Consider the following 57,671-nt stretch of genomic DNA (forward strand, 5'->3'; position numbering starts at 1 on the left):
CTTTGGTTAATTCCAGAGTAGGGAATGATGATTTCCCCTGAAGTTCATATTCTAGTGTGTCAAGGTTTAATCCGTGAATTTCAGATTTTCCTTCCGTGTTTTTTACTTTTTTATAGAAGCCTTGCTCTGTTTTTGATCCCAGCCATTTGTTATCCATCATTTTCTGGATATAGCCAGGAAGAGCAAATACATCATTGAAATCGTTAGCTTCAGCACCGCTTTGACGAACACCGTTGGCTACCATTACTAAGGTATCAAGACCTACTACGTCAGCTGTTCTGAAGGTAGCAGACTTCGGACGCCCGATTACAGGACCGGTAAGTTTATCTACATCAGATACGGTAAGACCTAATTTCTGCACATTGTGAAGAAGATCCATCATGGAGAATACCCCGATTCTGTTGGCAATGAATGCAGGGGTATCTTTTGCTAAAACAGTAGTTTTTCCTAAGAATTTAGCACCATAGTTCATATAGAAGTCTACAATCTCAGGATCAGTATCATTGGTAGGGATGATCTCAAGAAGAGGAAGGTATCTTACCGGATTGAAGAAGTGGGTGCCGGCAAAATATTTTTTGAAGTCTTCGCTTCTTCCTTCTGTCAGCAGGTGAATAGGAATTCCGGATGTATTAGAAGAAATTAATGTTCCCGGTTTTCTGAACTGTTCGATCTTTTCGTATACTGACTTTTTGATATCCAGCCTTTCTACAACTACTTCAATGATCCAGTCTGTATTTTTTATTTTCTGTAAATCATCGTCGAAATTTCCAACTTTGATTCTGTCTGCAAATTTTGGAGAATAAAGAAGTGCAGGACTTGCTTTTTTTAGTTTTTCAAAGTTTTCGGAAGCAATTCTGTTTCTTACTGCCTTATCATCTTTGGTCAAACCTTTTTTTTGTTCAGCCTCAGTCAGTTCAAAAGGAACAATGTCTAAAAGTGACACTTCAACGCCGATATTGGCGAAGTGAGCTGCGATACCGCTACCCATAATTCCTGAACCAAGAACCGTTACATGTTTGATTCTTCTTTTCATATGTAAATTTTTATTATTTATAAGGTCGTATGTAACCATACGGTTTCATTATAATTTATTTTCTGTTATTCAATAATTCATTGGCTATTTTCATGATCTCGGTCATGACCTCTTTAAAGGCTTCCATCTTCTCCGGAGCGATTTTTTCCATCACCTTTTTATTAAAGTTGACTACAACCTCTTTGGACATATTTCTTGAGTTCAGTCCTTTATCTGTAAGCTTGATGATCACCTCTCTTTTGTCGGTGGTGGTCTTTTCCTTATAGATATAGCCGTTATCTTCCAGAAGTTTGATGATTCTCGTCAAAGAAGTGGGCTCAATAGCCATTTTAGGACCAAGATTGGTACTTCGGGTTCCTTCCTTGGGATCGATTTTAAGAAGTGTGAGGGCCTGAACTGCTGTAGAATCATGTTCCTGAGCCAATTCTGTGTACATTTTTGAAACAGCCAACCAGGTCTGTTTTAAAATTAAGTCTACGTTTTCTATTTTTTCTTTGTTATGATCCATCTTTTTTGCGCCAATGGTTTTACCCAAATTTAGTAAATATTATGCATGCATAGTATTTACGAACGTTAAATTTTGTTAATAAGCTGATAATAAATAGATTAAATTGTATGACTAGCATAATACTATGCATGCATAGTATGTGGAATAATCAATATAAATGTAGTATTAATGAATGTTTGTAAGGAAATTTATGATTTCTTCGAAAGATTCGTATTGATATCTCGCGGAATCTTTAGTGATTACCCAAAAAGGGTCCCGAAATTCAAAATGAAGGGAAGAAAGGTCTTCGGGAAAGTTTTTTTGAAGCAAAGAATACAGCATTTCTTTATGAACCTGCGGTGCGGAGATATAAGGCGGAATAAAATTTTCGTGAATTTGAAACAATGAGGCATTGGTCAGCTCATCATGCTGAAGCAAAATATCTTCAACAATACCTGCGTATAGTTGTTTATCCTTTACATACCATATTTTATCTGCAAATTCTTTTGCCAGCCTCCAGTCATGGGATGAAAATAAGATGAGCTTATTTTGCTCTTTAGCCAGCTTTCTAAGTGTTTTAAGGATAATGATCTTATTTTTCTCATCCAGATGGGTGGTAGGTTCATCCAGTATAATAATAGGAGAGTTCTGTGTTATGGCTCTCCCAATAAATGCTTTTTGAAGGTTTCCATCCGAAAGGTTTTTAAGCAGGACATGCCTGTATTGGTTTAAGTCCAGCTCATCAATAATATGGGCAACTTCCTCACGGTCTTCTTTCTTCAGTTCAAAATAAAAAGGGTAGTAGATATATTTACCCAGAGAAATAAGGTCTTCCACGGTATAATGCTGCGGAATAACCGATTTTGAAAAGACAATGGCAATATTTTCCGCAATTTCTTTTACAGAATGGTTTTTTACATTTTTACTATTAATTAAAACTTCCCCCCTAAGCAATGGAAGCTGATGTAAAACAGATTTGATCAGAGTAGTTTTTCCAACCCCGTTATTACCGATCAACAGACATACGTCACCAAGCTTCAGATCCGCATGGGCATTTGAAATTAAAGTTGAATGGTAACCGATGTTGGCTTGCTTGATCTGTAAATGCATGTTTAGAGTTGGTTAAACGCAAAGGCGCAAAAATGTTTTACAAAAATACTGTTTTTAAGACGCAAGGAATTTGACTTTGTCAAATTTATAAACAATTTACGATTTTTGATAATTCATTTTCTGTCATTTATGTTGTGTCTTATACTTCATAAATATATGAATAGTTGGATAATCGCAAATATTTAAAAACTCATCAAGTAGTAGGTATATTCTTAGGGAGCGTGCAAATAGAAGATTGTATAAGCTAAGATTCTAGCTTTTATGCATGATTAAATTTTATCTTAGATAAAGTCTTTGCGTCTTTGCGTTTCTCCAACCGTAAATTATACTTTATTCTGTTTCAAGAGCATCATCAGAATAACCGGAATTCCAAAAACAGAACTTATCACATTCAATGGAATCTGTGTTTTTTCTGAGATGACCGAGAAAAGTAGCATGATAAGCATTCCCAGAAACATATTGAGAATCCATTGCTGCCATAGCTGGGATGGATTATAAATCATTCTGCAGAAATGCGGAACAACAATTCCAATAAACAGGATAGGACCCAAAAAAGCAGTAATTGAAGCAGAGAGAAGAGTAGAGGATATAATGATCAGAAACTTCAATTGTTTCAGATTGACTCCCAGGCTTTGTGCATATGATGTTCCGAGTGAGTTTCCGATGAGGGGTTTGATGGTTTTAAAGCAGAAGAATAATCCTGTCAGAACTAAAACCAGTAAAACGTATATCTGATTTCTGGTCACCATATTATTCGCCCCAAATGACCATAAAATATAATTTTTCAGGCTTTGATTTTCTGCATAGAACTGAAGCAAAGAAACGATTGCCCCGGCAAAAGCGGATACCAGGAATCCGAAGATGATAAGATAAGATTTATCCTGAAATTTACTGGACATTGATAATAGGACCAGCATGAGTATCAGACTCCCTCCAATGGCTGATAAGCTGAGAAGACTATTCTGCAGAAACTCTGGCAGCACCATATTATATGAAAAAAAGATATAAAAGGCAACCGATAAGCTGGCCACTGAGGTAATTCCGAGGATATCCGGTCCTGCCAATGGGTTCTGGAAGTATTCCTGCATCAGAAAGCCTGAAGTGGGAATGGAAATCCCTGCCAGCAGCATTACCAAAACACGGTTGATCCGGATTTCAGCGATCTGACTTTGGGAAGAATCCTGAAAAAAATCCTGAAAGCTTAAACTAAGAAATCCTGTGTTTAGATTAATGACAGCACCTATAAGGATTGCGATCACAAATATTAAACACAGGATTTTAAATCTTTTTGACATGATTCAGAAGCGTTCAGTCTGTATTTTATTGTAGAAAAGAATTGATTTTTGCATTCAATACTTCTTCTGTCATCATCCCTGAATATTCATCGGTTTTACTTCCTTTTCTCATGAAAGTAAAAGGAATAGCATCGCCGTTCCATTGTTTGAAGTTTTTGGAAAAGAAATTCTGATCTAATTTTTGTCCGTCCAGTAAAATTACACTTCCTGCAAGGCTATTTTCCAATACAAAATCTTTAACATCACTTTCCCAATCATCTCTATTATCAAGATTGATAAAAGTAAATTTCACAGGCTTACCTTTTAATTCCTGCATTTTGTCTTTAAAGCTTGGAATCTCTCTCATACATGGTCCGCACCATGTCGCAAAAAAATTAGTGACATATAATGTATCATTATTTTTAGCAAGGTATTTGCCTACATCTTCCGGGGAAAACTCGATAGGAACATATATATTATTTTCAGGACTTGTGGTTTGTACATCTGAAAGGGTATCTCCATTTTTTTGTCCATCTTTTTTACAGCTGTAGAGTGCAGCCAGGAGTAACGTGGATAAAATTATCTTTTTCATAAATTATTTTTTATCTATTTTTGAATTGAAGTTATGGAACAACAAATCTACAAAGGGAAACTGATACAGTTTCATCGGCTAAAAATAGCGAAAAAGGAAGAGCTGACCAAAAATACTTTTTCTCTGGAGTTTGACATTCCGGGGAATTTAAAGGAAAATTTTAAGTTTGAAGCAGGGCAGTTCGTAAGTGTGAAATTCGAATCACGTGGTAAAGAGGTTATTAATGATTATTCGATGACTTCAGCTCCTTATGAAGGAAGAATATGCCTGGGAATCAAGGTGAATTCCCCTGATGGTGCTACTTCACAGCTATTTCAGAATTATAATGTGGGGGATGAGCTGCCGGTAAGTGAGCCTGCAGGGAGATTTACTTTAGTGTCCAAACCAAGTGAATTCAGGACTATTGTTGCCTTTGCAGGAGGTATTGGGATTACCCCGATATTAAGTCATTTTAAAAACATACTTCATAACGAACCGAGAACAAGATTGTTTCTGTTCTTCGGAAATAAAAGCTCAGAGGAACTGGTCTATCGGGATCAGTTGGATACCCTTGCCAGAACTTTTGGTGACAGGCTTCAGATCTTTTACTTTTTTTCACGGGAAAAGACTTCAGATCAGTTTTTCTATGGCAGGCTGGATGAAAAAAAGCTTAATCTTATCATCAACCAGATTCTGCATCTGGATGATACTGATGAAGAGTCTACGATCTGGGATGCTGTGGATGAAGTATTGATCTGTGGAAAAGGAGAAATGATCAAAACGCTGGCAAATGCCTGCTTTCACCACGGAATTCCGAAAAAAAATATTCATTTTGAGCTTTTTGAGGAGTTTGATAATGATATTTATCCGGTAGAAAAAGAATTCCCCCTTATTGAAAATATAGAAGTGGAATTTACCATGTTCGGTAAAAACTATACTACCCGGCTTCCTGATAACAGGAATAAAATTCTTCAACAGCTTCTGTTACAGAATTTTCCTGTTCCTTATTCCTGCAAATCGGGAATTTGCGGAAGTTGCGAATGTGCCTTGGAAGAAGGAGAAGTGGAACTTCTGGAAAATGAGTATCTTACAGAGAAAGAAGAAGAGCAGGGACACATTCTGGCCTGTATGTCGATTGTGAAAAGTAAAAAAATAAAGCTTAACTTTGACCTTAGTTGAGAATTATCAGGAACATATTTAATTTAGGTCTTATATCACTGGAATTGGGAATTCTAATGATATGTTTCTGTAATGTCTGGGTTTTTGGGCTTACCAACGGACGTACCTATACTAAAATATCCAAGATTCCGCCCCGGGAAATTGCCCTGGTGTTGGGAACCTCTCCCAAGATGAGATCAGGGGTTTCCAATCCTTATTTTACCAAAAGAATGGATGCGGCGGCTCTGCTTTATCATCATGGCAAGATCAAAAAGATCATTGTAAGCGGGGAAAAAAGCAAGGGCTATAATGAACCTGCTGCCATGAAAAATTATCTGATCTATCAGGAAGGAGTGCCTGAAGATATCATTATAGAAGATCCTAAAGGTTTTAATACCTATAAAAGTATCCTTCGCTGTAAGGACGTCTATAAAAAGAAAAATGTAATTATCGTATCACAGGGATTTCATAACCTTCGGGCATTGTTTTTTGCAAGGAATAATGATATGAACGCCTTAGGTTTTGATGCACAGGATGTTACGAAACCTGAAAGTTTTTACAGAAATCAGGCGAGGGAAATCCTCGCCCGTGTGATTGCTGTAATTTATTTTATTTTAGGCGTTTCTCCGGATTAGAAAGGATATCCGAACGCAATATTAAGCGTAGGCTTGAAAGGCTGGAAGTACTTAAATCTCCATCGGTCTCCTTCAGGTTTGTTAGGGTCATAGATCTTATAAGCAAGATCGAGTCGGGCAGTAATATAAGCGATATTTATTCTCAATCCGAATCCGCTACCGATACCTACCTGTTTTAAAAACCTATTGAATTTGAATTCATCTCCATACCCGTCGTTATAATTACGAAGGCTCCAGGTATTACCGATATCCGTAAACAAAGCCCCTTCGTACATTTTGTTGAACGGAACCCTATACTCTATATTCGTGGTGAGCTTTAAATTGTCGGTCATATAGGTACGCACCCTTTCATCAACCTGAGAGTCTGCAGGTCCTAATCCGCCAAATGCTACCCATGCTCTGATATCATTGGAACCCCCATTGAAATAAGATTTAATGATAGGCATATCTTTAGAATTCCCATAAGGAATCCCAACTCCCATGAACTGACGGAGTACCAGCGTTTGATTTCCATTGAACCTGAAATATTTTCTTGCATCGATATCGAATTTGACAAACTGTGCATAAGGAAGTCCGAAAATGGTTCTTTGAGGGCCGGTAACAACACCTCCGCTGTTATCTTTTTTATTAAACAGGCTCAGGATATTACCGGCAAGCTCAACTTTCCCGTTAAAATAAAAGGCATTGGGGTATTCTTTTTTTCCGATCTCACTGTATACAAAGTTATAAATCATAGAAGAAATAAGAACATCCTGTGTTTGCCTGTCTTTATTCACTAATGTTCCTAAAAATGCTGTAAGACGGTTGGCTCCTGATTGATCCAGGCTGGAGATATAATCATTATCTTCAAATATCTCCTGTGAAACCTGATCAGTGGTTTTTTGTCCGGAATGAAATTCCTGCCCGACATTAGGTCGGTATGCAAAATAATCATCAAATACTTCATCTCTTACAATACGGTCATTCACAAAGTAATCATAGTAAGCATCTTTATTTTTGGTCAGACTGACCTGAGTGTTGAATAAAGTAAGCTTATGATATACCTGGTCATTGACATTAGCCTGGTAATTAAGTCCTGTATTGAAGATAACTCTTCCCAAGCCTATATTGTTCTGTATAGATGCTCCCAGAAGAATAGATGAAGTAGGAGTGTATCGTTTAGGAATAAATTTATAATAATTAAAAGGGAGCAATAACCTTGGGAAGTTCAGGGATGCCTGGGCTGTTATTTCGTAAGCGGGAACCCTTTTATCAATATCCTTTGTACTTCGGATAGAGCCAAACGTTCCTGAGAGGCTCGTAGAAAGGTTTTCTGCCCCTCTGAAAACATTCCGGGTAGTAAGGTCTACATTAGGAGAGATCCCCAGATTCAAGACCTGAGAATAATTAAGATCGGTTCCCACTTTAAGCTCATATTTTGGCAGAGGTTTCAGTACATACAGGACATCCACAATACTGTCATTAGGAGCAGCTATTCCACCTTGTCTTAAGGAATCTCTTGCTTTTACAATACTAAAGTTGTTCATCGCCAGAATATTTCTTTTGGTCACGTCCAGCTTGGTCTGATCAAAAACCTGTTTACTGTCCGGAATAATCGCTCTCCAGATAGATGAAAGTTTATACTTATCATTCGCTGTGTGGAATCTTATTCTCCTTAAACTGTCCTTTTTCGTATTTCTTGGATAATCATGGGCTTCATCCACAATGGCAACGTCTATATTCCCAAAAGTTGAAATTTTATAAGGACTGTCTAAAGAATCTTTATGAATCTCCAATGTCAGCGGGACCTGCTTTGTATTTTTCAGAGAATCCGCAACAAAATAAACCTCATCATTGGAACTGTTAAACTTATAGAACCCGAATTCCCTCATGAGATCCGTAATTCTTGTTACTTCTCTCTCAAGCACTGTCTGATCAAGAATTCTTCCGGATCTGACAAGACTTCTGTTCAGATTATAGGTATAATACCCTTTGATTCCCTGGTCAGGAATGTTATAATAATAGCCCTTGATTCGGGTAGGTTCGTTATGTTTTATGAAATAATTGACAGCTGCTTTTTTAGAAGCGGAATCCAACGTATGCTTATAGGTTACATCAGCATCCCAATAACCTCTGTAGGTAAGTCTCTTCTTAATAGATTCGGCACTTTTTTCACTTTTCGTCTGATCCAGAATAACCGGAGGAGTTCCCCAGTTATGCAGCAATCGGTCAAAGAGAAGCCCTTTCCCTACATTACTCTGCATATTATATTTAATGAATAGAGAATCCCTTAGCTTCTGGTTTCTCATCTCACCGGGATAGGTCATATATTCATTAAGTATCGTATCGTATTTCGGATTAGCCATATTGTACAGAAGAAGACTTAATGGCATGAACAGGAATTGCTTTTTATTGGGCTTCTGCTGAATATAATCTTTCAGTTCCTCATCGAAAAACTCTTTCTTATCCCCGAACTCAAAATTGTTCTTAGTAAGCAGATATTCGCCTTCAGGAACTTTTTTTGTCGTACTACAAGCATAAAGGAGGCCAACAAATGTTGCAAATGAGATAATTTTATAATATTTTTGAGGAGAATTCTTATAATGCTTACAGCTCATACAATAAAAGTTTTACAATCTTTAGATAAAAAGAAGTTCAGACAAAAATACAATTTGTTTTTGGTTGAAGGTAACAAAATCATTTGTGAACTTTTCAATTCTAACTTTAAAGTTAAAGAAATATTATCAACCGATCCGCAAAAATTGGACCGTACTGACATTCCTGTGACCCATATCTCTGAAAATGAATTAAAAAAAATCAGTTTTCTTAAAACCCCAAAAGACTCTGTTGCCGTATGTTATCTTGCGGAAGAAAAAAGAGAGGCAGACAAGAGTATACAGCTCGTTTTGGATGGGATTCAGGATCCCGGAAATTTAGGGACAATTATCAGATTGGCAGACTGGTTCGGGATAGAGCAGATCATCTGCAGTGAAGACACGGTGGATTTTTACAATCCGAAAGTGATTCAAGCCAGTATGGGATCTTTTACCCGGGTGAATATTGTTTATACTAATCTTGCGGAATATCTTTCTGTAACGGAAAATGTAAATATAGGAACGGATATGGAAGGGGAGAATATTTATACTTTTGAAAAACCAGAAAAGGTCAATCTGATTTTAGGAAATGAAGGGAACGGAATGAGACCGGAAACAGAGAAGCTTTTACAGAAATGTATCAGTATCCCGAGGTTTGGAAAATCCCAGTCTACAGAAAGTCTGAATGTATCAATGGCTGCCGGGATTATTTTAGGACAACTATTTTCAAAGTAAAAAGCTAGAGGTTAGAAGTTATTATCAATCACTATTGAGTATTCTCTAACTTCTAACCTCTAATTTCTAACTTCTATATCAATTGTTCTAGGCTGGAAACACTTTTATTTTTCTGATATTCTTCCATTTTTTTTCTGACATATTTCAGGGCGATGGGGGCAAGGTATATCAATACGGCTCCTACAAGCTTTTTCTTCCAGTTGGAGCTTTTCATATTCTTTTTAGCATAGTTTCCTACAACGGCAGTGATACCGAGTTTTACCAGGCTGTCTGTAATATTTCCTTTAAATGCTGAGCTGGCAAGGCCTACAGCGGTATTTTTATTGATAAATAGGTCCTTTACTTCAGAGGTAAGCTGTTTTGCAATGACATCTTTTCTAAGAACTACTTTTTCATCACCATCTTTATCTATCTTTTCCTGCAGGTACTGGTCACTAAGTCCGTTAGTAAATGCACTTAAGCTTTCCTTTGTATTTTTGAATGTAAGAAGGTTCTCCAGATCATTTATTTCACCTTGAAGCAGTTTTTTCTTTCTTCTTAATTCTTCTATGCTTTCATATTTTCTGCCCATAGTTTAATGATTTAAAAATTTAATAACCTGATCTGCGACCGTATTGACAATCTTATTTTTGAAAGCAATAACAAAAGCCATTACCACACCATAAAATGCGGCAACGATTAAGAACCCGTAGGAATAATTATCCAATGCTTTACCAATAAGGAAAGCAATTCCAAAGTTGAAAAGGACAATAAAAAAAGCAAAAGCAACAAGCAGTACTACAAAGTAGGTAATGAGCCCGGCAGAAAGAGAAGACTTTTCAGTAGCTTCAATTTTCAGGAGATCTATTCTCTTCGAGGCGTATTCTTTAATAGTTTCTATCATTGTTTTTTTTTAAAGTTACAAAAAAAGGAACTTTCGCACAAAAGTTCCTTTCTGTAATTTACTTAAAAAAGATAAATTACTTATTTTTTTAGATCATTCAATTCCGCTTCCACATCCTTTACTACATCTGCAGTTTTAGAAACGATCTGATCTTTGTATTTGTCATATCCGTCTTTCACCGTATGGGCTACACTGTTTGCTGTTTCTTTGAAAGTAGAAGAAATATTGCTGTATTGGTCTTTTACTTTTTCAGAAACCTCTCCGTATTTATTTTTAGCCTGATCTTTCAGATCACTTGCTTTGTTCTTGATTTTTTTTCTGGTTTCTTTTCCTTCTTCAGGCGCGTAAAGCATTCCTAAGATCACACCTGCCGCAGCACCTGCAAGAAGTCCTGCCAATATACCTGCTGTATTATTTCCTTTTCTAGACATTTTAAGTTTTTTAATAATTAATATTAGATTAGTTTTTACAGTAATAAAACTTACAATTTGTGTACCAAATGAGGGTGTAGGCCTATTAAAAAATGTTAAATCTTTTCGATATGAGATAGAATAAGTTCTATCGTTTCTTCTTTGGTCAGCTCAGAATTATCAATGACGATAGCATCGTCAGCCTGCTTTAATGGGGCTATTTCACGCTCGCTATCGATCTTGTCCCTTTCAATAAGATTTTGTTTTACCTGTTCCTTGTCCGTTTCGATTCCCAAGCCTTTTAATTCCAGAAACCTTCTGTTGGTTCTTTCATCAATACTGGCAGTAAGGAAGAACTTATAGTCCGCATTTGGCAGAACTACTGTCCCTATGTCACGTCCGTCCATGATAACGCCTCCTTTTTCTGCTAAAGAACGTTGTGACTGCAATAAAAAATCTCTTACTTCTTTTTGCTTGGCCACAAGGCTGACATTGTCAGATACTATATTGGTTCGGATCTCTTTAGAGATATCATTATCATTAAGGAAAAGGATCAGTGTCCCGTCGTTGTTTTTAAACTCAAGCTTAATCCGGTCTAAAGAAGAGAATAATGTATTCAGGTCAATTTCACCGTTTTCATCCAGGCATTGCTGCAGCGCATACCAGGTTACACCTCTGTAAAGCGCTCCTGTGTCCATATGGATAAGTCCTAGTTTATCAGCAATGATTTTAGAGATAGAACTTTTTCCGGTAGACGAGTACCCATCGATAGCTATTACAGGTTTTTTCATACTGCAAATTTCAAGATTTTTTCTTAAAAATCAAGAAGAAGTACAAAAATTTCAGAATAATTAAGAAAATTCCCGGTCGTAAATTACTCTCCCCGATGGCTGGAAAGGTCCATGGAAATTCCTATCTGATTGACGTTCGAAGAGTTGTGATATCTTACATGAGCATAATCAATGCGGAATCTTGATACTTTGACGCCAAATCCTCCAGAAAGTCCTGAAAAGTTTCTTTGATCTGCCACGGCAAGCTCATTTCCTCTTCTTACATTATAACCCAGCCTGATATTAAAGTTCTTTTCCGGGAAAAGCTCTGCTCCCAGTGAGAAGTGATCTGCGATCTTTCTGCCCGCATTCACCTTTTGTCCATCTTTATTATATTCCGAAGAAATATCAAACTTCTGGAGATCATGAGCTGTAATGGTGACTGCAAGAGGGAAATTTTTGATGGTTTTGGTATATCCGAGATCAATTCTGAACGGAAGATTTTCTCTTACTCCGTTGAATGACTTCAGCTGGAAACCAAAATTTCTCAATACCAGGGAAACTACTTCTTTATTTTTTTTATTATGATAGGTAACTCCCGCGGTTCCTGAAATGGCGGAAGAAGTATAGTTGTCAATTTTTGAGGTGACGAAGTTAAGCCCTCCACCAATGGTCCAGTCTTCTTCAAACTGATAGGCATAGCCTGCACCAATGGCAACGTCTGAAGCCTTGAACTCGCCGTCCTGAAAACCGCTTTCATCCGTTCTTGGAATACTTCCGTAGCTCATATACCTGGCGTTGATGGTGGCCATATGACCATTCTCAAAATCTTTGGCGTAAGCTATTGTTCCGTATTTCGAATCGGCAAGATAAGCTGTAGCGTTTACAGAAAGCTGTTGATCTGAATCTTTATTTAACAAGGCAGGGTTTGCAATTGCAAAGGAAACATCATAATCTCTTATCGAAATCGCATCTCCACCCAAAGCAGCCTGTCTTGCAGATACAGGTACATTTAAGAACGGATAAACATTTGTTCCTGTTTGCGCATAAGAAACAATTCCTGATAGAAATAATGAAAAAATGATAATTTTCTTCAACTCAATTTATAATTAATGCAAAAATAATCCTTTTTCGTACTTTTCAAAATATTTCGGACATTATTTGTAATTAAATATTTTTCTTTTATCAATATTTTTAATGATTATATTTGCAAAATCAAATTTTGGGAAAACCAACGCTAATAAAAAGTTATTAAAAATAAAAGATGAAATATAAAAGAATCCTTCTGAAACTAAGCGGCGAGGCATTAATGGGGAACAGACAGTACGGTATTGACAACGAAAGACTGCAGGAATATGCTGCTGAGATCAAAAAAGTAGTTGAAAAAGGCTGTGAGGTAGCGATCGTCATTGGAGGAGGAAATATTTTCCGTGGTGTGGCAGGGGCTGCAAAAGGAATGGACAGAGTGCAGGGTGACTATATGGGAATGCTGGCTACTGTGATCAATGGTATGGCATTACAGGGAGCGCTGGAAGATGCAGGAATCAAAACAAGACTTCAGTCTGCAATCGAAATGGATAAAGTGGCTGAACCTTTCATCAAGAGAAGAGCGGTAAGACACCTTGAAAAGGGTAGAGTGGTGATCTTCGGTGCAGGAACAGGGAATCCTTATTTTACAACAGATACAGCTGCAACATTGAGAGCAATTGAAATAGGGGCGGATGTGATCTTAAAAGGAACAAGGGTAGACGGAATCTATGACAGCGATCCTGAAAAGAATGCCGATGCCGTAAAATACAATTCATTATCTTTTGATGAAGTATTTGAGAAAAACCTTAAGGTAATGGATATGACCGCATTTACCCTGAGCCATGAAAATAAATTACCCATCATCGTATTCGATATGAATAAAGAAGGTAATCTGGAAAGAATTGTAGAGGGAGAAAATGTAGGAACTCTAGTTGATTTGTAGTCAGACAGCTGAAAATAGCAATTTAGAATAAATGTGAGCTATTATTATCGGACAAGCAAATCTCTATACTTATAGCAAAATAGTAAAGGCTTACGATTATTAAGATAAAAGTAAGTGTTATCATATTATAAACCACCTGTTGCAACATTGATTATTGTGACAGGTGGTTTTATTTTATAAAGAATTTTTCCTCTGCATTCTTTAATAATTACTCATTTACTTCAGCTTTTATCGTTTGCTTTCCTGTTGAGAGCAGATGGGAGGAAATCCATCCAATGATCTGATCTATTATTTTGATGATCATCTCGTCCTTTGTTATAACAGATATTTCTGGTACAAGCTTATGAGAGTTGGGCTCAGGGAGCCCTTGAAAAGAGAATAAAAGATCAATAACAGCTTGTAATATTAAAAGGGACTATTTAAATTACGTGATTAAAAAATTAGATAAGTTATACATACTCTATATCAAAAACAATTATTATTTTTGCACCACTGAATACTAAAATACAGGCGAAAAGCAATCAGGAATACAGGTGGCTGTAGAATTTGAAAATAAATGACTTTTTGATATTCAGTATTTTAAAATAATGTGTAATTTATCAAACTATACTATAATAATGGAAGAATTAGATCTTATATTAGAATCTGTAAGACAGGACATGGACGCAGCTGTAAAGCACTTGGATCATGCATTTCAAAGAATTAGAGCAGGACGTGCTTCTACAACTATGGTTCAGGATGTAATGGTGGAATATTACGGAGCTCCGACTCCTATCAACCAGGTTGCCAATGTTTCTGTACCGGATGCAATGACAATCTCTATTCAACCTTGGGACAGAACGGCTATCGGTGCCATTGAAAAAGCTATCATTAATTCAAATTTAGGTTTTGCACCTTCTAATAACGGAGAGAACATTATCCTTAATGTTCCGCCTTTAACAGAGGAAAGAAGACGCGAGCTTGCAAAACAGGCTAAAGCTGAAGCTGAGCAGACTAAAGTAACGGTAAGAAATGCAAGACAGGACGGTTTGAAGGAGCTGAAAAAACTTGACGGAGTTTCTGAAGATGTTATAAAAGGTGTGGAAGAAGAAATTCAGACCTATACTGATAAGTATGTAAAACTTTGCGATGAGCATCTTAAGACAAAAGAAGCTGAAATTATGAAAGTATAATTTTCGGTTTTTAAAAATATAGAAAGAGGTTTCCTGGTTGGAAGCCTCTTTTTCTTTTGTGAAATAAGACCTTTTATTCGTTTCAAAGTTATATTGATGAGTCTTGCATATAAGTTGTTTTAAATTTTTCCTAGAATAGTGCCTTAGCCTGTAATATATTGATATGCATTAGCGTTAATTCATTATATTTATACAACAATTCCTGTAGTCTTATTTAAAAACAGGAAATTAAACATTAAAATGATGACGAAGATTACCGGCGTAGGAAACTACATCCCATCTGAAACAATAACCAATTTATTTTTTGACAAACATATTTTTCTTAATGAAGAAGGCGTTTTATTAAAAGATAATAATGCATCTATTACGGATAAATTAAAGAAGATCACAGGCATTGAAGAACGAAGATATGCTCACAGTACACAGGTGACTTCAGATCTCGGGTTCATTGCTGCCCGTTCTGCCATAGAGGATGCAGGAATAGATCCTGAGACATTAGACTATGTTATCTTTGCCCATAATTTTGGAGATGTCCGCTTTGGAACGGTACAATCAGATACGGTTCCCAGCCTTGCGGCCCGGGTAAAACATTTACTGGGAATCAGAAATAACTTTTGTGTTGCCTATGATGTGCTGTTCGGGTGTCCCGGATGGATTGAAGGGGTGATACAGGCAAATGCGTTTATTAGATCAGGCATTGCCAAACGTTGCCTGGTCATCGGTGCTGAAACGCTTTCCCGTGTGGTGGATATCCATGACAGGGACAGCATGATCTATGCTGATGGAGCAGGTGCTGCTGTTTTAGAAATCAACAACGACGATGAATCAGGGATAAAGGCACATTTATCAGCTTCTTATACTCTCAATGAGAAAGACTATCTGTACTTTGGAAAGTCTTACAACAATGAAAAATGTCCTGACACAAAATACATCAAGATGGATGGCCGGAAAATATATGAATTTGCCTTGGTGAATGTTCCTGCTGCCATGAAAAAATGTCTGGACAGCAGTGGATATTCCATCCATCAGCTGAATAAGATCATCATTCATCAGGCTAATGAAAAAATGGATGAAGCCATTGTCGACAGGTTTTATCAGCTGTATGGAACACCTGTCCCTGAAAATATAATGCCTATGGTCATTCAGAAACTTGGAAACAGCAGTGTGGCCACCATTCCTTCACTGTTGACGATGATTCTGAGGGGGGAGCTGGAACAGCATGAGATCAAAAAAAATGATGTGGTACTATTTGCTTCTGTAGGAGCCGGGATGAATATTAATGCCCTTGTTTATCAGTTTTAATCCTGTACAAATAATGAGATGATCGTTAAATAATAGAGCTTAAAAGTTGAAAATGTCAACTTCAGGCTTTGAAAGTAAAAAAGAGGCTTCAATTAAGAAGCCTCTTTTTTATGAATTGGATTATTGTTTTATTTACAGTTTTCATTGTAATCTGTAATGACTTCCTCTATAATTTCCGGAACATTGGACATTACATCATCGATCTGACTTTTGATTAATTTACCGAGGCCTGACCTTTTCTTTTCATCGTTTTTTAAAGAAGCATAGGCACCGCCGGTCATTTTCCCCTTGGTATAGCTGCAGTCTGATATGATCATTTTGGCCTTGGCAAAGGTAAGCTCTTCAATTTTGCCGCCTTTCTTGGAATAGATGTAGGAAGGATTTTGTCTCATTCTTTTGGTTTCCTGTTCTGCCGCGGCGATCTGGCTGTTTCCTGCTGAGAAAGTGGTAGGGTAGCCATAAAGCTTATACACCCTGATCTTTCCGTCCTTTACAATTTCAGCAAACTGTGTACTTTTTGTAAGATTATTGAACGCCTTAATGTTGCCGCTTAAGCCTCCTGTCGCAGTATTGAAACCTTCCTTGGTGTTGGTATATTTGATGCTTTCGAAATGTCTTTCATTATTGTTTTCATCAAAGGCAACGTACTCCTTGATATCGTCAGTGTCAAGTGTCCTGAACTTTTGTTTTTTTCTGGATTTATCAATGTCAGATACAGCAATAAACTTTACTTTTTTCTGATTGTTCCAGGGATACGTGGCATCTCCGTTCAATCTTACAATTCCTTCGGTTTTTTTTCCGTTTTTGTCGATGATATATCCATATTTTTCATCTGCTCTCAATTCATAATCCGTATTGTTATCCTCCTGTGCATAGGCATTAAAGGAAAACAGTGTAAACAGGCCTAATACCAGCACTTTTTTCATGTAGTTATAGTTTTAATTTTTTGTAAATATAATCTTTTATCGTTTGAAGAGAAATTCTTTTTTAAAGAATGGGGGAAGCCTGAAGACCGGAAGCAGGAGAATATTGTAGTTTAAAAAAGCTCTATAGTTTTAAACATAAAAAGGCCCGGAAAATCCGGGCCTGTAATTTCTTACTCTCTGAATATCATAATTTCTTAGAGCCTGTTTAAATTTGTATTAAAATATTATTTCTCGCTGATTTTGCAAATCCCGCTGATTTGATTTACGAATAATGATCTGCTAAATCAGCAAAATCAGCGGGAAAATAAAAAAAATAAAGCGTTAAATTAATTATACAAAATTATTAGCAATTAAATTTAAACAGGCTCTTAATTAAAAAAACTACTGATATCTCTTATGCTCCTTATTCTTTACAAATAGTCTTGTAACAGGTTTGAACAGTGCCTTGTACTTTTCAGCATCAAACAATTGTGAATCGGTAAGCGCTTTGTACGTCATCCAGACTCCGAATGGAAAGAGAATTAAATTCGGAAGCCATGCTGCAAGATAAGGGTTCATTTTTCCGCTCCATGACATATTTTCCACTCCCACGTTCATGACGTAAAAGATGATGAAAATAATGATCGCTATGATCACAGGAAGTCCCATACCTCCTTTTCTGATGATGGATCCTAAACTGGCCCCTATCAGGAAGAAGATGATACAGGTTACAGAATACGATACTATTCTTTGCTGGTAGATAACTACCTTACTGAAATATTTTACATTGTTGCTGAATTCATTCTTTTTTGACTCCAGTGTTGATTTCAGGTTATCCAGCCTGTTGTAAGAATAGTAGATCATCTCCAGTTTTTTATTGCCTTTTACGGTGTCTAATTTGATCTGTACCTTTGGAGCTACTTTATGTTTGTTGCCTTTGTCCATATAGTTGATGATGGAATTGGTCTGTCCCAAAACTTCAGCTCCTATATTGTCAAAGAACTGCTTATTCTCTTTCTTGCTTCTGGCAATGGTTTCATTAAGCTGGTTATAGGTCTGGAAACGGTAGTCATCTGTGATCTGCTCTTTTTCGATCGCTTTATTAATGATATCACTGATGTCAAAGTGATTGACCAGCGTATCGAATTTAATGGCCTGGTCAGGTTGTTTCTGTCTCACATTGTCACCTTTTCCGGCGAAAGCATCTTCAAATACATAGCCATTGTACAGGACCAGCTTAAGGAAATTCTTATTGGCTGCAGGAACGAACTTTCCTTTTTCAGCTACAATGGACTGCTGGTTTTCGTAAGTATTTGCTTTTTTGTGTACAAAAACCCCTTCAATATTTTCTCCGTTCTCTCCATAGATCTTATCAAACTTTACCATGTACCCGGGGATCTGATCAATGAACTGTCCGGGAGTAAAATTAAGCGCAGGTTTGGTCTGCGCAATATTGAAAAGCATATTTTTTGCTTTCTTCTGAAAATCCGGGATGATATTATTGGAAAAAAAGTACAGCATGATGGCCAGGATTGTTGCTACTCCCAGGAGCGGTGCCATTACCCTTGTCAGAGAAATTCCCGCGGCCTTCATTGCTGCAAGCTCATACCTTTCGCCAAATTCTCCGAAAGACATTATACTTGCCAAAAGAATGGTAAGTGGCAGAACCATACTGATCACACTTACTCCAAGATAAAAAAGAAGTTTAAGGATCTGCCAGTAGCTTAATCCTTTACCCATAAATTGCCCCAGCTGAACCCAGATAATGTTTACAATAAAAATGAAAAACAATACGCTGAATATAAAGAAAAACGGTCCAAAGAAGGTTTTTATGATATATCGGTCTAGTATTTTTAACATGCGCCAAAATTAATCAAAAAGCCACAAAGTTTACTTGTGGCTTTTCATATTTTGTTATTTTTTTTCCAGAGCAAAACTGCAAAAGGTTAATTTTCAAATTCGCGGCTTTGCTTTTTTACTTTAAAGCTCTGTAATTACGTAGTCTTTGAACTTATTCTTGTCAAAAACAAACATATTAGGATCCAGCTGTTGATTTTCTTTGTATTCCTTAATGGCGATCACTGCAACGTCCTTATTATTTCCATGCTGTTCCAGCTTTACCATTTGTTTTTTTGCTGAATCTACAAAAAGATAAACATACTGTATTCCGTTTGCTTTCACAGGGGTCAGCTTAATAAAATCGGCATTGACTCCATTGACCATTTTCTTACCGTTATATGTTACGTTGTAATCATTCCTGTAAGTGGTAAGATAGTTGATAGGGGAGAACATGGTGCTGCTTCCGTTAGGCTTTGCAATCGTTACTTCCATATCATCCGCATTGATATTGTAGATCTTATTTCCATCGAAGATCTGTTCAGTATCCATGATCTTCAGTTTGTATTTTTCTCCCGCTACATAGTAAATACCGGGTTCAGTTTTTGTAACCTGTCCGTTAAGGCCGCTTCCAAAAGAAAATTTGAAGTAAGAATTCTTTTTAGAATTGTAATTGGCTGTAATATCATCCAATATCTTTTTAGCTTTAGCATCGATCTTTTGAGCATCTGCCATTCCTACTGCACCTACAACAAAACTTCCTAATATAACTTTTGAAATAATATTTTTCATTTTCTTATTTAATATTCTTTAGACATTTTTTCATGTAAAAGGTTAAAATCCTCAGATTTTCCTTTAGCTACGCAAATCTTCCAAAAACTGTTCCAAAGAATGAAGATCACTGATCAGGACCTCTCTTGCCTTAGCTCCGTTGAATCCTCCGACGATACCGCTTGCTTCAAGCTGATCCATAATTCTGCCGGCTCTGTTATAGCCCAGTTTCAGTTGTCGCTGAAGCATTGAGGTAGACCCCTGTTGTGTAGAAACGATAATTCTTGCCGCTTCTTCGAATAACGCATCTTTTTCATTCGGGTCAAAAGTACCTGCTGAACTTGTAGAATCTTCAGAAACATATTCAGGAAGCAGGAATGCCGATGCATATCCTTTCTGCTCACCAATGAATTCTGCGATTCTTTCCACTTCCGGAGTATCTACGAAAGCACACTGAAGCCTTAAGATCTCATTTCCGTTGAAATAAAGCATATCTCCTTTACCGATCAGCTGATCAGCACCCGGGGAATCCAGAATTGTCCTTGAGTCAACACTTGAAATTACCCTGAAGGCAGCCCTTGCGGGGAAGTTAGCTTTGATCATCCCCGTAATTACGTTTACGGAAGGTCTCTGTGTTGCTACAATAAGGTGGATCCCAACGGCTCTTGCAAGCTGTGCCAGCCTGGCAATCGGTAATTCAACCTCTTTTCCGGCGGTCATGATCAGATCCGCAAACTCATCTACTACCAGTACAATATAAGGCAGGAAACGGTGTCCGTTCTCAGGATTTAATTTTCTTTCTGCAAATTTCTTGTTGTATTCTTTCAGGTTTTTACAGAAAGCGTTCTTAAGAAGGTCATAGCGGGTATCCATCTCAATACACAATGAATTCAGGGTATTGATCACCTTATTGGTATCTGTGATGATCGCTTCTTCTGCATCCGGGAGCTTCGCTAAATAATGTCTTTCAATTTTTGAATATAATGAAAGTTCCACTTTCTTAGGGTCAACCATTACGAACTTCAGTTCACTTGGGTGCTTTTTATAAAGAAGAGAGGTCAGGATCGCGTTAATTCCGACAGATTTACCTTGTCCTGTCGCTCCCGCCATCAAAAGGTGAGGCATCTTTGATAGATCGGCCATGAAAATCTCGTTGGAGATCGTTTTCCCGAAAACCACCGGGAGATCCATATCTGTATTCTGAAACTTCTGAGAAGCAATCACAGAACGCATAGATACCATCGTAGGGTTTTTTCTGGGTACTTCAATACCAATGGTTCCTTTTCCAGGCATGGGTGCGATTATTCTGATTCCTAGTGCAGAAAGGTTCAAAGCGATATCATCCTGCAGTTTTTTAATCGCTGCAACTCTGATCCCTGCTTCAGGTACAATTTCATATAAGGTAACAGTAGGTCCGATCGTTGCCTTGATCTCTGCAATTCCTACGTTAAAGTTTTTCAGAAGTCCAACGATTTTATTTTTATTTTCTTCTAGTTCTTCTTTGTTGATAGAAATTTCTTCGCTGCCATAATCCTTTAACAGATCTACAGTTGGCATCTGGAAGTTGGCAAGATCCAGTTTATGATCATACAGGCCGTGCTTCTCTACAAGCTCCTGTGATTTTTTGTCAGAATCATCCAGGATATCAATCACCGGAGCTACTTCCACATTGAATTTAATGTTTTCCTGTGCTGGTGTGGATGTTGTACCCACTGATGATGGAGCGGAAGGTCTGATATCAAATGCCTCTTCCGGAGTTGAAACCGGAACTGCAGGTTTTGCGGAAAGGTTTAAGCTAACAGGTTGAGAAGCATCTTTTGGCCCAGCTTCAAAAGAAGTATGGTTAGGTGTTGTAATGGTTTCTATATTGGTAGAAACCGGAACTTCAGGAAATCCTTTAGGAGCACTTACAGCTTCCTGTTCCTTGGTCTTGTTAAACGGACTATTGGAAGTATGGGTTGGAATATCACTTACCGTAACATTAGGAGCAGTTGTTTCTTCTGTTTCCTCAATCTCTTCTTTCAGGTCCTCGTCCGCTTCAAAATCCTCATCAGAATCCGGCATCATGGATTTGACTTTTCCAATGGTATTTTCATTGATCTTATCCAGTTTTGCTTTGATCGAACTTGGGCGTAGATTGAATTCAAGAATAAAATATAAAAGGATACTTGCGACCAATACGGTCCATAAGCCTACAGTTCCGATAATGGAATTAAGATAATCCATGATCTGATAGCCGTAAACTCCTCCCAGAACACCCTGGCCTTTGGTAAGGGCCCCCATGAAAATAGGAAGCCAGCAAATGAAAAACAGGGAATGACCAATCGTTTTCCATGGCTTGAAGATTTTCTTTTTAAGGATCAGTGTTCCTACGACAAGAAATAAAAAGGCAATAATAAAGGAGGCGATACCGATGCTTTCAAATATGAAGATATTTCCTAACCAGTCGCCCACCTTGCCAAAAATATTTGAAGATTTTATACTCTTGTCAAGCATTGTTCCTGCCTGGCTCTGGTCAGCCTTCCAGTTCATTAAATAAGAAATGAAAGAGAAAGCAAGGACCGCAGAGAAAAGTATAAACGTAAGCCCGGAAAAGATACGTGGCTTAGATAAAATTCTGCCTTTTTCAGGAGATTCAGTCGGTTTTTTTTGTGTCTTTTTATCCATAATATCAATGTCGCAAATTTAATGTTTTTTCAACACTAAAAGAATCTTTTTTACTCAAAAGAAAGCCTAATTTAGGGTTATTTTTTTGAAATTAAACTGAATTGTAAAGATAATTTTCAGACTTGATTTCCATGCTTTTCCAAAACATGAAATACGTCAGCAAAAATATCAGCCTTTCAGAAGATGGGTTGAATCAGTTTGCAGACGCATTTCAGCTGAAAGTAAAACCAAAAAAAAGCTTTGGGTTTATTTCTGAAAGCAAAAGACTTGGATGAATCTACTTATAAGATAGAAGAGCTGATAACTGAAGCAAGGTCAAAAATTGTATGAGACACCATATTGTATAAACTTCTAATTCATCCTATTAATGATTCAACAATGCTTTATCAACGAGTATTTTGAATAGAAGTTTTCAATCACTCATATAGGTATTATAAATCTGTATTTTTTCGGTTTTAAACTTTGAATTTTTCCTAATAACTCCAATATTATTAAGAATGATTCAAAATAAGCAAAACAGGCTTCAAAATGACAAAAAACAGCTTTTTTTCAGTTCTTTGTGGTTTATCATCCTTATTTTTGCATGTCAAGTACAATAAATCATGAAGAAGCTCCAAGATATTCTTATCTCAACCAGGACAATGGCTGTATTGTTGCTGGTGTACGCATTCGCAATGGCCTATGCAACGTTCTTAGAAAACGACTATGGAACTCCCACAGCAAAAGCATTAATTTATGAGGCAAAATGGTTTGAACTGATCATGGTCCTGCTTATTCTCAACTTCATAGGAAATATCGGAAGATACAGACTGTGGAAGAAAGATAAATGGCCTGTTCTGGTTTTTCACCTTGCCTTTGTTTTCATTTTTATTGGTGGTGCCATTACCAGATATATCAGTTTCGAAGGTACCATGCACATCCGGGAAGGGGAAACTTCCAACGAAATCGTAACGGATAAGAACTTCTTTAAGATCCAGATCGAGGAAAAAGGTGATGTTCTTAATTATCAGGATGTTCCTTACCTGATGTCTCCGCTGCACAAAGACTTCAAAGCAACCTATGATTTCCACGGGAAAGAAATCAAGGTGTTCGCTAAAGAATACATTCAAAGAAAAAAAGACAGTCTGCTGGCTGAACCGAATGGAGCAGAATATCTTCATCTGGTCTCTACAGGAAATACAGGAAGACAGAATATTTATATCAAGCCGGGAGAAACAAAATCCATCAACGGAACTTTGGTTACATTCAACAGGGCTATTGAAGGTGCTGTTGAATTTAAAAATGAAGGAGGAAAGCTGTTCATCAAAACACCTGTTGATGCTAGTTTTATGACAATGGCAACACAGGCTACAGGGAATACGAAGAAAGATGAATTCCAGCCTTTGGCATTGAGAAGTTTATATACGATCAATGAGCTGAAGCTTGTGGTCCCTGAAGGTCTTAAAAAAGGAAGACTGATGGCTGTTGAAGGAGACAGAAAGAAAGACGCTAATGTTCCGGACATGCTTCAAATAGAGCTGCATGGTCCTAAAACAAAACAAATTGTTGATCTTTCTGTGGAAAGAGGTAACCCGAATGCTTACAAGCAGGTAACAATGGATGGTCTGAATATCATGGTGGGATTCGGGCCTAAAGTATATAATACTCCTTTCGCATTGAAGCTGGATGATTTCGTTATGGAAACATATCCAGGAAGCTCTTCTCCAAGTGCTTATGAAAGTCATGTGAAGATCATTGATGAAGGAAAAGAGACTCCTTATAAAATATACATGAATCACGTTCTCAACCATAAGGGATACCGTTTCTTCCAGTCAAGCTTTGATCCGGACAGAATGGGAACCGTATTATCTGTAAACCATGATTACTGGGGAACTTTGATTTCTTATATCGGATACGGATTGTTGTTTTTAGGAATGTTCGTGATCTTCTTCTGGAAAGGAACACATTTCTGGAAGCTCAATAAGATGCTTACTGATGCCAATAAGAAAAAGACCAGGGCTGCAGCAGTATTGCTATTGTTCTTCAGTTTAGGAATGAACGCGCAGGAGATTGAAACACATGGTACAACCGACGGAAGCAGAGAGCACATTCATGTAGAAGGTGATGACCATTCTCATGCCCCGGCTCCGGCAGTCCAGCCGCTTGATGGTGCTGCTCCAAAACAAAACTCATTGGCAACCCCAATGAATAAAATGAGATCAATCTCTCCTGACGAAATCATTGCAAGAAACAGGATCAGCAGGGAGCATGCAGATAAATTCGGATATCTTCTGGTGCAGAGTTTTGAAGGAAGAATTGTTCCTATCAATACAGAAGCATTAGATGTTTTAAGAAAACTATATAAGAAAGACAAATTCAAAGGGACAGACGGAAATTACCTGACTGCCAACCAGTGGTTCCTTTCGATTAATACAGATACGCCAAGCTGGACGATGGTTCCGATGATCAAGGTAGGTCCTAAGGGAGGTGACGAACTGAAGAATAAGACCAAGGCTAATGATGAAGGGTATACTTCATTAATGAACCTTTTCCCGGCTGATGCCAACGGTAATCTAACTTATATCCTTGAGCATGATTATAATACTGCTTTCCGTAAAAAACCGGCTGAGCAGACCAATTATGATAAAGAAGTAATTGCTGTAAACGAAAGAGTTCAGATCTTCAACGAGTTCTTCAGCGGGCAGTTTATGAGAATTGTTCCTGTGAAAAATGATGCCAACCACACATGGCATTCATGGCTTGATCAGAAATTCGAACCGGATATGGAGTCCCAGCAGGTAATGGGGCCTTATTTTGCAGAAGCTTTAACGGCGCAGAAGACAGGAAACTGGAGCAAAGCGGATGCTGAACTGGCCAAGCTTTCAGATTACCAGCAAAAATGGGGGAAAGCGGTTGTTCCTGCAAAATCTAAAGTTGATCTTGAAGTTTTCATGAATAAAGCGGATATCAACTTTAAGTTGCTGATCTTCTATACGATCATCGGCGGACTTCTTCTGGTGTTAGGATTTGTTGAATTATTTAAGCCTGGAAGAATATTAAACAAAATTATCAAAGCAATTATTGCTGTTGGTTTAATAGGATATCTGTGTCATTTCTTAGGTCTTGTGGCGAGATGGTATATTTCAGGTCACGCCCCTTGGAGTAATGGTTATGAAGCGATTATCTTTATTTCCTGGGTAGGTATTACTGCAGGATTGATCCTTTATAGAAATTCCAACGCGCTCATTCCGGCATCCGGATTTATGGTAGCGGTCATTATGATGGGGTTTGCACACGGAGGTTCAGCGCTTGATCCACAGATCACTCCGCTTGTTCCGGTACTGAAATCTTACTGGCTGATCGTACATGTGGCGATTATTACATCCAGCTACGGTTTCTTTGCCCTGTCGATGATTATTGCTGTGATCTCTCTTGTATTTTATATTATTTCCAATAAAGACACTTATAAAATTCATCATGACACCACATTGAAGGAATTGGTAATTGTTTCTGAAATGTCATTAACCATTGGTCTTTTTGCTCTTACCGTAGGAAACTTCCTGGGAGGTATCTGGGCAAACGAATCATGGGGAAGGTACTGGAGCTGGGATCCTAAGGAAACATGGGCTTTCATCTCGATCATGGTATACGCTTTCGTATTGCACATGAGGTTAGTTCCCGGATTAAGAAGCAGATGGGCGTTCCATGTGGCGACAATGTTTGCGTTCTGTTCCATGGTAATGACTTATTTTGGAGTGAATTATTATCTGAGCGGGCTACACTCATATGCAGCCGGAGATCCGGTACCGGTACCGGCTTGGGTATATATAGGAATCGCTACCATGATCACTTTATCACTCATTTCTTACTTCAAGTTTAAAACATTAACGAAGAAATAATCTTTTGAACCTATAACTTAAAATCCCGGAATTCTCAATTTCCGGGATTTTTTTGTGCTTAGAGATGAAACAGACAGATTTACTGAGCCGTTTTTATTTTAAAGTTTTCAGGGAAAAGTCTTTTTAGTTGAATATAAGGGGAATCAAAGAAGTGAGGTAGCGATTGGGTAACAGTGCTTGTTGCTTTGTATTTCAACGTGTTTTCGTTAGCTCATAGCAAATATGCATTTTTTGTCTAAACTTTACCTATAACGGAATAGAAAAGACAGTTGAGTTAGATCGTTTCTTTGCTGCTGAAATATTCCTGTGCTATTGTTATTATTTCTGCACTAAAATATCTTCTGCCATTGCAAGCTCCTATGATTGCTTTCTTAAAATCGTCTGCATCACTACTGATTTGTTCAATAGTGTTTACCATAACATTTGTCTATCCGGTTTGCGTACCAAATGTTGTAAGTTCATGCTTGTGGATATTTTTTATTACTTCATTTCTTCGTTTAATCGGTAACTATCCTCCATAAAATGATATTTTACGATTTTACCGTCACGGATTTTAAAGATATTTGTGAATTGGGCGTTGAATACTTTATTGTACTTCAATATTACCGATGATAATTGCCCGACTGCCACAGCATTTTCTCCATTTATAGCGATAAATTCAACATCAAATTTTTCGGATTTTATATTTTGATAAAGGACTTTAAAATAATCTTCAACTTCCTTTTTTGTGCTTCGCTTTCCAGCCCACGGAAACTTTTCCTTATTCCCCGGTAAATCAAAATCAACGGCTTCTGCAAAAAGCTCCGCCAAACTGCCCTCTTTTTTACCTGATAGAATTTTGTAAAATTCTTCCACAACTTTTTTTGTTTGAATTTCAATGTCTTTATGTTCAATTTCTTTTAGGTTTTGAATGTCATTTTTTAACAATGCCACTACTTCTTTATCAACGCCTGCGTGGTCGGGGTCAACATAGCAGTACATTCTCTTTATGTGGTTATCCTCAAATTCAAAGACCGTACAAAACTTTCCATATGACACCTCATTATCGGGAAATACAGCTCCTGTATGTATTGCGCCTTTTTCCACTCCCTCCACCACAACAGTATTGTCTGCTACGATAAAGTTGAATTTGTCCAGCTCAAAAGTGAGGTTGTTGAACAACTTCCTGACCTGTTGTCCGAATTTCTTCACTCCGTCCTTACCTTCTGCAAATCCGAATTTTGGATAGAATACCTTTACATCTTCCGTAAACAGATCATAATAACTGTCATCGTTGAAATTTCCACTGTTGATTTTTTCATAATAGGATTGTGCAACCAGTCGTTGCACTTCTTGTTGTGAATTGCTTGTCATAATTTTTTGTTGATTACTATTATTCAATTGTATTTGTTGTGCATATAAACTGCCTACGGATAGGAAAGCTAATGATGCAATTAGGGTTGCCTGTTTCATATATTTATTTTTACTTATTTTAAACCAATCGTTCCAAAATAAAATAAATTTTTTTATCTCTTTATTTGTTCCATCAAAAAATCAACCATCTCCATAACTTCCTTTTTGTTCTTGCTCAAAATATAATGGCTCCAATAGCTACTAAAAGATGAAAGGATATATCGGGCAATAACTGCAGAATTGCTATTACTCTTAATATCTCCCTCTGTTTGGGCTTGTGCTATTATATTTTCCAGAATTGACTGTAAATTATGACCTCTTTTCAAAAGTAGATTTTTCACTTCGTCGTCCGCAGGAGCTATTTCAAAAATAGTCTTCACAATTAAACAAGCCTTGTTGTCTGTTAATGTCTGATTGACTACATTGCGGATTACGTATTCCAACGCATCGATACCTTTTTCTTTAACCGTTGAGGCTTTCAAATATTGATTTTCTTTGAGAGAAGCATAATTTGACAGGCATTTTAAAAATAAATCGTGCTTGTTGCCGTAAGTGTCATAAATGCTACTTCTGTTCAAATCCATCGTGGCTACTATATCCTGCATAGACGTAGCATTGTAGCCCTTTTCCCAAAAAAGGTTGCGGACTATTTCCAGCTTTTCATCGTAATCAAATTCTTTATGTCGTGGCATATCGGGTGTAAAGATATCATATTAGATCAATCGTTCCAAATTATATGATATGTTTATCCAAACAGGTCTTTAGCTCGCTGAACAGATTAAAATCATGTCACTCAATATCCATTCCCGAAGCTTACATTCCGAACCCGGTACAAAAATCAATATTTATAATTCATAATTAAAAAAATAATCATATCTTTATGATATCAAAATAATATCAAAATAAAAATCAATTATGGAAAAAATCTTAAAACCCATGTCCGGCTATTTAACACTAGTGATTTGTCTCATCTTGTTTATAGTTGCAATTTACCTTTTCATAAGTGGAGTAGACCAAAGCATTACTTTCGTTATTTTATCCATGTTTTGCTTTCTTCTTTCCTGCTTTTTTCTGAAAGGGCTTATGATCATTCAGCCTAACCATTCGAGAGTGCTGAACTTCTTTGGGAAATATGTAGGGACTGTAAAAGATAACGGATTATTCTTTATCAATCCTTTATATTCATCTCAGAAAATATCCTTACGTTCTGAAAACTTACAAGGACAGACTTTGAAAGTCAATGATAAAATGGGAAATCCTATTGAAATCGCCGTGGTAATTGTATGGAAAGTGGGGGATACCTACAAAGCGGCTTTTGATGTTGAACGCTATTCTGATTTTGTGAAAATGCAGAGTGAGGCGGCAGTACGACATCTGGCCATGAGCTTTCCTTATGATAATTTAGAAGATGATCATGCGCCTATTACTTTAAGGGAAGGTGGTGACAAGATCAATTCTATTTTAGAACAGGAGCTTACAGACCGTCTTTCAAAAGCAGGGATTGTGATTCAGGAGGCCAGGATTTCACATTTGGCTTATGCTTCCGAGATTGCCGGAGCAATGCTTCAGAGACAGCAGGCTACTGCAATTGTGGCAGCAAGAACCAAGATCGTAGAAGGTGCGGTGGGAATGGTAGACCTGGCCCTGAAGAAATTGTCTGAAAACAATATCGTTGAGCTTGATGATGAAAGAAAAGCGGCAATGGTAAGTAATCTAATGGTCGTTCTATGTGGTGAAAAAGCTGCAACACCTGTATTGAATGCAGGTACTCTATACAATTAACAGTCAGATTTTCCGGGTTGTATCATGTGAAATGCTCCGGCCCGGAAAATAAATCTTTGCATATTTTGCATTAAAAACAAGAAAAATGAAAGCAGAAAAAGCTCAGAACTCTTCGGAGACCAAAGGCAAAAAATCCTTTGTCATAAGAATAGATGAGTCAACCTATAAACTCCTTGAAAAGTGGGCGAATGATGAATTCAGAAGTGTGAACGGCCAGATCGAATATCTGCTGCATCAGAGTCTGATGAATTCAGGGAGGAAGAAGAAAGAATGATGTATAAAAAAACAAAAAGATACCATTTAAAAGAAGTTTCCGGAGAATTTACCAATAAAAGCTATCTGTTTTTCATAGATCTGGAATTATGAAAAATACAAAAAAGTTCATTTTTTGAACTTTTCAGTGAAAGAATAACAATCCGGTTAACCTTACTATAAAAAGAAAGCAGAGAAATTTTCTCTGCTTTTTTATTTGATACAGCTCTGAAGAGTGTCTGCTCCAAAGTAGAATATGACGAGCCAAACCAAGCCTTTAATGGTAAAGAAAGCCAATCCTGCCCATCCCACACGCTTGAACCATTTTTTAAACTTTGAGTTATTTTCTTGTGAATTTTCCATTGGCGAATATCAAAAAGATTATCCTGCAAAGATAAGCATGTTTGTAATTAGTCCAAATAAAAAGCCCTTTAAAAATTAAAGTTTTGAGGTTCGCATAATATTTTTATCTTTAGAGAGAACGAAAAGTAAGATTTTATGTCAAAAAAAGTAAAGGATTTCGGAATTGAAAAAACATTAAAAAACTTAGGTATTAAAGAAGAAAATAAAGGTACCTCGGCAGGCGGAAAATATTTCGCTTCAGGAAAGGTGATAGAAAGCATCTCTCCTGTGGACGGAAAGCTGATCGCCAAAGTAAAGACTTCCGGAGAAAGTGATTATGACAAAGTAATTGAAACGGCTCAAAAGGCATTTCAGGAATTCAGGCTGATCCCGGCTCCCAAAAGAGGAGAGATCGTAAGGCAGCTTGGCTTAAAATTAAGAGAATATAAAGAAGACCTTGGTAAACTTGTTTCTTATGAAATGGGGAAGTCTTTGCAGGAGGGATTAGGAGAAGTTCAGGAGATGATCGACATCTGTGATTTTGCCGTAGGACTTTCCAGACAGCTTCAGGGGTATACGATGCACTCTGAAAGACCCGGTCACAGAATGTACGAGCAATATCATCCGCTTGGTGTGGTTGGAATCATCACTGCCTTCAACTTCCCGGTAGCTGTTTGGTCATGGAATACGGCTTTAGCATGGATCTGCGGTAACGTCACGATCTGGAAACCATCTGAAAAGACTCCGCTTTGTGCCGTTGCATGTCAGAACATTATGTCGGAAGTTTTGAAGGAGAATAATCTTCCGGAAGGAATTTCCAGCGTTTTGATCGCTGATCATGAGATCGGGCAAAAACTGGTTGAAGATAAAAGAGTGGCTTTGGTATCCTTCACAGGTTCTACAAGAGTAGGAAGAATGGTTTCTTCTAAAGTAGCGGAAAGATTCGGAAAATCTATTCTTGAATTGGGTGGAAACAATGCCATTATCATTACGAAGGAGGCTGACCTTGATATGTCTATTATCGGTGCTGTTTTCGGTGCTGTAGGAACCGCAGGTCAGAGATGTACCTCAACAAGAAGACTGATCATTCATGAAAGTATTTATGATGAAGTAAAAACAAGACTGACAAAAGCTTACGGACAATTGAAGATCGGAAATCCGTTGGATGAAAAGAATCATGTAGGTCCTTTGATCGATACTGATGCTGTAAATCAATATGAAGAAGCTATTAAAAAATGTAAAAAAGAGGGTGGAAAATTCGTCGTGGAAGGCGGAGTTTTATCCGGGAAGGATTATGAGTCAGGATGCTACGTGAAACCATGTGTTGCAGAAGTTAAAAACTCATATGAGATCGTTCAGCATGAAACGTTTGCACCGATCTTATACCTGATCAAATATAAAACGCTGGAGGAAGCGATCGCTATTCAGAACGATGTACCGCAAGGGCTTTCTTCTGCCATCATGACCCAGAATTTAAGAGAAGCGGAACTGTTCCTTTCTCATGCAGGTTCAGACTGTGGTATTGCGAACGTAAATATTGGTACTTCCGGTGCCGAAATCGGAGGCGCTTTCGGAGGAGAAAAAGAAACCGGTGGAGGAAGAGAATCCGGATCAGATGCCTGGAAATACTATATGAGAAGACAAACCAATACTATAAATTATACAGCACAACTTCCTTTAGCACAGGGGATTAAATTTGATTTATAAAAGCTTTACTTAAAGTACTCAAAAAACAATAAAAAATTAATAACCTGAATGATCAGATGATCAAAGACTGAAGCATCTGATCATTCATTTATTAAATCACACAACAATTTATTATGGAACAAACATTAGATATAAAAGCAAATAAAGTAAAAGAAACAGTTGGGAAACATGTCTTGGCAGACGGTTTTGATTTTGTGATGGATATAGAAAGATCTCACGGATCATGGCTTTATGACAAACTTACAGACAGGGAATATTTAGATATGTTCTCTATGTTCGCTTCCGCTTCCGTTGGATACAATCATCCTTATCTTGTAGAAAGATCGGAATGGCTGGGGAGAATGGCAGTGAACAAACCGACGCTGGCAGACGTTTACTCGGAAGAATATGCCCGGTTCCTGGAAGTATTTGAAAGAGTGGTGATTCCTGAAGAATTACAATATGCTTTCTTTATCGAAGGCGGGACTCTGGGCGTTGAAAATGCGATGAAAGCATGCTTCGACTGGAAGACCCGCAAAAACTTTGCAAAAGGACTTGAAACAGAGGCAGGAATCTGTATTCATTTCAAACAGGCTTTTCATGGAAGAAGCGGTTATACTTTAAGCTTAACCAATACCTCAGACCCAAGAAAGTACCAATATTTCCCAATGTTTAACTGGCCCAGAATTTTAAATCCAAAATTAAAGTTCCCGATTACAGAAGAAAACCTTGAAGAAACGATCAAAAATGAAAACCTTGCTTTGCTTCAGATTGAAGAGGCTATTCTGATGCACCCTGATAAAGTGGCTTGTATCATCATCGAACCTATTCAGGCAGAAGGAGGAGACAACCATTTCAGAGATGAATTCTTATTGGGATTAAGAAGAATCTGTGATGACAACGAAATCTTACTTATTTTTGACGAAGTTCAGACAGGTATAGGGATTACAGGGAAAATGTGGGCTTTCCAGCATTTTACTGCAAAGCCGGATATCATTTCTTTCGGTAAAAAGGCTCAGGTATGTGGCGTTTTAGCCAATAAGGAAAAATTTGATGAAGTTCCGAACAATGTTTTCAGAGAAAGCTCAAGGATCAACTCTACATTTGGAGGTAACTTTATTGATATGCTTCGTTTCCAGCTGGTAATGGAGGTGATCGAGAAAGAAAACCTTGTAGAAAACGCAAGAGTGGTAGGGGACTATCTATTGGAAAAATTGAAAGCTTTGGCAGAGAAATACCCTCAGAAAATATCCAATGCGAGAGGAAGAGGATTAATGTGTGCCATTGATCTTCCATCCGCAGCGCAGAGAAACCAGCTGATGAATGATCTTTTCAATGACGGATTGATCATACTTCCATGCGGGGATCAGTCTTTACGCTTCAGACCTCATTTGAATGTGACCAAAGAAGAGATTCAGTTGGCATTGGACAAAATTGAAAATCATATTAATAAAATTTAAAACCAAAGATTTGTAATTTTCAAAAAAACATTGTACATTTAAATACTCAAACATTTGGAATATGGAAAGAAGTACGAGAGTATCGGTTTATGAAAGTGATAACCCTTCAGAAATTCAGTTGATTAAATCTAAATTGGATGATGCACAAATTACAAACACAGTTGAAAATAGCTATCTTACCTTTACTACAACACCCACTGCAACTTCGCTGAAAGTGATGGTAGATTTGGAAGATGAGAAGAAAGCCTTTGAAATTATTGATGCTTATCTTCAACAAAGTGAAAATCAATAAACAATTTCATAATTTTAAATTTTACTACTTCGAACCGAAAATTAATTTTTATTAGTTTTCGGTTTTTTAATTAATCAATCAATAATTATTAAAAGATTAAGAAATTAAGAGATCTAGAGATTAAAGCTGAATGTTAATGAAAAAAGTAATTTTTATCAGGGCAGTCACTAATTTCTGAATTTCTTAATCTCTTAATTCCCTAATTCTTAATATTAATCAAATTTATAACATGAGCCCGGAAATTAAACTAAGAAAAGCCGAAATTGAAGACAGAGACATTATTTGGGGAATTATCCAGCAATCTATTGAAAGAAGAAGATTGGACGGAAGTACACAATGGCAGAACGGATATCCTAACCCTGGAACCGTAGAAAGTGACATTGCCAAAGGATTCGGGTATGTTCTTACCTCTGATGGAGAAATAGCGGTGTATGCCGCTTTAATCTTAAATGATGAGCCGGCTTACAGTCAGATTGAAGGCGCATGGCTGAGCAATGGCGAATTTGTAGTCGTTCACAGAGTGGCTGTGGATGGAAAATTTGCAGGACAGGGAATGGTAAAAAAGCTTTTCGATCACATTGAAGACTTTACGAAATCTCATGGAATTCAGAGTGTAAAAGTAGATACCAATCATGACAATATCGCTATGCTGAAGATTCTGGAAGGCAAGGGATATTCCTATTGCGGAGAAGTCCTTTTGAGGGACGGAATGAGGAAAGCTTTTGAGAAGATTATAATTTGAGCCAAAAGTTAAATCAACTTTCATTGAATTTTTAAAACACCTTGTATTTATAATCTCTATCAGGTTTGTTCGTTTGGTTCTGAACTAATTTATACTTTTGTTCAAATTTTTATATTATGCACAAAAGTATAGAAATTGATGAAAAAATTTTTCAGGATGCCGTAAAGTTTTATGGTACCGTGTTCAGCTTACCTCCTTTAGCTTCAAAAATCTATTCCTACCTTCTTTTTGACTATGAGAAAGTAGGAATTACTTTTGATGAGTTTGTTGAAGTGCTCTCTGCGAGCAAAAGTTCTGTTTCTACCAGTATCTCACTGTTATTGAATGCTCAGCTTATCGTTGATCATAATAAAATGGATGAGCGGAAACGGTATTTTTTTATCAATGACGAATACAAAAAAATTCGATTCGAAAAAATTGTCCAGAAAATGCAGGACGAACTAAGATTATTAGATGATTTAAACAATTTTAAAAAAAGTAAAGATGATGGATACAACGAAAGAATAGAAGTTTACAAAGCACTCTTAAATAAAAACATAAAAAATATTCAGGAATCTCTTAATAAACTATAAAATGAATAATAAGCTAGTTATACTTTCCATTGCAGCGCTTTCACTTACAGCCTGCAAAAAAGAAGCTCCGAAGCAGGATGGTGCCAAGCCGTACCCTGTAGTTTCAGTGGAGTCAAAAAATATAGTGGGTTATCAGACGTTTCCGGCTACCATCCAGGGTAGGGTAAACAATGATGTACGTGCAAAAATACAGGGATATATCACGCAGGTATTGGTAGATGAAGGACAATATGTAACAAAAGGACAGCCCTTGTTCCGCCTGGAAACTAATATTCTGAGTGAAAATGCCGCTGCTTCCAAAGCCGGAATCGCAGCATCAGAATCCAGCATTGCAGCTGCTCAGGCTTCTGTAAATGCAGCCCAGGTCGAAGTGAATAAGCTGAAACCTTTGGTTCAGAAAAATATTATCAGCAATGTACAGCTGCAAACGGCCCAGGCTAATCTGGCCCAGGCTCAGGCTCAGTTGCAGCAGGCAACTGCAGCCAAAAGACAGGCCGTTGCCAATTATAAAGGAGTAGAAGCCAATATTGAATATTCCATTATCCGTGCTCCTATTTCCGGAGTGATCGGAAAACTTCCTTTAAAAGTCGGGAGTTTGGTAGGACCTACCGATCAGACCCCTTTAACAACGATTTCCGATACATCAGAGATCTTTGCTTACTTCTCAATGAATGAGAAGGAATATTTTGATTTTCTTGAAAAAGTTCCGGGCTCCTCGATGCCTGACAAGATCAAAAGTCTTCCAATGGTTGAATTACAGTTAGCCAACGGCAGTCTTTACCCGGAAAAGGGAAGAATCGAGGCTATCACGGGTCAGATCGATCCTACAACAGGTACCATCCAGTTCAGGGTAGCATTCCCTAATGCTCAAAAGCTTTTGAGCAACGGTAACAGTGGAACGATCAGGTTCCCGCAACGATATGACAATGTATTGGTAGTTCCTGAAAGCGCCACTTATGAGCAGCAGGGTATTGTCTACGTTTACAAGGTGGAAAAAGATACTGCCAAAAACGTTGTGATCAATGTCATCGACAGAATTGACAATATGGCTCTTATCAAATCAGGGATAAATAAAGGAGAAACGGTCATTGCAGCCGGTATCGGAGGTTTGAAACCGGGTACTGCCGTGAAGCCGAAACCAATCAAAATGGATAGTCTTGTTCAATCAATAAAACCGAAATTCTAATGATAAAAAACTTTATTAACAGACCGGTTTTATCTACCGTGATCTCAATTTTGATTGTGATTCTCGGTATTTTAGGGCTGATCTCGTTACCGGTTACACAGTATCCGGACATTGCTCCTCCTACGGTAAGTGTTACAGCGAACTATACAGGGGCCAATGCCGAGACTGTAATGAAAAGTGTTGTAGTTCCTTTGGAAGAACAGATCAATGGGGTGGAAGGAATGGATTACATTACTTCTTCTGCAGGAAATGACGGGTCTGCCAATATTCAGATCTTCTTTAAGCAGGGAATTGACCCGGATATTGCAGCGGTAAACGTACAGAACCGTGTGGCCAGGGCTACCCCTTTGCTGCCTTCCGAAGTTACCCGTTCAGGGGTTGTCACGCAAAAGCAGCAGACCAGTGCCCTGATGTATATGTCTTTCTATTCTGAAAATAAAGATCTGGATGATGTATATCTTCAAAATTTCCTGAATATCAACGTTATTCCTAACCTGAAAAGGATCAACGGTGTAGGGGATGCCAATGTTTTCGGGGGTAAAAACTACTCGATGAGGATCTGGCTGGACCCTGCAAAGATGGCAGCTTATGGAGTGACACCTACAGATGTTACCAATGCGATCAATGAGCAGAGTAGAGAAGCGGCAGCAGGTTCTATCGGGCAAAACAGCGGTAGTTCATTTGAATATATCATTAAATACGTAGGGAAATTCAACGATAAGAGCCAGTATGACAATATCATTATCAAGGCTCTTCAAGATGGACAAAACCTTATGCTGAAAGATGTTGCCAAGGTAGAACTGGCAGGACAGTCCTACTCAGGGGTCGGGGAAAACGGAAACAATCCTTCCATCAGTATGGGGATCTTCCAGACACCGGGATCCAATGCACAGGAGATCATTAAAAATATCAAGGACTATCTGAAGTCTGCGGAAAGTACTTTCCCACAGGGAGTGAAATATACATTCAACTTCGATACCAATGAATTCCTGGAAGCTTCTATCGAAAAGGTAGTACATACCCTGATCGAAGCATTTATCCTTGTATTTATTGTCGTATATATCTTCCTACAGGATTTCAGGTCTACACTGATTCCGGCCATTGCGGTTCCGGTATCTATTGTGGGGGCGTTCTTCTTCCTGAATCTATTCGGATATTCATTAAACTTATTAACCCTATTCGCTCTGGTACTGGCTATTGGTATTGTGGTAGATGATGCGATTGTGGTCGTCGAGGCCGTCCATGCTAAAATGGAGCACGGTATTTCCGATGCGAAAAAAGCTACGGTAGAAGCAATGGACGAGATCACAGGAGCTATTATCTCTATTACTTTGGTAATGGCATCGGTATTTATTCCGGTAACATTCATTAAAGGACCTACAGGGGTATTCTACCAGCAGTTCGGTATTACACTGATTGTTGCGATCATAATTTCTGCGATCAATGCATTGACATTGAGCCCGGTTTTATGTTCATTATTCTTAAAGCCGCATTCAGAACACCATAAGGAGTATCAAAACCTGAATTTCCTTCAGAAGTTTTTCTATAAGTTTAATATTGCTTTTAAAACAACAACTGAGCGTTACGGAAGAGGGTTTGTGTTCTTACTGAGACACAAATGGGTAACCTTATTGATCTTCGCTATCACGGGAGGAATCCTATACTGGGCCAGCGGAACGATGAAGAAAGGTTTCGTACCTACAGAAGACAGGGGAATTATCTTTACCGATGTTCAGCTTCCTCCGGGAGCTTCCATGGAAAGAACCTATAATGTTCTGAAAACACTTCAGGCGAATGCAATGAAAGTTCCGGGAGTGCAAAACGTTACGATTTCTACAGGTAGAGGTTTCTTATCAGGAAATGGTAGTAACAACGGTCTTGCCTTTGTCAAGTTGAAACCGTTTGAAGACAGAAAAGCGGATGGACAAACCTCTGAAGATATTACCAAAAGACTATTCGGAATTGCAGGATCTGTTCCGGATGCGAAAGTAGTATTCTTCCAACCTCCAAGTGTACCTGGGTTTGGTAGCAGTGCCGGTTTCGAAATGGTATTGCTGGATAAATCAGGAGGTGACTATGCTGACCTTGACGCTAAAACGAATGAATTTATTGGTAAACTGATGCAGAGACCTGAAATTGAATTTGCCCAGACTTCATTCAATACAAAATATCCTCAATATCAGATGAATATCAACGTTCCATTGGCTAAGCAGCTTGGAGTTTCCGTAAGTGACATTCTTGCTACGATGCAGGGATATATCGGGGGGATCTATACCGCTGACTTTACCAAGTATGGAAAACAGTTCAGGGTAATGGTACAGGCTCTTCCTGATAACAGAAAAAGTATTGACAACCTGAATGAGCTCTATGTAAGAACGGGTTCAGGGATCATGTCTCCGATCTCACAGTTTGTGACGTTGGAAAAAGCATACGGTCCACAGTCTGTAAGCCGTTACAACCTGTTTACCTCTGTAAAGATTACAGGAGCTAACTCTGCCGGATTCAGTTCCGGGGATGCGATTGCCGCAGTACAGCAGGTTGCAGGTGAGGCATTAAACCAGAACTATTCAGTTGAGTTTACAGGACTATCGAGAGAAGAATTAGCTTCCGGATCTCAAACATTATTGATTTTCGCATTAAGTCTGATCTTTGTATACTTTATCCTTTCAGCACAATATGAAAGTTATATCCTTCCGCTGATCGTAGTGATATCACTTCCTTTAGGAGTAATGGGAGCGTACTTCGGACAGAAGATCATGGGGCTGGAAAATAATATTTATTTCCAGATCGCATTGATCATGCTTGTCGGGTTGCTGGCAAAAAATGCGATCCTTATTGTCGAATTTGCCATTCAGAGAAGGCATCATGGAGAAACGATCGTGATGTCGGCTATCAATGCTGCAAAAGCGAGGCTAAGACCTATCCTGATGACATCATTTGCCTTTATCTTTGGTCTGTTGCCATTAGTTCTGGCGAATGGAATCGGTGCGGTAGGTAACAGATCGATCGCAACCGGAGCTGCTATAGGATTATTGATCGGTACTATTCTGGGTCTTTTCGTGATTCCTGTCCTGTTTGTGATCTTTGAAACGATACAGGAAAAGATTAAACCTCTTAAGAAAGAAGAGATCAATTTAGCAGAGTAAAATTAAAAATTTGAGGCCCGGAAGTTAGATCTCATTTGAAAATCTAACTTCTAACCTCTCATTTCTAACTTCTAATTTTAAACAATGAAGAGTTTATTAAACATCATAAAAGGAATCACTTTCTCAGCTGTCATACTGGGAGCCATTACCTCCTGTATGGCCAGAAAGGAGTATGAAAGACCGAAGAACGCAGTCGACGAAAAGCTTTTCCGTACAGATATGCTTCCCTCAGACAGCGCGAGCATTGCCAATATTTCCTGGAAGGAGATCTTTACAGATCCGGTGCTTCAGGGACATATTTCAAAAGCTTTAGACAATAATCTGGATATCAGAATTGCTTTGCAGAGCATTAATTCTGCAGAAGCTTACCTGAAACAAAGTAAAGCAGCTTATCAGCCAACACTTTCTATCGGTCCCAATTATACTTTCCAGACACAATCTATCAATACTCAGTTTGGTCAGATCATCGGAGAAAGACGTTATGTTAATCAATTTGATATTACGGCAAGCATTGGTTGGGAAGCAGATCTCTGGGGAAAATTAAGAGCTCAGGAAAAAGCTCAGCTGGCCACTTATTTAGGAACCGTTGCCGCACATAAAGCTGTAAAAAGCAGCCTTGTGGCATCTATAGCCTCTGCTTATTATCAGCTGCTTACCTTTGATGCCCAGAAAAAGATCATTACAGAAACCATTGCAGTACGAGAAAGAAATTTAGAGACAACGAAAGCGCTGAAAGCTGCCGGAACACTGACAGAAGTCGCCGTACAGCAAAGCGAAGCATTGGTTTTCAATGCAAAATCTTTATTGATTGATATTGATACCCAAATCCAGTTGCTCGAAAATACAATGAGCCTTCTAATGGGTGAATCATCACATACGATTGAAAGGTCGACATTGGAAGGTCAGAAGCTTCCGATCGATCTGAGACTTGGATATCCGGCTCAGCTGTTGGCAAACCGTCCGGACGTCATGAGAGCTGAGTACAACTTAATGAACGCTTTTGAGTTGACCAATTCTGCAAAAGCACAGTTTTATCCTACCCTGAAGCTTACAGGATCCGGAGGACTGCAGTCTGTGGATATCGATCACCTGTTCAGTGTGAATTCATTATTTGCCAATGTTGTGGCAGGATTAGCACAACCTATTCTAAACAAGAGACAGATCCAAACGAACTACGACGTGAGTCTTGCCAATCAGGAAACTGCTTATCTGAACTTCAGGAAAACAGTTCTTACTGCCGGAAAAGAAGTTTCTGACGCAATCAGGGTTTTTTCCGTTCAGGATTCTTTTATTGAATTAAAACAAAAGGAGCTGGATGCTTATAAAAAGTCAGTAGATTATTCTCAGGAACTTGTTAACTATGGGATGGCAAATTACCTTGAAGTGTTGAACGCAAGTGTAAATTCATTAAACGCAGAACTTAACATTTCGAATGCACAATACAATAAAATGAAAGCGGCTGTTGAGCTTTACCAGGCTTTAGGCGGAGGCTGGAAATAAGTTGGTATTGTATAAATAATAATAAGCGTGTATCAGTAATGGTACACGTTTTTTATTTCGATTGATAAAAGCTGGAATAGGGAAATTCTTGGAGCTTGAAAATCGTAATTATGTGTTTTTATATCTTTTAAATATGCTGACTGTTTATTATAATTTGCAGTACTAATAATACAATCATAATTTTCAGTTTTATACTATCTTTTCTATTATAGATAAGAAGAATCTCTCATTTTAATATCCGTTAAAATTTTAATAAAAATGAATTTTCATTTGTGAATATGTATTTGACTACGTAGTTTTGTACTTTAATAATTGAATACAATATTTAAAGCTTAAAAATAGAATTTCATAATCTCTAAATCTCTTAATACTATAAAAGATAAAACTGATGAAACTACAAATCCAACCTTTAGACAACACCTATTCAGAACAGGTCATTGAACTGATTCTGAACATTCAGCAGAAAGAATTTAACATCCCTATTACTGTTCATGACCAGCCGGACCTGATGCAGATCGAAAGTTTTTACCAGGAGAAAGGAGGTAACTTCTGGGGCGCTTTTGTAGATGGAGAATTGGTGGGTTCCATTGCTTTGGTTAAATTCGATAAAACGGCAGGGGCCATCAGAAAAATGTTTGTAAAGAAAGAGTTCAGAGGAAAAGAACTGAATATTGCACAAATTTTACTTGAAATTTTAATTTCCTTCTGCCGTGAAAACGGAATTGATGACCTATATTTGGGTACCGTATCAGTATTGAAAGCGGCTCAGCGCTTTTATGAGCGGAATCATTTTACTGAGATCGAAAAAGGAAAACTTCCGGATCTTTTTCCATTAATGAGTGCTGATGACATTTTTTACCATTTAAAAATTGACTGAATATGAATGTGATCAACGAAGCAGGAATTCTCGCTATATCCACAAGGCTGCACCGTCTCAGCGAGCAGTTGAGAAAAGACGGGGCTTTGATTTATAAAGCATTCGGGATAGACTTTGAGCTAAAATGGTTTCCTGTAATTTTTACGATTTACCAGAAAAAGGTAGCCAGCGTTGTAGAAATTGCCAATGAGATTGGTTATACCCATCCTTCCACCATCACCCTGCTCAAAGAGCTTGAGAAGCAGGGGCTGATACAATGGGGAAAAGATAAACAGGACGAACGCAAAAGATTATTCATGCTTACTTCAAAAGGCGGGGAACTTATAGAAAATATGAAACCCGTCTGGGAGCTCATGTCAGCTGTTTTAGGCGATATTGCAGACAATGAAAACAACCTGCTGAAAGCTATTGATGAAGTTGAGGAGAAAATTGCGAATCAGTCTTTTTACCAGAGAGCACTGCAGCTTAAAAATTCAAAATAGATATTTCCATCAAATTCTTGATTTATTTTGAATGTTCTCAGTCTTTTAGAGAACTTTTATGTAATTTAGGAATGTAAAATATCCGGAATGAGAGTTGGATTTTCATTGTCAGAATGGCTATTATACCTAATGATTATTTAATTTTCAAAGATTAGAGATGAGCTACAATATTCAAATATTCAGAACTGAGACCAGGGAACAGGAACAAAAATTAAATCGCGAAGATTTTTTTGACAATGAAGAGAATCTGGTTGCCTTTACGGGTCAGCAATTTCAACAGCTAAAAGAAAGACTTTTACAATATAAATATTACCTGACCCGGGAAGATCATTATGGGCTCCATTTCAATCATCAGGATGAAGATTACGGAAGTGTGCTGTTAACACCCAATGGTCTTTATTTTAATGCCAGCTGGAGTGGGAATTCAATTTTTGAAACCGGTATGATGGCCTCGGAATTGACGGATACCGGGGAGTTTGCCAAATATGATCCGCAGAATAACGGGTGGGAAGAAATCTAAGTGACTTCGGCTTGGATGAAATACAATTAGGTGCGCACATCTGATTTTGTAAACCAGAAAATTTCCGGAGAATACTTTATTTCTGAGCATACTTTCTTTTATATTAAAGAAGGAATAACGAAATGCTATGATGGGAGTAAGACCCAAATTTTCAAATCAAATGAATTGGGGCTGATCCGTAAAAACCGAACAAAAGAAAAAATCTCATCCTTATCCTTACCTGTTTGGACAGCTGAAATACAGATAAGCTCAACTGAAATTAATGGAGAGTACAAACATATAGTGCCCATTTGACCGGCTGCTTGCTGATCCTGGATCTTAATATTTAATTAATTCAAAGAAAAATCAAATAAAATATTTGTGCATATCATTTAAATACTTACTTTTGTACCGCTTCAAAATTGATGAAGAAATGGGGGATTGGCGCAGTTGGCTAGCGCGTTTGACTGGCAGTCAAAAGGTCACGGGTTCGAATCCCGTATTCTCCACTTGAAAATAAAAGGTTGTAATTCAAAATATTACAGCCTTTTTTATTGGTATTCCAGCTATTGCAACTGTCTGGGTTTCTTTTGTTGTGCTGCCTGTTCAGCTATTTCATCAATCCGCTTCTTTCGGGTTTCCGGACGTTTGGCCAATACAATCCACTGCAGGATCATTTTTTTTGCAGATTTGCTCAGTCCTGAAAAATACTCCTTTGCTCCCTTATACATTCTAAAGGCTTCATCCAGGTCTTCAGGGATTATCAGTTCTTCAACACTATCTAAGACAGACCACGAACCATTTTGCTGGGCAATTGTAATGGTTTTATAACCGGCTGAAGTCATTAGATTATTTTCTATAAGTTTTTGAACTTTTTCTTTGTTGATCTTTGACCAGGTACTATTGGGTTTACGTTTACTGAACAATTGCTTAAAAGAACATTCATCAACCGTTTTTTTTGTGCTGTCGATCCATCCAAAGCAAAGTGCTTCATCTACCAGCTCACTCCAGTGCACCGTAGGTAAATTGGATTTTTTGGTGTTGCAGACAAGCCATACGGACTGTTCGGTCTGATGATGGTGCTCCAGCCATTGTCTCCATTCTGTTTTTGTATTTATATGTACAGTTTGTCTTTCCATTGCAGAAGTAAAATTAGATAAGACTAATGACAACGGTCTGTCAGTATGATATTTTGAATACAGATTAAAAAATTACAATTCTGCATTCAAAAATTTATCACTATCCTCAGATACACCAGGACTTCCAAAATTCCCTTTCCCTACAATTTAGTAAGTAAACAAAAAAAAGTAAATTTTTTGTGAAATTTGTAAAAAAAAGAAATGGAAATTATCAAAACCGTTATTTACTGGATAAGCTATGCCTATTATTTGTATGTTTTTGGATACGCTTCCTTATTCAAGGTATTCCAGAAACCTTCTATGATGGAAAGCATGAGATCTCTGGGATTTAATACAGCCTGGACGATTCTTATCGGAGTATTGGAATTACTGGGAGTGCTGCTGCTGGTAACAGGACTGTTTAAACCTCAGTTCAGAAATATCGCCGCATTATATTTATTTCCTTTTGCGATAGGTGCGTTTACTTCTCATATGGCACATCAGGAATATAATCATTATTATAACTCTTTAATAATGTGCATTATTTCTGTTGTTTTGCTTGTATTAGACAAGAACTTTAGGATTATTGTGGGGTAGAATCTTAAAAATAACCTCCCGATTTTATTCTTGCCACGAGTGTACTGATAATTTGTGCATTCGTGGCAAAAATATTATATAAAAGCTGAGTTCAGAACAATTTCATTTACTAAACCTTTTACGTTCCGGTTGATCCCCCCAACGGTCCATCAGATCGAATATTTCTTTTAGGGAATATCCTTTTTCAGTAAGGGAGTATTCTACTTTTGGAGGGAATCCGGCATATTCAATCTTTTCTATCAGGCTGTCATTTTCAAGCTCTTTTAACTTTGCGCTGAGTATCCGTTCAGAAATTCCGGTGAGCTTTTCCTTAAGCTCAGAATACCTTAACTTCTGATGGTTTAAAAGATAGGCGAGGATATTAATTTTCCATCGTCCTCCTATCATCGACAGGGTGACTGACAGGCCACAATTGTTTTTCCAGTAAATTTCATTGTCATAATTGGTTGAGCTTTCTTTTCTGGTTGTCATCTGAAGCTGTTGTATTGAGTGAATAATCCGAAGGGTATCAGCTATTTCAAACGTTAAAATGAGATATCAGACAATAAAAATATCTTTTTCCTGATTTTTATATATTTAAAACTGATATAGCTGCCATACTTTAAAGTAAATGTACAAAAAAGGAATATAAGACCTTATAAAATTATCTGGAAAGATGAAAATAGGGAAAATATTGAAAAAACAGCCACAATCATCATTGTGGCCGTTTCTTATGAAATCAGATATGGTATAATATTATAAGCTTCTTGACCGAGCGATGCTGAGCAGATATACAAGATGCGCATACATGCTTCTCTTTACAGATTCTATTTTTATATCTCCGGTTGTCTGGTTAATAGTCGTTACCAGATCCGTATTGCATTGTCCGTTAAAATTTCCGCTTCCTAAATAATTTGCAGAATTAGCAGCTGGATAGGAAATTCTGGGATAATCCGGTGCTGTTTGGTTGGCAACAGCGGAAGTATTTGAAAATCCTTTATTATCAATATACCGGGCGGTCCATGAACCTAAGAATTGTCCGTTACCTGTATTAATTCCTTGTCCCACTACGACTTGTGTGTCTACAGGATTGGTAAACCCTGCACAGGATGTATAATGATTTAAAGAAACAGTACAGGAAGAGGCATTGTCTCCGGGTTGAAAGCATTTTCCTTCATATACCGTGAATCTTTGTTCGGTGGAGGACATGGAAGTGTTTAATAAAGCTTTCGGAGCAAAAATCTCTTCAGGAGAGATCAGCATCAGAACTCCATGGGCATCAGCAGCAACGATTTTATTTTCAGGATTTGAAAGTCCTCTTACCCTTACCAGTCCATTTACATCTAAAGTTTGAGTAGGAGCGGTCGTGTTGATTCCTACCTGAGCGCTTAAACTCCCATAAGATACAAGTATGGACAAAAAGAATGTCTTTGTTTTCATGTTTATAATTTGAATAGGTTTATTTTTTCACTAAGTTAAGAAATATCTTATAAATGGGAATAAAAATTTGTTTAAAATGAAAAGTAAAGTAATTTTAAAATAAAATTGAATTAATTAAGGTAAATTTTAAATCTATGAGCCTGTTTAAATTTGTATTAAAATATTATTTCTCGCTGATTTTGCAAATTTCGCTGATTTGATTTACGAATAATGATCTGCTGAATCGGCAAAATCAGCGGGAAAATAAAAAAACAAAGTGTTAAATTAATTAGACGAAATGATTAGCAATTAAATTTAAACACACCTATATTTTCTCAAAATAACTTGGAATTTATACATCTGAAATTTGTTTGAAAAATATTTGTATTTTAGCCGGAATAGGTTGTTTTTTAACAAACATATTGGAGACTGATTAAAATTCAGATAATTTGAATAAAAAATTAGTAGATTTGCACGGAACAAAAAATAATAAATATTAAACATTATTTCTCTGCAGCATAAGTTTCAGCTATGAAATATCATCATGCAAGAGAGAATAATAACAGGAACTTTTAGGATATAAACTACTGAAACTATGAAGAAATTTTTTTTACTTTTATTAACGGCGTTTTTATTTATCGGTTGCAGCTCAGATGACGATACCATTTATGATTATGTAGGAACATGGTCTGGTACGTATGACGGGAGTGATAATGGAGTCTGGAATATCGTGGTAGATACCAATGGCAAGGTGGTAGGAACCATGCATTCCGATGTTACCGATGAAAATTATAATATTTCCGGAAATTTAAGTGAGACAGGAGACCTCAATGCAAGAGTAGGACTTCCGTCAGAAGGAGATTTTAAAGGAAAGCTGGACACCGATAAAAAAGGAAGCGGAAGCTGGTCCAATTCAATTCCTACCCCTGCATTATCAGGATCATGGAAAGGAGAAAAGAAATAAATAAAAAGTCTGCATGTCATCATGCAGACTTTTTATTTATACGAAACCCATATGGGTTATTTCATCATCTTCATTCTTCAGTGCAATAAAATAGAGCAGAAAGTCCTGCTCTGAAAAATATTTCTTAAAAGCTATTTCCTGGTGCTGACCCAAGGAAACTGTTTCTTCAGCATATTCTGTAATATAATTTTCAGAGTTCAGTTTTATCGTTAGGATAACAGCCTTATCCGCTCTATAACTACCGTTCATACATAATCTATGCCCCTGAACTTTAATGCTGTCAGCGATATTCTTCTTTTCACCAAATTGAAACGCTCTGAGAAGCTGCTTCCCTTCTTCCGTTTTTAATCCGTTCTCCACATTTCGTTTCCCTCTTCCGGAAACCAAATCCAGATCTTTTATTTCAGTCATCAGTTTTGCAAACTTCTGGTAGAGGAGGGGATCTCCTGCTGCTTTAATGTAGGCGTCCAAACTGCTTCTTATCGCTTTTCCTATTTTGGAACAATGCCCGAATTCCGAACTGTTTTGCCGTACCTTCTCATAAGACGGATTCTTTTTAAAAGCCGTTTTATTGAATCCGCTTTTCTTCCGGACTACATTTTTTCCGTTCAGATTATAAAATACAAGGTCACCCACAGCACCGGTGATCCTGATCAGACTTTCATAGGTTGCCATAATATCAAATTGGCTTCAAATATACTAATAAATGAATGAAAACAAAATTTTAACATATATTTATAATATAGTTGTAGTATAGTTCTACTATAATTAAAATATAAAATGTATCTTTGTGAAGTATTAGTAATGAAGTATAAATCAGATGAATATGGGATCGGGATTATTATTTGAAAAGAAAATAAGCATCAGAAAGCTGTCTGTTTTACTGATTGCATCTGCTTTTGTGGTTTCCTGCGGCTCTTCCAAAAATGCTTCTGCCAGCAAGAGATCAGGAACCAAAACGGTAGCGAAATCTGAAAACCTCCGAAAGCTGGATTCTAAATTTGACGGTAAAGTACCAAGATCTGTCAGTGATATTCTGAAGGATGCTGAAAAATACCTTGGAACCCCTTACAGATTTGGAGGAAACACATCATCAGGATTTGATTGTTCCGGATTTACGGTGAAAGTTTTTGGAGAAAATGATTTTAACCTTCCGAGAAGATCTTCTGACCAGGCTGAAACAGGAAAGAATATTGATATCAGGGACGTGAAACCGGGCGATTTGCTTTTTTTTGCTACGGCAGGAGGAAGCAGGGTGTCACATGTGGGTATCGTTCATGATATCGGGCCTGATGGAGAAGTGAAATTCATTCACGCCTCAACATCCAAAGGAGTCATTATTTCCTCTCTGAATGAAAAATACTGGAACAAAGCATATCTTCACGCCCAAAGGGTTTTATAAAACAACCTTAGTATTCCGGTGAAGAACAGTACGTTTGCATTTAATGCAGATACAGAAATACAACTTGAAGAGAAACATCAGATAAAAGAGCATGAACGAATCTGTCTTGTTTGTAAAAAGAGGGTTGGATGACATGATAAGCCTTTATTAAAAGCATAACGTTAAAAGCCGTTTTGCTGAACTTTTTTGTATCTTTGGCCGGTATAATTTTTCAAACTAATTTAAATAAGAAACATGTCGTTACAACAAACTATTGAAAACATTTGGGATAATAGAGACCTATTACAAAATGAAGACAGCCAGAAAGCGATCAGAGAAGTGGTATCTTTATTAGATTCAGGAGAACTTCGTGTAGCTGAACCTACGGAAAACGGATGGCAGGTCAATGAATGGGTAAAGAAAGCGGTCGTAATGTATTTCCCGATCCAGAAGATGGAAACTATTGAAGTAGGACCATTTGAATTTCATGACAAGATTCCTTTAAAGAAAAATTATGCGGAAAAAGGAGTAAGAGTGGTACCTCATGCTATCGCAAGAGAAGGCTCATTCGTAGCTTCAGGGGTGATTATGATGCCGTCTTACGTAAACATCGGAGCTTATGTAGATTCGGGAACCATGGTGGATACCTGGGCTACGGTAGGAAGTTGTGCGCAGATCGGTAAAAACGTTCACCTGAGTGGGGGTGTAGGTATCGGTGGTGTACTGGAACCATTACAGGCGGCTCCGGTAATCATTGAAGACGACTGCTTCATCGGTTCAAGATGTATTGTGGTAGAAGGAGTTCACGTAGAAAAAGAAGCGGTATTGGGAGCGAATGTTGTTCTTACAGCGTCTACAAAAATTATTGATGTGACAGGAGATCAGCCTGTTGAAATCAAAGGAAGAGTTCCCGCACGTTCTGTGGTAATCCCCGGAAGCTACACAAAACAGTATCCTGCAGGAGAATATCAGGTTCCATGTGCGTTGATCATTGGCCAGAGAAAAGAATCTACAGATAAGAAAACATCTCTGAACGATGCATTGAGAGATAATAATGTAGCTGTTTAAGATTAATTTTTTAAGCTAATACCACCCCATTTTGAAAGAAAAATTTCTTAAAATATTGCTAAACCCTAAATATATATTTGGGGTTTATCTTATTATATCGGTCGTTACAGCGATTTCCAAATATCTGAGAGGCGATTATGCGATCAATAATTATCTGATCTTTAAAAATGTATTCTTTAATACCATTCATCAGAAAAACTTATTTATCCACTATCCTGATCTTTATTTTGATCTGAACCATTATGGTGTTTTTTTCAGTGCGCTGATCGCTCCGTTTGCGATGATGCCTGATTGGCTGGGAATTTCCCTTTGGAATATTGCCAATACGTTCATTTTCGTCTATGGCGTTTATAGACTGCCGTTTTCAGATGCTAAAAAAGCCGTTTTCGGACTGCTATGCCTTCAGGAATACATTACCGCGGCTTTGAGCTTGCAGTTTAATGTCGCTTTAACAGGACTTTTACTATTGTCTGCGGTGTATATCTATGAAAGAAAAGAAGTAAAATCCGTAACAGCGATCTTAATAGGAATATTTGTGAAGATCTATGGAATTGTAGGTCTTACACAGTTTTTCTTTATTAAAAATAAGAGTAAATTTATTCTTTCAGGAGTTGCCATTGCCATTCTGTTCTTTGTCCTGCCAATGGCCTATTCAAGTCCGGAATTTGTGATCCAGTGTTACTCGGACTGGTTTCAGTCTATTGTAGAGAAGAACAATGAAAATCAGGTATTGGGAAATATGCAGGATATCTCATTAATGGGGTTTGTCAGAAGAATTCTAGGCGACGCTTCCATTTCCAATCTTGTTTTCCTGGCCTTTGGATTACCGCTTTTTGCGCTTCCATATATCAGAATAAAGCAATATAAGCATTATGCTTTCCAGTTGATGATATTAGCTTCAACTTTACTGTTTCTGGTATTGTTCAGCTCCAGTTCAGAATCTCCAACCTACATCATTGCAGTAGTGGGAGTACTGATATGGTTTTTCCTTCAGAAGGAAAGAACGCCGCTCATCACCGGATTACTGGTATTTGTCATTATTTTCACCTGTTTTTCCACTTCGGATCTTTTTCCAAAATTTGTAAAAGAGAATTATATTATCAAATATTCATTAAAAGCAGTACCTTGTATTGTGATCTGGTTGAGAGTGACGTATGAACTTTTAACGAAAGATTTTGAGAAAAATTACAGCCTGAATTAGTGCATATGAAGAAAATTTCAATTGTAATTCCTGCCTATAACGAAGAAGGAAACGTTGCTATGATCCATCAGAAGATCAAAGAAGTTTTTGATGGCCTGCATCACTATGATTTTGAAATCATATTTGTAAATGATGGCAGCCGTGACAATACCCAGCAGAAACTGGAAGAACTTTCCAGTCAGTATGAAGAAGTGAAATTCATTGAATTCTCAAGAAACTTCGGACATCAGCCTGCAGTAAAAGCCGGAATGGACAATGCCCACGGAAACGCTGTCATTTCTATGGATGGAGATCTCCAGCATCCGCCTGAACTGATTCCTGAGATGATAGAAAAATGGGAGGAGGGCTATGATATCGTCTTTACGATCAGGACCTATCCCAAAGAAATTTCTTATTTCAAAAGAAAGACATCCGATCTTTTCTATAAACTGTTATCAAGCTTATCAGATGTTAATCTGACGAAAGGGGGAGGATCAGATTTCAGGTTGATGGATGCCAGTGCTGTGGAAGTAATACGAACGTTCAATGAAGATGATCTGTTTTTGAGAGGGCTGACAAGCTGGATGGGATTCAGGCAAACCGGAATTGACTTCAAGGCTCATGAAAGATTATATGGACAAAGCAGCTATAATCTTAAAAAGATGTTTACCTTCGCCTTTACAGGGATCACAGCTTTCAGTGTGAAACCCCTTTATCTGGCGGCTTATTTAGGGTTTTTATTTTCCGCTATTTCCATTATCGGGTATGGGGTGTATGTCATTCATTCATTTATTGCAAAAACAGAGATATCAGGTTGGGCCTCATTGATTATGACTATTGTCTTCTTTGGAGGGCTGCAGCTGATTATTATGGGGATTATGGGAATTTATTTAGGCAAAATATTCAAACAGGTGAAAGACAGACCTAATTATATTATTAAAAACAAAAATTTTTAGAATGGTTTTATTGAGTTTTGACATTGAAGAATTTGATATGCCATTAGAATATAAGGGTAAGATTCCCTTTGAAAAGCAAATTTCAATTTCGCAGACCGGATTAGAAAGGATACTGGATATCCTTAAAAAACATAACGCCAAAGCTACTTTTTTTTCTACGGTAGTCTTTGCAGAAAACAGTAAACACCTTATCGAAAGGTTATTAAAGGAAGGGCATGAGCTGGCTTCCCATACATGGTTTCATTCAGAATTTGAAGACAGACATCTGAAAGAATCACGGGAGAAACTGGAAGAATTATTCTCCACGAAAGTAACAGGACTGAGAATGCCAAGAATGATGCCTGTGGATGAAAAAGAGGTTGAAAAGGCAGGATATTCCTACAATTCCTCTATCAATCCTACATTTTTACCCGGAAGGTATAATAATTTAAAAGTATCAAGAACCTACTACAAAGAAGGAAATGTAATCCAGGTTCCGGCATCAGTGTCTCCTAATTTCAGAATTCCTTTATTCTGGCTGAGCTTTCATAACTTTCCTCTGTCATTTTATAAAAAACTGGCTTCCGATACGTTGAAACAGGATAAATATCTCAATATTTATTTCCATCCGTGGGAATTTGCGGAGATCAGGGATGCAGCCTTTAAGCTTCCCGGCTTTACGGTAAAGAATTCAGGAAAAGATATGGTAGAAAGGTTCGATTCATTGGTGGGATGGCTGAAAGAGAAGGGCCAGACATTTGGTACGTTTCAGGAATTTCAAAAGCAGATACAGCGATAAAACCATCATCTGCGGCATTTCCTGCTCAACAAAATACGGGTGAAAAATGATGATTGCATATAGCCTTATAATAAAAATAAACAGATACATATGAAAATTGCCTTTGACGCAAAACGTTTTTTCCATAATACGTCCGGCCTGGGCAACTATTCAAGGGATCTTGTGAGAATTCTTTCTGAATACGAACCGGATCATGAATACCTGCTGCTCAATAAGAACAGATCTGAGCGCGGAAAGGATATTCTTGCACATCCCAATGTGAAGTTTGTCCAAACCTCAAAAGGAAACTTCTCCCGTCAGTTTAAAATGGGGAAGGATGCCCAGAAACAGGGAGCCGATATTTTTCATGGCCTGTCAGGAGAATTACCTTTAAAATGGAATAAAACACCGATTAAAAAGGTCGTTACGATTCATGATCTGATCTTTATAAGATATCCGCAGTATTATTCTTTCTTTGACAGAAAAATACACTTCTGGAAGTTTAAAAAGGCGGCTGAGCTGGCAGATAAGATCATTGCAATCTCAGAGCAGACCAAAAGAGATATCATTCAATATTTACATGTTCCTGAAAGCAAGATCGAGGTGATCTATCAGGGATGCCATCATGCATTTAAAGAACAGCAGGCTCCCGAACTTATGGCGGCAACGAAAGATAAGTACAAGCTTCCTGAAAGATTCATCCTGAATGTGGGAACCATCGAAGACCGGAAAAATCTTTTGAATGTTGTAAAATCGATTAACGGAACAGAAATTCCATTGGTTGTTGTAGGAAGAAAGACGAAATATTATCAGAAAATTGCAAGCTATCTTAAAAAAAATAAGATGGAAAAGCAGGTTGTATTTCTGGAAGGGGTTTCTATGGATGAGCTGGCCGTGATCTATAAGCTGGCCGATATTTTTGTCTACCCAAGCTTCTTTGAAGGTTTCGGAATTCCCATTATTGAAGCTCTTTTTTCGAGTACCGTGGTGGTGACAAGCAATACAAGCTGCCTGCCTGAGGCGGGAGGAAATGACTCCGTGTATATCGCCCCGGATAATGATCTTGATATCAGAGCAAAGATCAGATTTCTATGGGAAAATGAATCCGAAAGAAAACGCCGTGCAGAAAAGGGTTTTGAGTTTGTTCAGAAGTTCAATGATGAACCGATCGCAAAAGAATTGATGGACCTTTATCAAAAAATTATCTGAAAAAACTTTGAATATTAAAAATAAATCCTACATTTGCATCATAATTCAATACAATGAAACCAATATTTTTAGCATTACATCATTATCATCATCATCTCTGTTAGGCGGAATTGATTGATATATGTTTGTGCTAAAATCAAAAATAATTAAAACCGTCTGAGTAAATAGACGGTTTTTTTGTTTTCTGAATTCTCCTTAGAAATCTTCAACAGATCAGTTTTTTATTTACTCGGACCCAAAAAATACGAAATGAGTAAATTAAAAATTGCGATCCAAAAAAGCGGCCGGCTTTACGAAGAATCCTTACAGCTTCTCAAAGACTGCGGAATATTTGTCAACAACGGAAAAGACCAGCTTAAAGTTTCTGTAGACAACTTTCCTATGGAAATTATGTATCTCCGGAATTCCGATATCCCGCAATATCTTGAAGACGGAGTCGTGGATGTTGCCATCGTAGGCGAAAATCTTTTGATTGAAAAACAAAAAAACATTCAGATCATAGAGAAGCTTGGATTTTCAAAATGCCGTGTTTCCATCGCTGTTCCCAAGGAAGTTGAAACCGACGATCCTGCTTATTTTCAAGGCAAAAAAATTGCCACTTCTTATCCGAATACCCTTAAAAATTTTCTGGACAAAAAAGGAATCACATCAGATATTCATGTCATTTCCGGCTCTGTGGAAATAGCCCCCAATATCGGACTGGCAGACGGAATCTGTGATATTGTAAGCTCGGGAAGTACTTTATTTAAAAACGGATTAAGAGAAACGGTTACATTACTGAAGTCAGAAGCGGTGCTTGCTCAAACGCCTCAGCTTTCTCCGGAAAAAGCAACCATTCTCGAAAAATTTCTGTTCAGGATCAAAGCCGTTTTAAAAGCGAAGAACTCAAAATATATTCTGATGAATGTTCCCAACGATAACATTCAAAAGGTAGCTGATGTTCTTCCGGTACTGAAAAGCCCAACAGTTATTCCATTGGCAGAAAAGGACTGGAGCAGTATTCATTCCGTCATCGATGAAGAAAGGTTCTGGGAAGTTATTGATGAACTCAAAGAAAACGGAGCCCAGGATATTTTAATCATCCCCATTGATAAAATGGTCATTTAAAAATAATTTAACGGGTGACAAAGAATAATAAATGTGTAAAAGAAATTAAGAAATTAAGAAATTAAGAAATTAAGAAATTAAGAAATTAAGAAATTAAGAAAAATTAGGTACTGATCAAAGGATAGATCAAGAGTGGATAAAGAATATTGTTGAAGAAATAGAATCCTATGATTTTCATGATCCTTAATCACTTATAAAGACTTAAAGGAACCTTAATGGTTTAAGAAAAATTGTCCTGCACTAAGAAAAAATAATACAAATGAAAATATACAGATATCCGAAGAAAGAAACATGGGCTGACCTGGTAAAGCGACCGGTTTTCAAACAGGAAGAGATTTCAGGCCTTATCAGAGATATTTTTGCAAAAGTTGAAAAGAACGGAGATAAAGCTTTGATAGCATTCAACAAGAAATTCGATAACGCAGAAACAAAAAGCATTGTTGTGTCTGAAACTGAGATTGAATCTGCTGAAAACCAGATAAAAGCTGATCTGAAAAAAGCGATCCGGCAGGCAAAAGAAAATATTGCCAGATTTCATGAATCACAGCGTACAGAAATCCAAAAGATTGAAACCACAAAAGGAGTTATTTGCTGGAGAGAAAACCGGGCAGTAGAAAAGGTGGGTATTTATATTCCGGGAGGAACAGCTCCATTATTCTCAACGGTGTTGATGCTGGCTGTACCTGCGAACCTGGCAGGATGTAAAGAAATCATTCTTTGTACACCGCCGGATAAGGATGGGAATGTCAATCCGGCTATTTTATATGCGGCGAAGCTCTGCGGAGTTTCTGCGATTTATAAAACCGGAGGAGCACAGGCGGTTGCAGCAATGACCTTGGGAACAGCAAGTATTCCGGCAGTAAATAAGATCTTTGGACCCGGAAATCAGTTTGTGGTAGCTGCCAAAGAATATGCCCAGCGCTATGGAGTGGCTATCGATATGCCGGCAGGTCCGAGCGAAGTCCTTGTGATCGCAGATAAACAGGCTGTTCCTGAATTCTGCGCAGCAGATCTTCTTTCACAGGCAGAGCACGGTAATGACAGTCAGGTAATTTTCATCACAACGGATATTAAAGTCTTTAATGAGACGATCGAGGCTGTTGGACAGCAAGTCAGAGATTTACCAAGGAATGAAATTGCAGAATCCGCATTGGAAAACAGCTCGTTCATTCTGATAGAAACTCTTGAAGAAGCTCTTGGGTTCAGCAATCTTTACGCCCCGGAGCACCTTATTCTGGCAATAAAAGATTTTGAGGAATATATTCAGCTGATCCGGAACGCCGGTTCTGTTTTTCTGGGAAATTACTCCTGCGAGAGTGCCGGAGACTATGCCAGCGGAACCAATCACACGCTGCCTACCAATGCCTATGCAAAGAATTATAGCGGAGTGTCTCTGGACAGCTTTGTAAAAAAGATTACGTTTCAGCACCTTTCAAAAGACGGCCTTCGGAATTTAGGAAAAACAATAGAAACAATGGCAGAGGCAGAAGGCCTGTTTGCCCACAAAAACGCAGTATCAATACGATTAAAATAATACAATGAAAAACAATACGATCAATACCTTAGTAAGAGAAAATATTTTAAAACTACAGCCTTATATAAGCTTCAGGGATCATAATGAATTCAGTGCTCCGGTATTTTTGGATGCCAATGAAAGCCCTTTCGGGGAATGCAACCGCTATCCGGACTCTACACAGAAAAAGCTTAAAAACAGATTAGCCGAACTTAAAAATATATTACCATCACAGATTGCTATAGGAAATGGCAGTGACGAACTTATTGATCTGATCATTAAAATTTTCTGCGAACCTAAAAAAGATTCCATCCTGATGATGAATCCTTCCTTTGCCATGTATGGTTTTTATGCTGCCATCAATGAAAATAAAGTTGTACAGCTTCATCTGGATGAGAATTTTGGTATTGTAAAAGATGATTTTTTAAATAATGTAAAAGATGGATCTGTAAAGGTTTTCTTTCTATGCTCTCCCAATAACCCAACAGGGAATAGTATAGAGGATATTGAATTTTATCTTCAGAATTTTAACGGAATTGTTGTCGTAGATGAAGCCTATATTGAATTCTCCGGGAAAAGATCAAGTCTGGAGCTGCTGGATCAATATCCGAACCTGATTGTTCTTCAGACATTTTCCAAAGCCTGGGGAATTGCAGGCGCACGAGTAGGTACCGCTTATTCCTCTGAAGAGATCATCACTCTGATCAACACTGTAAAAGCTCCTTATAATGTGAATGTATTGAGCCAGGAACTGATCCTGAAGACTCTGGATGACGAAAATAAACTTAAAGAAAACGTAAACCGTATCCTCACAGAAAGAATATGGCTCCAGGAACAGTTTAAAGATATTGATTGTATTGAAAAAGTCTTTCCGACGGATGCCAACTTCTTTTTAATTAAAATGAAAGATGTGGAACAGGTATATGGAAAGATGCTGGAAAAGGAAATTCTGACAAGCCGAAGAGACCCTGCGATCCAGGGATGCATCAGAATCAATATAGGAAACCGGCAGGAAAATGAAAAACTTATTAATCTTTTAAAAAGCCTGTCAATATGAAAAAAGTCCTTTTTATAGACCGGGACGGAACATTGATCATCGAACCTTCTACAGATTTTCAGGTGGATTCGCTGGAAAAGCTGGAGTTCTATCCGGGAGTCTTTCAAAATCTTTCAAAGATTGCCGGCGAGCTTGATTATGAATTGGTGATGGTGACCAATCAGGATGGACTGGGAACGGAAAGCTTGCCTTTTGAAGATTTCATTAAGCCTCACGAAAAGATGCTGAAAGCCTTCGAAAATGAAGGCATCATCTTCAGTGATATTTTAATTGATAAAAGCTTTGAACATGAAAATCTGCCAACACGCAAACCCGGGGTCGGCATGCTGGCAAAATATATTTACGGGAATTATGATCTTGAAAATTCTTATGTAATTGGTGATAGAATTACAGATGTTCAATTGGCTAAAAACATGGGTGCTAAATCTATTTTTCTAAATAAAAACTTTAATGAAAAAGCAGAGTTTACCACAACATCATGGGCAGAGATTTATCAGTTTTTAAAGAGCGGAATGAGGAAGGCAAAAGTATACAGAAAGACCAATGAAACAGAAATCTCGATTGAAGTGAATATTGACGGAAGCGGGAAATCTGAAATTTCAACAGGGCTTCATTTCTTTGACCATATGCTTGATCAGATCGCCAGACACGGAAATATGGATCTTACCGTAAAAGTGAATGGTGACCTTGCGGTAGATGAGCACCACACGATAGAAGATGCGGGGATTGTGCTGGGAGAAGCTGTTATAAAGGCTTTAGGAAAGAAAAAAGGAATTGAAAGATATGGTTTTCTGCTTCCAATGGATGACTGTCTGTCTCAGGTCGCCATCGATTTCGGGGGCAGGCCGTGGCTGGTTTGGGATGCTGAATTTAAAAGAGAGAAAATCGGTGATGTGCCTACAGAAATGTTCTTCCACTTCTTTAAATCTTTTACAGACTCCTCAAAATCCAATCTGAATATCAAAGCAGAAGGGGATAACGAGCACCACAAAATAGAATCTGTTTTCAAAGCAT

Annotated in this window: 56 protein-coding genes and 1 tRNA gene (2 of these 57 running past the window's edge); 34 read left to right on the top strand and 23 right to left on the bottom strand. The window is 37.7% G+C overall.

What is annotated here, in order from left to right; genetic code table 11:
• From AC4IF5_RS09420 to AC4IF5_RS09440, 5 genes are all read right to left on the bottom strand, one after another.
• Nucleotides 1-1,033 carry the 5' portion of a 3-hydroxyacyl-CoA dehydrogenase/enoyl-CoA hydratase family protein gene (locus AC4IF5_RS09420; RefSeq protein WP_490733869.1) on the bottom strand. Its footprint begins 1,361 nt before the window's first position, so only the first 1,033 of its 2,394 coding nucleotides appear in the window; it begins with the start codon at nucleotides 1,031-1,033; the stop codon falls past the left edge of the window.
• Nucleotides 1,034-1,088: 55 nt separating this feature from the next.
• Nucleotides 1,089-1,541, bottom strand: a complete 453-nt coding sequence (locus AC4IF5_RS09425; protein WP_490733871.1) for a MarR family winged helix-turn-helix transcriptional regulator — start codon at nucleotides 1,539-1,541, stop codon at nucleotides 1,089-1,091.
• A 165-nt stretch (nucleotides 1,542-1,706) separates the two neighbouring features.
• Entirely contained in the window at nucleotides 1,707-2,630 is a 924-nt protein-coding gene (locus AC4IF5_RS09430) for an ABC transporter ATP-binding protein (RefSeq protein ID WP_490733873.1), read from the bottom strand.
• Between the two features lie 323 nt (nucleotides 2,631-2,953).
• Nucleotides 2,954-3,925: an iron chelate uptake ABC transporter family permease subunit gene (locus tag AC4IF5_RS09435; protein WP_490733875.1), complete on the bottom strand. Its 972-nt coding sequence runs from the start codon at nucleotides 3,923-3,925 to the stop codon at nucleotides 2,954-2,956.
• Nucleotides 3,926-3,950: 25 nt separating this feature from the next.
• Nucleotides 3,951-4,496: a TlpA family protein disulfide reductase gene (locus AC4IF5_RS09440; RefSeq protein ID WP_490733877.1), complete on the bottom strand. Its 546-nt coding sequence runs from the start codon at nucleotides 4,494-4,496 to the stop codon at nucleotides 3,951-3,953.
• Between the two features lie 33 nt (nucleotides 4,497-4,529).
• Between AC4IF5_RS09440 and AC4IF5_RS09445 the strand changes: the two genes are divergently transcribed.
• Together AC4IF5_RS09445 and AC4IF5_RS09450 are read left to right on the top strand one after the other, a co-directional pair.
• Entirely contained in the window at nucleotides 4,530-5,654 is a 1,125-nt protein-coding gene (locus AC4IF5_RS09445; RefSeq protein WP_490733879.1) for a 2Fe-2S iron-sulfur cluster-binding protein, read from the top strand.
• 56 nt (nucleotides 5,655-5,710) lie between these two features.
• Nucleotides 5,711-6,268 (top strand): SanA/YdcF family protein, encoded by a 558-nt coding sequence (locus tag AC4IF5_RS09450; RefSeq protein ID WP_490733881.1) that lies wholly within the window; start codon nucleotides 5,711-5,713, stop codon nucleotides 6,266-6,268.
• Here AC4IF5_RS09450 and tamL read toward each other — a convergent pair.
• Nucleotides 6,265-8,865 carry a translocation and assembly module lipoprotein TamL gene (gene tamL, locus AC4IF5_RS09455; protein ID WP_490733883.1) on the bottom strand — a complete coding sequence of 867 codons (2,601 nt, stop codon included), beginning with the start codon at nucleotides 8,863-8,865 and terminating at the stop codon, nucleotides 6,265-6,267. The genes AC4IF5_RS09450 and tamL overlap by 4 nt on opposite strands.
• Between tamL and AC4IF5_RS09460 the strand changes: the two genes are divergently transcribed.
• Nucleotides 8,851-9,576, top strand: a complete 726-nt coding sequence (locus AC4IF5_RS09460) for a TrmH family RNA methyltransferase (protein WP_490733885.1) — start codon at nucleotides 8,851-8,853, stop codon at nucleotides 9,574-9,576. The genes tamL and AC4IF5_RS09460 overlap by 15 nt on opposite strands.
• Before the next feature lie 73 nt (nucleotides 9,577-9,649).
• Here the strand turns inward: AC4IF5_RS09460 and AC4IF5_RS09465 are convergent, their stop codons facing one another.
• The 5 genes from AC4IF5_RS09465 to porQ all read right to left on the bottom strand — a co-directional run bounded on the left by AC4IF5_RS09465 (nucleotide 9,650) and on the right by porQ (nucleotide 12,736).
• Complete coding sequence (locus tag AC4IF5_RS09465) at nucleotides 9,650-10,147, bottom strand: phosphoribosyl-ATP pyrophosphatase (protein WP_490733887.1); 498 nt, start codon at nucleotides 10,145-10,147, stop codon at nucleotides 9,650-9,652.
• 3 nt (nucleotides 10,148-10,150) lie between these two features.
• Entirely contained in the window at nucleotides 10,151-10,459 is a 309-nt protein-coding gene (locus AC4IF5_RS09470) for a phage holin family protein (protein ID WP_490733889.1), read from the bottom strand.
• Between the two features lie 80 nt (nucleotides 10,460-10,539).
• A complete protein-coding gene (locus AC4IF5_RS09475) occupies nucleotides 10,540-10,890 on the bottom strand; it encodes a YtxH domain-containing protein (RefSeq protein ID WP_490733891.1) in 351 nt (116 codons plus the stop codon).
• A gap of 95 nt (nucleotides 10,891-10,985) precedes the next feature.
• The gene (cmk, locus tag AC4IF5_RS09480; RefSeq protein WP_490733893.1) at nucleotides 10,986-11,660 is read right to left on the bottom strand and encodes a (d)CMP kinase; all 675 of its coding nucleotides are present in this window, start codon (nucleotides 11,658-11,660) and stop codon (nucleotides 10,986-10,988) included.
• Between the two features lie 83 nt (nucleotides 11,661-11,743).
• Nucleotides 11,744-12,736 carry a type IX secretion system protein PorQ gene (gene porQ, locus AC4IF5_RS09485; RefSeq protein WP_490733895.1) on the bottom strand — a complete coding sequence of 331 codons (993 nt, stop codon included), beginning with the start codon at nucleotides 12,734-12,736 and terminating at the stop codon, nucleotides 11,744-11,746.
• 167 nt (nucleotides 12,737-12,903) lie between these two features.
• Here porQ and pyrH point away from each other — a divergent pair, with 167 nt between their 5' ends.
• From pyrH to AC4IF5_RS09500, 3 genes are all read left to right on the top strand, one after another.
• A complete protein-coding gene (gene pyrH / locus AC4IF5_RS09490; protein WP_490733897.1) occupies nucleotides 12,904-13,611 on the top strand; it encodes a UMP kinase in 708 nt (235 codons plus the stop codon).
• Nucleotides 13,612-14,228: 617 nt separating this feature from the next.
• Nucleotides 14,229-14,783, top strand: a complete 555-nt coding sequence (gene frr / locus AC4IF5_RS09495; RefSeq protein ID WP_490733899.1) for a ribosome recycling factor — start codon at nucleotides 14,229-14,231, stop codon at nucleotides 14,781-14,783.
• 240 nt (nucleotides 14,784-15,023) lie between these two features.
• Complete coding sequence (locus AC4IF5_RS09500) at nucleotides 15,024-16,085, top strand: 3-oxoacyl-ACP synthase III family protein (protein ID WP_490733901.1); 1,062 nt, start codon at nucleotides 15,024-15,026, stop codon at nucleotides 16,083-16,085.
• A 128-nt stretch (nucleotides 16,086-16,213) separates the two neighbouring features.
• Here AC4IF5_RS09500 and AC4IF5_RS09505 read toward each other — a convergent pair whose 3' ends face one another.
• The 4 genes from AC4IF5_RS09505 to AC4IF5_RS09520 all read right to left on the bottom strand — a co-directional run bounded on the left by AC4IF5_RS09505 (nucleotide 16,214) and on the right by AC4IF5_RS09520 (nucleotide 22,264).
• A complete protein-coding gene (locus tag AC4IF5_RS09505; protein WP_490733903.1) occupies nucleotides 16,214-17,011 on the bottom strand; it encodes a hypothetical protein in 798 nt (265 codons plus the stop codon).
• 381 nt (nucleotides 17,012-17,392) lie between these two features.
• Nucleotides 17,393-18,850 carry an LptF/LptG family permease gene (locus AC4IF5_RS09510; protein WP_490733905.1) on the bottom strand — a complete coding sequence of 486 codons (1,458 nt, stop codon included), beginning with the start codon at nucleotides 18,848-18,850 and terminating at the stop codon, nucleotides 17,393-17,395.
• Between the two features lie 120 nt (nucleotides 18,851-18,970).
• The gene (gene lolA1 / locus AC4IF5_RS09515) at nucleotides 18,971-19,618 is read right to left on the bottom strand and encodes an outer membrane lipoprotein periplasmic chaperone LolA1 (protein ID WP_490733907.1); all 648 of its coding nucleotides are present in this window, start codon (nucleotides 19,616-19,618) and stop codon (nucleotides 18,971-18,973) included.
• A gap of 63 nt (nucleotides 19,619-19,681) precedes the next feature.
• On the bottom strand, nucleotides 19,682-22,264 hold the full coding sequence (locus AC4IF5_RS09520; RefSeq protein WP_490733909.1) for an FtsK/SpoIIIE family DNA translocase: 2,583 nt from the start codon (nucleotides 22,262-22,264) through the stop codon (nucleotides 19,682-19,684).
• A 146-nt stretch (nucleotides 22,265-22,410) separates the two neighbouring features.
• Between AC4IF5_RS09520 and AC4IF5_RS09525 the strand changes: the two genes are divergently transcribed.
• Both AC4IF5_RS09525 and ccsA read left to right on the top strand, forming a co-directional pair.
• Nucleotides 22,411-22,539 (top strand): hypothetical protein, encoded by a 129-nt coding sequence (locus AC4IF5_RS09525; protein ID WP_490733911.1) that lies wholly within the window; start codon nucleotides 22,411-22,413, stop codon nucleotides 22,537-22,539.
• A gap of 327 nt (nucleotides 22,540-22,866) precedes the next feature.
• Nucleotides 22,867-26,142: a cytochrome c biogenesis protein CcsA gene (gene ccsA / locus AC4IF5_RS09530; RefSeq protein ID WP_490733913.1), complete on the top strand. Its 3,276-nt coding sequence runs from the start codon at nucleotides 22,867-22,869 to the stop codon at nucleotides 26,140-26,142.
• Between the two features lie 274 nt (nucleotides 26,143-26,416).
• On the opposite strand, the gene AC4IF5_RS09535 is transcribed toward ccsA, so the two are convergent.
• The 3 genes from AC4IF5_RS09535 to AC4IF5_RS09545 form a co-directional block, all read right to left on the bottom strand.
• Nucleotides 26,417-26,560 (bottom strand): hypothetical protein, encoded by a 144-nt coding sequence (locus AC4IF5_RS09535; protein ID WP_490733915.1) that lies wholly within the window; start codon nucleotides 26,558-26,560, stop codon nucleotides 26,417-26,419.
• A gap of 62 nt (nucleotides 26,561-26,622) precedes the next feature.
• Nucleotides 26,623-27,594, bottom strand: coding sequence for a nuclear transport factor 2 family protein (locus tag AC4IF5_RS09540; protein ID WP_490733917.1), 972 nt, complete (start codon nucleotides 27,592-27,594; stop codon nucleotides 26,623-26,625).
• Between the two features lie 53 nt (nucleotides 27,595-27,647).
• Nucleotides 27,648-28,226: a TetR/AcrR family transcriptional regulator gene (locus tag AC4IF5_RS09545; protein WP_490733919.1), complete on the bottom strand. Its 579-nt coding sequence runs from the start codon at nucleotides 28,224-28,226 to the stop codon at nucleotides 27,648-27,650.
• Nucleotides 28,227-28,449: 223 nt separating this feature from the next.
• On the opposite strand from AC4IF5_RS09545, the gene AC4IF5_RS09550 reads away from it, so the two are divergent.
• Nucleotides 28,450-29,316 (top strand): SPFH domain-containing protein, encoded by an 867-nt coding sequence (locus AC4IF5_RS09550; RefSeq protein WP_490733921.1) that lies wholly within the window; start codon nucleotides 28,450-28,452, stop codon nucleotides 29,314-29,316.
• 85 nt (nucleotides 29,317-29,401) lie between these two features.
• Complete coding sequence (locus tag AC4IF5_RS09555; RefSeq protein ID WP_490733923.1) at nucleotides 29,402-29,590, top strand: type II toxin-antitoxin system antitoxin; 189 nt, start codon at nucleotides 29,402-29,404, stop codon at nucleotides 29,588-29,590.
• A gap of 191 nt (nucleotides 29,591-29,781) precedes the next feature.
• Here the strand turns inward: AC4IF5_RS09555 and AC4IF5_RS09560 are convergent, their stop codons facing one another.
• On the bottom strand, nucleotides 29,782-29,931 hold the full coding sequence (locus AC4IF5_RS09560) for a histidine kinase (RefSeq protein ID WP_065397693.1): 150 nt from the start codon (nucleotides 29,929-29,931) through the stop codon (nucleotides 29,782-29,784).
• 135 nt (nucleotides 29,932-30,066) lie between these two features.
• Between AC4IF5_RS09560 and amaB the strand changes: the two genes are divergently transcribed.
• The 12 genes from amaB (at nucleotide 30,067) to AC4IF5_RS09620 (ending at nucleotide 42,861) form a co-directional block, all read left to right on the top strand.
• Entirely contained in the window at nucleotides 30,067-31,617 is a 1,551-nt protein-coding gene (amaB, locus tag AC4IF5_RS09565; RefSeq protein ID WP_490733925.1) for an L-piperidine-6-carboxylate dehydrogenase, read from the top strand.
• Between the two features lie 113 nt (nucleotides 31,618-31,730).
• Entirely contained in the window at nucleotides 31,731-33,056 is a 1,326-nt protein-coding gene (lat, locus tag AC4IF5_RS09570) for an L-lysine 6-transaminase (protein WP_490733927.1), read from the top strand.
• Nucleotides 33,057-33,117: 61 nt separating this feature from the next.
• Entirely contained in the window at nucleotides 33,118-33,348 is a 231-nt protein-coding gene (locus AC4IF5_RS09575) for a DUF2007 domain-containing protein (protein WP_490733929.1), read from the top strand.
• 229 nt (nucleotides 33,349-33,577) lie between these two features.
• Nucleotides 33,578-34,090, top strand: a complete 513-nt coding sequence (locus AC4IF5_RS09580) for a GNAT family N-acetyltransferase (RefSeq protein ID WP_490733931.1) — start codon at nucleotides 33,578-33,580, stop codon at nucleotides 34,088-34,090.
• 116 nt (nucleotides 34,091-34,206) lie between these two features.
• Entirely contained in the window at nucleotides 34,207-34,662 is a 456-nt protein-coding gene (locus tag AC4IF5_RS09585; RefSeq protein WP_490733933.1) for a transcriptional regulator, read from the top strand.
• Nucleotide 34,663: 1 nt separating this feature from the next.
• Nucleotides 34,664-35,848 (top strand): efflux RND transporter periplasmic adaptor subunit, encoded by a 1,185-nt coding sequence (locus AC4IF5_RS09590; RefSeq protein ID WP_490733935.1) that lies wholly within the window; start codon nucleotides 34,664-34,666, stop codon nucleotides 35,846-35,848.
• Nucleotides 35,848-38,994, top strand: a complete 3,147-nt coding sequence (locus AC4IF5_RS09595; protein ID WP_490733937.1) for an efflux RND transporter permease subunit — start codon at nucleotides 35,848-35,850, stop codon at nucleotides 38,992-38,994. The genes AC4IF5_RS09590 and AC4IF5_RS09595 overlap by 1 nt, the downstream gene beginning before the upstream one ends.
• A gap of 84 nt (nucleotides 38,995-39,078) precedes the next feature.
• Complete coding sequence (locus AC4IF5_RS09600) at nucleotides 39,079-40,494, top strand: efflux transporter outer membrane subunit (RefSeq protein WP_490733939.1); 1,416 nt, start codon at nucleotides 39,079-39,081, stop codon at nucleotides 40,492-40,494.
• A gap of 388 nt (nucleotides 40,495-40,882) precedes the next feature.
• A complete protein-coding gene (locus AC4IF5_RS09605) occupies nucleotides 40,883-41,371 on the top strand; it encodes a GNAT family N-acetyltransferase (protein ID WP_490733941.1) in 489 nt (162 codons plus the stop codon).
• Between the two features lie 2 nt (nucleotides 41,372-41,373).
• Nucleotides 41,374-41,853, top strand: coding sequence for a MarR family winged helix-turn-helix transcriptional regulator (locus tag AC4IF5_RS09610; protein WP_490733943.1), 480 nt, complete (start codon nucleotides 41,374-41,376; stop codon nucleotides 41,851-41,853).
• Between the two features lie 157 nt (nucleotides 41,854-42,010).
• Complete coding sequence (locus AC4IF5_RS09615) at nucleotides 42,011-42,373, top strand: hypothetical protein (protein ID WP_490733945.1); 363 nt, start codon at nucleotides 42,011-42,013, stop codon at nucleotides 42,371-42,373.
• A 414-nt stretch (nucleotides 42,374-42,787) separates the two neighbouring features.
• Nucleotides 42,788-42,861: transfer RNA gene (locus tag AC4IF5_RS09620), tRNA-Ala, on the top strand.
• Between the two features lie 57 nt (nucleotides 42,862-42,918).
• On the opposite strand, the gene AC4IF5_RS09625 is transcribed toward AC4IF5_RS09620, so the two are convergent.
• A complete protein-coding gene (locus tag AC4IF5_RS09625) occupies nucleotides 42,919-43,491 on the bottom strand; it encodes a YdeI/OmpD-associated family protein (protein ID WP_490733947.1) in 573 nt (190 codons plus the stop codon).
• A 201-nt stretch (nucleotides 43,492-43,692) separates the two neighbouring features.
• On the opposite strand from AC4IF5_RS09625, the gene AC4IF5_RS09630 reads away from it, so the two are divergent.
• Nucleotides 43,693-44,067: a DoxX family protein gene (locus AC4IF5_RS09630; RefSeq protein WP_490733949.1), complete on the top strand. Its 375-nt coding sequence runs from the start codon at nucleotides 43,693-43,695 to the stop codon at nucleotides 44,065-44,067.
• Between the two features lie 102 nt (nucleotides 44,068-44,169).
• On the opposite strand, the gene AC4IF5_RS09635 is transcribed toward AC4IF5_RS09630, so the two are convergent.
• Nucleotides 44,170-44,538: a winged helix-turn-helix transcriptional regulator gene (locus AC4IF5_RS09635; protein WP_490733951.1), complete on the bottom strand. Its 369-nt coding sequence runs from the start codon at nucleotides 44,536-44,538 to the stop codon at nucleotides 44,170-44,172.
• Nucleotides 44,539-44,802: 264 nt separating this feature from the next.
• The gene (locus AC4IF5_RS09640; RefSeq protein WP_490733953.1) at nucleotides 44,803-45,486 is read right to left on the bottom strand and encodes a hypothetical protein; all 684 of its coding nucleotides are present in this window, start codon (nucleotides 45,484-45,486) and stop codon (nucleotides 44,803-44,805) included.
• Nucleotides 45,487-46,060: 574 nt separating this feature from the next.
• Between AC4IF5_RS09640 and AC4IF5_RS09645 the strand changes: the two genes are divergently transcribed.
• A complete protein-coding gene (locus tag AC4IF5_RS09645; protein ID WP_490733955.1) occupies nucleotides 46,061-46,429 on the top strand; it encodes a hypothetical protein in 369 nt (122 codons plus the stop codon).
• 36 nt (nucleotides 46,430-46,465) lie between these two features.
• Here AC4IF5_RS09645 and AC4IF5_RS09650 read toward each other — a convergent pair whose 3' ends face one another.
• Nucleotides 46,466-47,104 carry a hypothetical protein gene (locus tag AC4IF5_RS09650; RefSeq protein ID WP_490733957.1) on the bottom strand — a complete coding sequence of 213 codons (639 nt, stop codon included), beginning with the start codon at nucleotides 47,102-47,104 and terminating at the stop codon, nucleotides 46,466-46,468.
• Between the two features lie 151 nt (nucleotides 47,105-47,255).
• Here AC4IF5_RS09650 and AC4IF5_RS09655 point away from each other — a divergent pair, with 151 nt between their 5' ends.
• From AC4IF5_RS09655 to hisB, 10 genes are all read left to right on the top strand, one after another.
• A complete protein-coding gene (locus AC4IF5_RS09655) occupies nucleotides 47,256-47,831 on the top strand; it encodes a C40 family peptidase (protein ID WP_490733959.1) in 576 nt (191 codons plus the stop codon).
• A 234-nt stretch (nucleotides 47,832-48,065) separates the two neighbouring features.
• Nucleotides 48,066-48,878, top strand: coding sequence for a 2,3,4,5-tetrahydropyridine-2,6-dicarboxylate N-succinyltransferase (locus AC4IF5_RS09660; RefSeq protein ID WP_490733961.1), 813 nt, complete (start codon nucleotides 48,066-48,068; stop codon nucleotides 48,876-48,878).
• A 31-nt stretch (nucleotides 48,879-48,909) separates the two neighbouring features.
• Nucleotides 48,910-50,079: a glycosyltransferase family 87 protein gene (locus tag AC4IF5_RS09665; RefSeq protein ID WP_490733963.1), complete on the top strand. Its 1,170-nt coding sequence runs from the start codon at nucleotides 48,910-48,912 to the stop codon at nucleotides 50,077-50,079.
• 5 nt (nucleotides 50,080-50,084) lie between these two features.
• Nucleotides 50,085-51,014 carry a glycosyltransferase family 2 protein gene (locus AC4IF5_RS09670; RefSeq protein ID WP_490733965.1) on the top strand — a complete coding sequence of 310 codons (930 nt, stop codon included), beginning with the start codon at nucleotides 50,085-50,087 and terminating at the stop codon, nucleotides 51,012-51,014.
• Between the two features lies 1 nt (nucleotide 51,015).
• The gene (locus AC4IF5_RS09675; RefSeq protein ID WP_490733967.1) at nucleotides 51,016-51,792 is read left to right on the top strand and encodes a polysaccharide deacetylase family protein; all 777 of its coding nucleotides are present in this window, start codon (nucleotides 51,016-51,018) and stop codon (nucleotides 51,790-51,792) included.
• Between the two features lie 90 nt (nucleotides 51,793-51,882).
• A complete protein-coding gene (locus AC4IF5_RS09680; RefSeq protein WP_490733969.1) occupies nucleotides 51,883-52,980 on the top strand; it encodes a glycosyltransferase family 4 protein in 1,098 nt (365 codons plus the stop codon).
• Between the two features lie 249 nt (nucleotides 52,981-53,229).
• A complete protein-coding gene (gene hisG, locus AC4IF5_RS09685; protein WP_490733971.1) occupies nucleotides 53,230-54,087 on the top strand; it encodes an ATP phosphoribosyltransferase in 858 nt (285 codons plus the stop codon).
• A 259-nt stretch (nucleotides 54,088-54,346) separates the two neighbouring features.
• Nucleotides 54,347-55,621: a histidinol dehydrogenase gene (gene hisD / locus AC4IF5_RS09690; RefSeq protein ID WP_490733972.1), complete on the top strand. Its 1,275-nt coding sequence runs from the start codon at nucleotides 54,347-54,349 to the stop codon at nucleotides 55,619-55,621.
• A gap of 4 nt (nucleotides 55,622-55,625) precedes the next feature.
• Nucleotides 55,626-56,657 carry a histidinol-phosphate transaminase gene (gene hisC, locus AC4IF5_RS09695; RefSeq protein WP_490733974.1) on the top strand — a complete coding sequence of 344 codons (1,032 nt, stop codon included), beginning with the start codon at nucleotides 55,626-55,628 and terminating at the stop codon, nucleotides 56,655-56,657.
• On the top strand, nucleotides 56,654-57,671 hold the 5' portion of the coding sequence (hisB, locus tag AC4IF5_RS09700) for a bifunctional histidinol-phosphatase/imidazoleglycerol-phosphate dehydratase HisB (RefSeq protein ID WP_490733976.1). It continues 77 nt past the right edge of the window; 1,018 of the gene's 1,095 nt are visible here — the first part of the coding sequence; the start codon lies at nucleotides 56,654-56,656; its stop codon lies beyond the right edge, outside the window. Before hisC ends, hisB begins: the two co-directional genes overlap by 4 nt.

Source organism: Chryseobacterium sp. UF-290 (assembly GCF_058245615.1).

Bases quoted from the DNA above. Each gene is read 5' to 3' on its own strand.
- AC4IF5_RS09500 (WP_490733901.1), top strand. From the start codon at position 15,024: ATGATGACGAAGATTACCGGCGTAGGAAACTACATCCCATCTGAAACA.
- AC4IF5_RS09510 (WP_490733905.1), bottom strand. From the start codon at position 18,850: ATGTTAAAAATACTAGACCGATATATCATAAAAACCTTCTTTGGACCG.
- AC4IF5_RS09545 (WP_490733919.1), bottom strand. From the start codon at position 28,226: ATGCCACGACATAAAGAATTTGATTACGATGAAAAGCTGGAAATAGTC.
- AC4IF5_RS09550 (WP_490733921.1), top strand. From the start codon at position 28,450: ATGGAAAAAATCTTAAAACCCATGTCCGGCTATTTAACACTAGTGATT.
- AC4IF5_RS09580 (WP_490733931.1), top strand. From the start codon at position 33,578: ATGAGCCCGGAAATTAAACTAAGAAAAGCCGAAATTGAAGACAGAGAC.
- AC4IF5_RS09675 (WP_490733967.1), top strand. From the start codon at position 51,016: ATGGTTTTATTGAGTTTTGACATTGAAGAATTTGATATGCCATTAGAA.
- AC4IF5_RS09460 (WP_490733885.1), top strand. From the start codon at position 8,851: ATGCTTACAGCTCATACAATAAAAGTTTTACAATCTTTAGATAAAAAG.
- AC4IF5_RS09470 (WP_490733889.1), bottom strand. From the start codon at position 10,459: ATGATAGAAACTATTAAAGAATACGCCTCGAAGAGAATAGATCTCCTG.
- AC4IF5_RS09625 (WP_490733947.1), bottom strand. From the start codon at position 43,491: ATGGAAAGACAAACTGTACATATAAATACAAAAACAGAATGGAGACAA.
- lolA1 (WP_490733907.1), bottom strand. From the start codon at position 19,618: ATGAAAAATATTATTTCAAAAGTTATATTAGGAAGTTTTGTTGTAGGT.
- hisC (WP_490733974.1), top strand. From the start codon at position 55,626: ATGAAAAACAATACGATCAATACCTTAGTAAGAGAAAATATTTTAAAA.
- AC4IF5_RS09535 (WP_490733915.1), bottom strand. From the start codon at position 26,560: ATGGTAAACACTATTGAACAAATCAGTAGTGATGCAGACGATTTTAAG.
- AC4IF5_RS09555 (WP_490733923.1), top strand. From the start codon at position 29,402: ATGAAAGCAGAAAAAGCTCAGAACTCTTCGGAGACCAAAGGCAAAAAA.
- AC4IF5_RS09435 (WP_490733875.1), bottom strand. From the start codon at position 3,925: ATGTCAAAAAGATTTAAAATCCTGTGTTTAATATTTGTGATCGCAATC.
- pyrH (WP_490733897.1), top strand. From the start codon at position 12,904: ATGAAATATAAAAGAATCCTTCTGAAACTAAGCGGCGAGGCATTAATG.
- AC4IF5_RS09560 (WP_065397693.1), bottom strand. From the start codon at position 29,931: ATGGAAAATTCACAAGAAAATAACTCAAAGTTTAAAAAATGGTTCAAG.
- AC4IF5_RS09600 (WP_490733939.1), top strand. From the start codon at position 39,079: ATGAAGAGTTTATTAAACATCATAAAAGGAATCACTTTCTCAGCTGTC.
- AC4IF5_RS09430 (WP_490733873.1), bottom strand. From the start codon at position 2,630: ATGCATTTACAGATCAAGCAAGCCAACATCGGTTACCATTCAACTTTA.
- AC4IF5_RS09655 (WP_490733959.1), top strand. From the start codon at position 47,256: ATGGGATCGGGATTATTATTTGAAAAGAAAATAAGCATCAGAAAGCTG.
- AC4IF5_RS09660 (WP_490733961.1), top strand. From the start codon at position 48,066: ATGTCGTTACAACAAACTATTGAAAACATTTGGGATAATAGAGACCTA.
- AC4IF5_RS09540 (WP_490733917.1), bottom strand. From the start codon at position 27,594: ATGAAACAGGCAACCCTAATTGCATCATTAGCTTTCCTATCCGTAGGC.
- AC4IF5_RS09645 (WP_490733955.1), top strand. From the start codon at position 46,061: ATGAAGAAATTTTTTTTACTTTTATTAACGGCGTTTTTATTTATCGGT.
- ccsA (WP_490733913.1), top strand. From the start codon at position 22,867: ATGAAGAAGCTCCAAGATATTCTTATCTCAACCAGGACAATGGCTGTA.
- AC4IF5_RS09680 (WP_490733969.1), top strand. From the start codon at position 51,883: ATGAAAATTGCCTTTGACGCAAAACGTTTTTTCCATAATACGTCCGGC.
- AC4IF5_RS09465 (WP_490733887.1), bottom strand. From the start codon at position 10,147: ATGGGCAGAAAATATGAAAGCATAGAAGAATTAAGAAGAAAGAAAAAA.
- frr (WP_490733899.1), top strand. From the start codon at position 14,229: ATGGAAGAATTAGATCTTATATTAGAATCTGTAAGACAGGACATGGAC.
- AC4IF5_RS09475 (WP_490733891.1), bottom strand. From the start codon at position 10,890: ATGTCTAGAAAAGGAAATAATACAGCAGGTATATTGGCAGGACTTCTT.
- AC4IF5_RS09585 (WP_490733933.1), top strand. From the start codon at position 34,207: ATGCACAAAAGTATAGAAATTGATGAAAAAATTTTTCAGGATGCCGTA.
- AC4IF5_RS09505 (WP_490733903.1), bottom strand. From the start codon at position 17,011: ATGAAAAAAGTGCTGGTATTAGGCCTGTTTACACTGTTTTCCTTTAAT.
- AC4IF5_RS09520 (WP_490733909.1), bottom strand. From the start codon at position 22,264: ATGGATAAAAAGACACAAAAAAAACCGACTGAATCTCCTGAAAAAGGC.
- hisG (WP_490733971.1), top strand. From the start codon at position 53,230: ATGAGTAAATTAAAAATTGCGATCCAAAAAAGCGGCCGGCTTTACGAA.
- amaB (WP_490733925.1), top strand. From the start codon at position 30,067: ATGTCAAAAAAAGTAAAGGATTTCGGAATTGAAAAAACATTAAAAAAC.
- AC4IF5_RS09445 (WP_490733879.1), top strand. From the start codon at position 4,530: ATGGAACAACAAATCTACAAAGGGAAACTGATACAGTTTCATCGGCTA.
- AC4IF5_RS09575 (WP_490733929.1), top strand. From the start codon at position 33,118: ATGGAAAGAAGTACGAGAGTATCGGTTTATGAAAGTGATAACCCTTCA.
- AC4IF5_RS09635 (WP_490733951.1), bottom strand. From the start codon at position 44,538: ATGACAACCAGAAAAGAAAGCTCAACCAATTATGACAATGAAATTTAC.
- AC4IF5_RS09525 (WP_490733911.1), top strand. From the start codon at position 22,411: ATGAAATACGTCAGCAAAAATATCAGCCTTTCAGAAGATGGGTTGAAT.
- AC4IF5_RS09440 (WP_490733877.1), bottom strand. From the start codon at position 4,496: ATGAAAAAGATAATTTTATCCACGTTACTCCTGGCTGCACTCTACAGC.
- AC4IF5_RS09425 (WP_490733871.1), bottom strand. From the start codon at position 1,541: ATGGATCATAACAAAGAAAAAATAGAAAACGTAGACTTAATTTTAAAA.
- AC4IF5_RS09450 (WP_490733881.1), top strand. From the start codon at position 5,711: ATGATATGTTTCTGTAATGTCTGGGTTTTTGGGCTTACCAACGGACGT.
- cmk (WP_490733893.1), bottom strand. From the start codon at position 11,660: ATGAAAAAACCTGTAATAGCTATCGATGGGTACTCGTCTACCGGAAAA.
- AC4IF5_RS09595 (WP_490733937.1), top strand. From the start codon at position 35,848: ATGATAAAAAACTTTATTAACAGACCGGTTTTATCTACCGTGATCTCA.
- hisD (WP_490733972.1), top strand. From the start codon at position 54,347: ATGAAAATATACAGATATCCGAAGAAAGAAACATGGGCTGACCTGGTA.
- AC4IF5_RS09670 (WP_490733965.1), top strand. From the start codon at position 50,085: ATGAAGAAAATTTCAATTGTAATTCCTGCCTATAACGAAGAAGGAAAC.
- AC4IF5_RS09610 (WP_490733943.1), top strand. From the start codon at position 41,374: ATGAATGTGATCAACGAAGCAGGAATTCTCGCTATATCCACAAGGCTG.
- AC4IF5_RS09630 (WP_490733949.1), top strand. From the start codon at position 43,693: ATGGAAATTATCAAAACCGTTATTTACTGGATAAGCTATGCCTATTAT.
- lat (WP_490733927.1), top strand. From the start codon at position 31,731: ATGGAACAAACATTAGATATAAAAGCAAATAAAGTAAAAGAAACAGTT.
- AC4IF5_RS09640 (WP_490733953.1), bottom strand. From the start codon at position 45,486: ATGAAAACAAAGACATTCTTTTTGTCCATACTTGTATCTTATGGGAGT.
- AC4IF5_RS09650 (WP_490733957.1), bottom strand. From the start codon at position 47,104: ATGGCAACCTATGAAAGTCTGATCAGGATCACCGGTGCTGTGGGTGAC.
- AC4IF5_RS09590 (WP_490733935.1), top strand. From the start codon at position 34,664: ATGAATAATAAGCTAGTTATACTTTCCATTGCAGCGCTTTCACTTACA.
- tamL (WP_490733883.1), bottom strand. From the start codon at position 8,865: ATGAGCTGTAAGCATTATAAGAATTCTCCTCAAAAATATTATAAAATT.
- AC4IF5_RS09615 (WP_490733945.1), top strand. From the start codon at position 42,011: ATGAGCTACAATATTCAAATATTCAGAACTGAGACCAGGGAACAGGAA.
- AC4IF5_RS09605 (WP_490733941.1), top strand. From the start codon at position 40,883: ATGAAACTACAAATCCAACCTTTAGACAACACCTATTCAGAACAGGTC.